Genomic DNA, 47,758 nt, shown 5'->3' with positions numbered 1-47,758 from the left:
AAGTGAAACGCCGTAGCGCCGATGGTAGTGTGGGGTCTCCCCATGCGAGAGTAGGACACTGCCAGGCATCAAATAAAACAAAAAGCCTCATGCGAAAGCATGAGGCTTTTTGTTTTGTCTGTTATCTGGCGTTCTGCTCGAGCATGGGCATGCGAAAGGCCCGTCGGGAACGGGCCTTAACGCCGTGTGCGGCGGCCCCGGAGGGGAGAGTCTCAGGATGAGACGAATTGTGTAGGACACTGCCAGGCATCAAACAAAGCCGAAAGCCCTGAACTGACGTTCAGGGCTTTTTGCTGTGCGTAAAACGCAAAAAAGCGCAGCTAGGCTGCGCTGCTTTCCCCTGCTTCTCTCCGATAAACAGCCAGAGAAAAGGCCCCGAAGGGCCTTTGATTAGGGTGTGTTTGCTTTTTTCACTTATTATTCGATCAATGCGAGCTGCCCTGAGAGATGCCCAGTCCGGTTTGCGAACGGACAAACTGGGCCCGGAAGCGTTCCCGCTCCTGCTGTCCGGCCAGCGAGCTGTCGGTGATCGAGAACAGCCAGGTGCCGACAAAGGCCACGATCATCGAGAACAGCGCCGGATATTCATACGGATAAATCGGTTTTTCATGGCCGAGGATCTGCACCCAGATTGTCGGGCCGAGGATCATCAGAATCACCGCCGTTAACAGACCCAGCCAGCCGCCAATCATCGCGCCGCGGGTCGTCAAACGCGACCAGTACATCGACAGGATGATGATAGGGAAGTTACAGCTGGCGGCGATGGAGAAGGCCAGTCCGACCATAAAGGCGATATTCTGCTTCTCGAACAAAATCCCCAGGGCAATGGCGACCAGCCCCAATACCACGACGGTGATCTTGGAGACCTTCAGTTCATCGCGCTCGGTCGCCTTGCCGTTTTTAATCACGCTGGCGTACAGGTCATGGGACACGGCCGAGGCGCCGGCCAGCGTCAGGCCTGCGACGACTGCCAGAATGGTGGCGAACGCCACCGCCGAGATAAAGCCGAGGAAGAAGTTGCCGCCAACGGCATTGGCCAGATGCACCGCCGCCATGTTGGTGCCGCCCAGCAGCGCGCCGGTGGCGTCTTTGAACGCCGGATTGGCGCTGACCAGCAAGATGGCGCCGAAGCCGATGATAAAGGTCAGAATATAGAAGTAACCAATAAAGCCGGTGGCGTAGAACACGCTCTTGCGCGCTTCCTTGGCGTCACTCACGGTGAAGAAACGCATCAGGATGTGCGGCAGACCGGCGGTGCCGAACATCAGCGCCAGGCCAAGCGATAGCGCGGAAATCGGATCGGAGACCAGCCCACCGGGGCTCATGATGGCGATGCCTTTCGGGTGCACCTTTACCGCTTCGGCGAACAGGGTATTGAAGTCGAAGTTCACCGACTTCATCACCATCAGCGCCATAAAGCTGGCGCCGGCCAGCAGCAGCACCGCTTTGATGATCTGCACCCAGGTGGTGGCCAGCATGCCGCCGAACAGCACGTACAGCACCATCAGAATGCCGACCAGGATCACCGCCACGTGGTAGTTGAGCCCGAACAGCAGCTGGATCAGTTTGCCGGCGCCGACCATCTGCGCGATCAGATACAGCGCCACCACCACCAACGAGCCGCAGGCCGAGAGGGTGCGGATCGGTTTCTGCTGCAGACGGTAAGAGGCGACATCGGCGAAGGTATAGCGGCCGAGATTGCGCAGGCGTTCCGCGATCAGGAACAGAATGATCGGCCAGCCGATGAGGAAGCCGATGGAGTAGATCAGCCCGTCATAGCCCGAGGTATAGACCAATGCGGAGATGCCGAGGAACGAGGCGGCGGACATGAAGTCACCGGCGATCGCCAGGCCGTTTTGCAGGCCGGTAATGCGCCCGCCCGCGGTGTAGTAGTCCTGACGGGAACGGGTGCGTTTGGACGCCCAATAGGTGATGTAGAGCGTGGCGCCGACAAACAGGATAAACATCACGATCGCCTGGATGTTCAGCGGCTGGCGATGCACCTCGCCGCCAATGGCGTCGGCGCAGGCCAGGCCCGGCAGTAACAGCAGCGCGGCGGCGGACAATAAGCGCTTCATTGTTTCACCTCGCGCAGGATCTCTGCGGTGAGGCGATCGAACTCGCCGTTGGCGCGAAACACGTAGATCCCGGTCAAGACGAAAGAGATCACGATCAACCCGACGCCGACCGGGATCCCGCGGGTGATGGTCGATCCGGCGGCGATCGGCGTACCGAGCCATTGTGGATCGAAGGCGATCAACAAAATAAAGCCGACGTACAGCGCCAGCGTAATCAGCGAAAGCAGCCAGGCGAACCGGCCGCGTTTTCTCACCAGCTCTTTAAAGCGCGGGTTTTCTTCAATCCCTTGATAAATGGTGTCATTCATCAGAGTGTCTCCAGTCGGTATTGAGAGAGTACGCCGCGCCAGGGCCGCTCAACGGCGCGTTATCCGAATGAGCGGCCTGAAGCGGCGTAAATTATGACGGCACTTTCATTGATTGTTTTTCTTCCAACAGCTTGTCGACTACGGCCGGATCCGCCAGCGTGGAGGTATCCCCCAGGTTGCTGGTGTCGCCGGCGGCAATTTTGCGCAGGATGCGCCGCATGATCTTGCCGGAGCGCGTTTTGGGCAGCGAGTCTGTCCAGTGCAGCACATCCGGTGTAGCGATCGGCCCTATCTCTTTGCGCACCCAGTTGCGCACTTCGGTATAGAGCTCCGGCGTCGGTTCTTCGCCGTGGTTCAGCGTGATGTAGGCGTAGATCGCCTGGCCTTTGATGTTGTGAGGAATGCCGACCACCGCCGCTTCGGCGATTTTCGGGTGCGATACCAGCGCGGACTCGATCTCGGCGGTGCCCAGACGGTGGCCGGAGACGTTCAGCACGTCGTCGACGCGGCCGGTGATCCAGTAGTAACCGTCCTCGTCGCGGCGGGCGCCGTCACCGCTGAAGTACATGCCTTTGAAGGTCGAGAAGTAAGTTTGCTCGAAGCGATCATGATCGCCGAACAGGGTGCGCGCCTGGCCCGGCCAGGAATCGACGATCACCAGGTTGCCTTCGCAGGCGCCTTCCTGCGGCGTGCCGACGTTATCGACCAGCGCCGGCTGTACGCCAAAGAACGGCCGCGTGGCGGAACCGGCTTTCAGCTCAGTGGCGCCCGGCAACGGGGTAATCATGAAGCCGCCGGTTTCGGTTTGCCACCAGGTGTCGACGATCGGGCATTTGGCGTTGCCTATCTTGTTGTAGTACCACTCCCAGGCTTCCGGGTTGATCGGTTCGCCGACCGAGCCCATGATGCGCAGCGAATCGCGTCGGGTGCCTTCGATCGCCTTGTCGCCTTCGGCCATCAACGCACGAATGGCGGTCGGCGCGGTATACAGAATGTTGACCTGATGTTTGTCGATCACCTGCGACAGGCGATTGACGCCCGGATAGTTAGGCACGCCTTCGAACATCAGCGTGGTGGCACCGCAGGCCAGCGGGCCGTACAGCAGATAGCTGTGGCCGGTGACCCAGCCCACGTCGGCGGTGCACCAGTAAATGTCGCCGTCGTGGTAGTCGAACACATACTTAAAGGTCATCGCGGCGTACACCAGGTAGCCGCCGGTGGTGTGCAGCACGCCTTTCGGCTTGCCGGTCGAACCGGAGGTGTACAGGATGAACAGCGGATCTTCGGCGTTCACTTCTTCCGGCGGGCAGTCTGCGGAGACGCCCTGGGTCAGCTCATGCCACCACAGATCGCGCCCTTCCTGCCAGTAGCCCGGCTTACCGGTGCGTTTGAATACCACCACGTTGGCCACGCTGATCACGCCGGGATTTTTCAGCGCATCGTCGACGTTCTTTTTCAGCGGCACGGCGCGGCCGGCGCGCAGGCCTTCATCGGCGGTGATCACCAGTTTGGCGTTGGAGTCGATAATGCGCCCGGCGACGGCTTCCGGCGAGAAGCCGCCGAAGATCACCGAATGTACGGCGCCGATGCGCGCGCAGGCCAGCATCGCGACCGCCGCTTCCGGCACCATCGGCATATAGATGGCCACCACGTCGCCTTTTTTAACGCCGAGCTGTTTCAGCACGTTGGCGAATTGGCAGACATCGTGATGCAGCTGTTTGTAAGTCACCTTTTTGGATTGGGTCGGGTCATCGCCTTCCCAGATAATGGCGGTCTGGTCACCGCGCTCGGCCAGATGGCGGTCCAGACAGTTGGCCGCCAGGTTCAACGTGCCGTCTTCAAACCAGCGAATGCTGACGTGGCCCGGATCGAACGAGGTATTTTTAACTTTGGTATAGGGTTTGATCCAATCCAGGATTTTGCCATGCTCACCCCAGAAAGCCTCTGGGTCTTGAACCGACTGTTGATAATACTGTTGGTATTGTGCCGGATTAATCAGGGCGCGTTCTGCAATTGCAGAAGGAATAGCGTGTTTATGCAGTTGGCTCATAGCTTTTCTCCTTGAAGTTGTTAATGATATGTCAACTGAAGGTTAAGTATAGTTTGCTATGATTCTTTGTTTCTTTTTTGCGCGGCAGATCACGCAACAAAGATATTGATTTGTAATCATTCTGTCGCATTTGCAGGGCGTATCTATCTCTTTGGCGCTTAAATCCTCATAAACCCACGTTTTTAACCAAAAACACTTATATAAAGAACAAAAAAGAATAAACCAAAACGGGCTCAACTGCCGAGAAACTAATAGATACGATCAGGGCCGCCATTATTTCTCGCTATAAATCTTTTTGGATTATTTTTCGCTATTAATATTCTAAGTTGGCATTAGCACGATATAACGATGGACTGCACAGCGTGAAATAACGTTTTATTAACCTTTAATTCCTGATGAAAGGTCGGGTAATGCCCTATGGTATGCGCCCTGCGATATCGTTCTTTTTTTAATCGAAATATAAAGTGGCACTGCATTTATGGGCGAAAGTGTCACTCGGTCAATTCTCATTTGTTTGACTTTTGAGTAACAAAATATAAACATATCATGCGGATTAAATATGCAGATTGAGCGAAAAATAACGCATTTTAATAGCGTTCAAAAAATCGTCGTCGGTGCGGTTATGTACTTCATTGTATGAAAAATTATGTTTTTAATAACAACCAATTATGCCGTTTGAAATAGTTACGCGAATTTTTTGTGATTCGATTCAGCGCTCAACACTGACAAATCAAGGCTTGCAGAGCATGCCGCCCGGATGATACAGATTTATACTGCGTTTCACTCAGGGCAGGTGAACGCTTCCGCTGAATTAACATAAGCCTGTAATAAATGATTAAGTATTCTTTTCGTCGTGTTGCGACTTTGTACGGCGAAAAGAGTCTTTGAGGACTTTTTGGGTATGAAAAGTGTAAAAATTAGCCTGGCTTGGCAAATCCTGATCGCGTTGGTACTGGGTATTATTGTTGGCGCGGTATTGCACAACCAGACCGAATCTCGTGAGTGGCTGGTCAGTAATATTCTCAGCCCGGCGGGTGATATCTTTATTCGTCTGATCAAGATGATTGTGGTGCCGATCGTTATTTCCACGCTGATCGTCGGTATTGCCGGCGTGGGGGATGCGAAAAAGCTGGGCCGCATCGGATTGAAAACCATTATTTACTTCGAAGTGATCACCACGATCGCCATCGTGGTGGGGCTGACGTTGGCCAACGTATTCCAACCTGGCCACGGCATTGATATGTCGACGCTGACCACGGTGGACATTTCGCAGTATGAGAAAACCACCGAACAGGTGCAAAGCGGTTCGCACAGCCTGGTGGCGACCATTCTGTCGCTGATCCCATCGAACGTCTTCTCGTCGATGGCCAAGGGCGACATGCTGCCGATTATTTTCTTCTCGGTGCTGTTCGGCCTGGGGCTGTCGTCGTTGCCGAAAGAGACCAAAGAGCCGCTGCTGAAGGTGTTCAAGGCGGTGTCCGAGAGCATGTTCAAAGTCACCCACATGATCATGCGTTATGCGCCGATCGGGGTGTTTGGCCTGATTGCGGTCACGGTAGCCAACTTCGGTTTCGCTTCGCTGCTGCCGCTGGCCAAGCTGGTGGTGCTGGTGTACTTCGCCATCGCGTTCTTCGCCCTAGTGGTGCTGGGGGCGGTCGCCCGGCTGTGCAACCTGCGCATCTGGACGCTGATCCGCATCCTGAAAGACGAACTGATCCTGGCTTATTCCACCGCCAGCTCGGAAACGGTGCTGCCGCGCATCATCGAAAAGATGGAGGCTTACGGCGCGCCCAAGTCGATCACCAGCTTCGTGGTGCCGACGGGTTACTCCTTTAACCTGGATGGCTCGACGCTGTACCAGAGCATTGCCGCCATCTTTATCGCCCAGCTGTACGGCATCGAGCTGTCGTTGGGGCAGGAGATCGTGCTGGTGCTGACGCTGATGGTGACCTCGAAAGGGATCGCCGGCGTGCCGGGCGTCTCGTTCGTGGTGTTGCTGGCCACCCTGGGCAGCGTCGGCATTCCGCTGGAAGGCTTGGCGTTCATCGCCGGCGTGGACCGTATCCTGGATATGGCGCGCACCGCGCTGAACGTGGTGGGCAACGCGCTGGCGGTACTGGTGATCGCCAAGTGGGAGCACCAGTTCGATCGCAAGAAGGCGCTGGCCTACGAAACGGAGTTCCTGGCGCAGAAGGTGAAGCCGGCCAACCAGGCCTAATCACCGAGTATCGCCGACGTTGAAAACGCCCCAGGCAGTTGTGCCGGGGCGTTTTGTTTTTTATGGCTCTTCAACCTGCCACTTTCTTTTCTCTGCCTTACTGCGCGACTTGCATCCCCGCTTAACAGAATCTAAAGTGTTACCAAATTAATAGAAATGATAATAGGTGTTATTATCATTTTCATTTGATGATGTATGGAGACACGCAAAGCCGTTGAACGGTGGGGTTACGCCCGTTCGGCGTCTTTATTCGGGCTTATCAAAGGTAGGTAACATGTCGGACACCGCTTTGGCCTCTGGATGGTTGCCGCTGGCGCCAGCGCAGCTTGATTTCTGGGAAGAACACATCTTGCACCCTGGGCAGACTCTGTCCACCGTCGCACATTGCACCGAACTGTGTGGCGCGGTAGAGGAAGAGACGCTCTGCCGGGCGATCGTCACCACTCTCGCCGAGACGCAGGCGCTTGCCTTGCGCTTTGGTGAGCGGCATGGCGACTCTCCTGCGTCGTTACGTTACGATCCACAGTGCACACCGCCATTGCAACGCATCGATCTGCAAACGCACGGCGATCCCTGGCAGGCGGCGCAAAGCCTGATGCGCGAAGATATCGCGCAGCGCCGGGCGCTGCACAGCGAGCCGCTAGCCGCAGCCTGGCTGCTCAAACTGGGGCCGGAGCGCTACCTCTGGTACGTGCGTGCGCACCATATTCTGGTTGATGGCTTCGGCATGGCCCTGATCGAACACCGCTGCGCCGCGTTATACGCGCACTATCTGGGTGAGGGCAGCGCGGGTATGCCCCTGGGTGCCTTTGACGCCTTCCAACAGGCTGAACTGGCCTACGCTGATTCTGAGCGATGCGCGCGCGATCGGCGCTTTTGGCAGACCTATCTGCCGCCGTCGCAGGCGCTGCCGACGGTGCGCAAGGGCGGTGAGGCCTATGGCGTACGGCGTTTGAGCGCCCACTACCGGCTGCCGGCGGCGGTGTCGCACTGTCTGGCGCAGTTGGCGGAGCGCAGCGGCATCAATTGGCCCGACTTGCTGGTGGCGCTGTCGGCGGCCTGGCTGTTTCAGGTGATGCCGCGCTGTACCCGGCAGGGCGATACGCTGCCGATGTGGATGCCGGCGCTGAATCGCCGTGGGCAGGCCGCCACCAACGTGCCTTCGCTGGCGGTCAATACCCTGCCGCTGCTGGTGTCACCGCCGCAAGCGGAGACGCTGGGGAGCTTTCTCACCACGCTGACGCAGCAGCTGCGGGAGCTGCGCAGCCACGCCGGCTACCGCCTGCGCCAACTGGCCGCCGATCGCGGCGTGGATCCGGACTCGCGCTTCTTTATTTCCCCTTTCATCAACGTGCAACCCTTCGATGCGCCCCGTTTCACCGGCTGCAGCGGTACGCGCAGCGTATTGGCCGGCGGCTCGGGCGACGGTTTCAACCTGACTTATCGCGGCCGCACCGACGCCCGCGATCTGCAGGTGGATATCGATATCTATCTGGAGCAGTTTCCGACGGAGGATGCGCTGGACTATGGCGAGGCGCTGCAAGAGTTTCTGTTGCGTGCGCTGCAGCGGGAAGCCTGGGGGCAACCGCTGGCGGCCCTGACGGCGTTGCCCGCCTGAGAAAGTGCGGGCGGGAGGATGCTCCCGCCCGAGTGGCAGGACTTCAGCTGGCCAGCAACGCCGCCACTTCGCGCGCGTTCTTGCACGGCAAGAGCGAACTGCTTACCAGACGGGTGCCGAAAGCGTCATTGAGGCGCGACGCCACCTGTTTGATATGCGGCAGCTTCAGCCCCATGGCGATAAACGCCGTCTCTTCCCCCCATTCCGGGCGCGGCGTCACGCCGATCGCCTGCCAGTAAATGGCCAGGATCTCTGCGCTGCGCGCCAGCGGCGCGTTTGGCGGCGGGGCCGCGCAGGCGTTTAACGCCGGCGCGGTTTGTTGGTGGCTCAGGTCGGCGCGGATGCGATGGCGGTCGGTTTTACCGTTGGCGGACAGCGGCAGCGCCTCGGCATGGATAAAGCGCGTGGGAATATGGGTACAGGGCAGATAGCCGGTGGCGAAGGCGCGGATCTCGGACAGCGGCAGCGGTTTGCCGTCGCGGGTCAGATACAGGGCGCCGAGCGCCGCCTCGTTGTTCTCTCCGCTGGGATAATCCACCACCACCATATCCAGGATCGCCGGATGACGGCGCAGCACGTCTTCGATTTCCGGCAGCGAGACGCGCACGCCGCGGATCTTCACATAGCCGTTCACCCGGGTGGCGAACATAATGTTACCGTCCGCACGGTAATAGCCCTGATCGCCGGTGCGGAAAGCGCGCAGCGATTGCCCGTCCGGCCCTTCGAGGGTGACGAAATCGTGCTGCTTCAGTTCCCCCTGCTCCAGATAGCCTAACGCCAGGTTGACCCCGGCGGTGTGAATGCGGCCGACCACGCCCGCCGGGCAGTGGCTGCCGTCGTCATGGCAGATGAAGTAGCGGTTGGCCGGCAGCGGGCGGCCGTAAGGCACGGTGCCGCTCTCCTGTGGGGCGATCGGGTGCCAGATGCTCCAAATGGTGGTTTCGGTCGGCCCGCCGAGTGAGAACAGCGCGAGATCCGGGCGCAGGGTTCGCAGGGTTTGCACCGTCGCCGGCTTGATGTAGTCGCCGCCTTGCGCCACCAGGCGCAGCGAACGCAGGCTGTCGGCCGTTTTGCAGGTGAGCAGCATCTCCAGAATGGCCGGCACCGAACACCAGAGGCTGACCCGATGTTTTTCCACCAGCTGGTTCCAGCTGATGGCGTCCTTTTCCTGATGCGGCGCCGGCAGCACCAGCGTAGCGCCGGCGCACAGCGAACCGAACAGATCGAACATCGACATGTCATGGTGCGGCGGCGTGACGGAAATGAACACGTCGTCGGCGGTGACCGCCCAGCGCTGCTGGGTCTGGTGGATAACGTTGGCGGTGGCGCGGTTGTTGAGCACCACGCATTTGGGCTTGCCGGTGGTGCCGGAGGTATACAGGTAGTAGCTTGCGGCCAGGCTGGCGCTGCGTTCCACCAACGTCTGTTCATCCGGCAGCGCAGGCGCGCGATCCGTCGGCGCCAGCAGGATCGCCGGCGTCACGCCGATCGGCGTCTCCAGATCGCCGCCGTGCACCACCAGCGTTGGCCGGCAGTTCTCCAGCAGGTAGGCGGTGCGTTCCGGCGGTGAGTTGATGTCGATAGGCACCCAGATCACGCTCTGCAGGGCGCAGGCGAGGCTGAAGATGATCTGTTCTGGGCTGCGCGGCAGATACAGCGCCACCACGTTGCCCGGCTGCACGCCGCGGCTCTGCAGGTGGGCGATTGCCGTGGCGATCCGCTGGCCCAGTTCGCGGTAGGTCAGCGTCTGCTCGCCGCAGATCAGCGCATTGCCGCCGTTTTGCGCGCCAAACAGCCGCTCGGCCAGCTGCGCCAGATAAGGGTAAGGCGCGTAATTCGCTTCGCTGTCGTTGTGGCGGTAATGCGCCAGATCGATGAAGTCCCGCGGCGCGATCGCCAGGTCGGCCCGTTGGCAACTGTGCAGGATGCGTCGCTGCAACGCGGCTAGCATGGCTTCTACCTGCTCGCCGTGCAGCGCCTGTTCGGCGTAGTCCACGCACAGCTGCAGATTTTTTTCGCTGTCCAGCGTCAGGCGAATGTCGATGGCGACCTGCGGCGTTTGGGTCAGGCCGTCGTGGAAGCGCACCGGCGCCTCGGCCGGCAGCGTTTCCCAACCCAGGCAGTTGGTCAGGATCACCGGCAGCGCCGGGCCGCCCTGGCTTTGGCCGAGCAACTGCCGCGCCAGATCGACGCCGGAAAACGCCAGGTGGTCGAGCGCGCCGAGCACATCGTCCTGCAGGGCTTGCGCGCGCTGAATAAAATCTTCGCCGTGGCGGGAATAGCGCACCGCCACGAAGCTGGAGGCGTTGCCCAGGGCGCCGTCGGCGGCGGGGAACGCCACCGGCACCCCGACGCACAGCTCGCCATCGGTGGTCCAGTGGGCCAGCGTATCGAGGATCAGCGCCGACAGCAGGCTGTTGCGCAGCAGCGCATGCGGCGATCCCAGGCGGCCAAGCTGTTTTACCGTATCGCGCGGCAGCGTCAGGGTGGCGCGGCGATAGCGTGATGAGGTGAGATTGGCGAGTGGGGCGCGCCACGGCAGTGCCGACGGGGTGGTGACATCCTGCAGCTTTTCACGCCAGTAGGCGGCATCGGCCTGGCGCTGCGCCGCCGATGCGGCGGGGGGCGGCAGTGCGGCGGCGGTCGGCGCCAGAGGGCGATCGTCGAACAGGCGCGCGATCACGGTGGAGATCCCCTGGCCGTCGAGGATCAAGGCATCGAAGCTGGTGAAGATCAGCGTATCGTACGGCGATCCCGTCGGATCCTGCTGTTCGGCAAGTTGGATCACGGCGATGCGCCACAGTGGCTGGCTCGGATCGTGGCGCTGGTGGGAGTAGCGATCGCGCAGCTGTTCAGTCTGGCGCTGCGCCGCTTCGTCATCAAGGGAGCGCAGATCGTGGCGATCCAGATGCAGCGTCACCTCTGGGCGTACGTGCTGAGTGGCGCGCTGCACATCGATGCAGGTGCGCAACGCCGGGTAGTGCTGTACCAGCTCGGCCAGGCGCGCTTCAAGGCGCGGTACATCCCGCTGCCGGGTGCGGTATTCGCGAAAGTCGTGCATCGCCACGCCGCCGAGCGGCCATCGATCGCTGCGACCCAGAAGGTAGGCCTGCTGCAGTGCGGTTAATGGTGTCTCCATGGTACTTCCCTATAGTCGCTAACCGATTAAAACGAGCCGGGCGCCGTGCGCCCGGAAACCGATCTCAGTGCTGCGGCGCCAGCGCGGCGAGCAGCGTTTTCGCATGCTTTCCTGCCTCGGGCGACCGTTGGCAGATCAACGCCGCCAGCGCAGCCGGGGAGGGATGCGCCGTCAGATCCTGCGCCGTCAGCGCCGCCGCCAGATACTTGTTGAGCACTGTCAGCAGCGCGTTCACCCCGGCATCCGGCAAGGCCAACCGGCGGATATCGTCGTGGTCGCGCAAGTCGGCCTCGGGAGCCACCCGCGCCAGCAGCCGGTGCAGCACCTGGCGCACCGGCGCCTGCTGCGCCAGCGCGTCGGGCGTGCATTGCGCCAGCAGCTGCGACAGCGGGCGATCGAATGCCCCCGCTTGCCGCACGGCCAGGTGCAGCAGCGCCCGGTAACAGGCCAGCAGGCGCGGCAGCACCTGCTCGGGGAACGCGTCCAGCCGCACGTCCCAGTTGATCAGAATGCCGTCGTCGACGTGGGCGACCTGCGCATCCAGCGCCACCTGCGGCCCCTGAGAGATCACCCAGCCGAGACGGCCAAAGGTGTTGGTGACCCGTTCGGAAAACAGCGTTTTGCCGCGGATGCCGAAACCGGCGGTAAACACCACCGGCGAAGGCTGCAGGCTGCCGTGCAGGCGCGACAGATCGCGCATCACGCTGACGCCGGGGTAATCCGCATGCTCGATCAGCTCCGCCAGCTGCGTCATCAAGCGTCGGCAGAAGGCGTTCAGGTTTTCCGTCGGGTTCAGTTCCACGCCGAGCAGCACCAGGTTAGAGAAATCGCCGATGAGGCGATGTGCGTCCTCCCGTTCGCTCTCGCGGTGGAACAGCGGCACGTTGAGCCGGAAGCGTGTCATGTTCCAACCCTGGCCGACGGCCAGCGCGAACAGCGCCAGAAACAGCGTCGAGAGGGAGGTGTGATGCCGTTTGGCGACGTTTTCCAGCGCGCGGCTTTCTTCTGCATTCAGCTGTATGGCCAAACGATCGCTGCGGCAACGGTCCGGCGTGCGCAGCAGGCGCGGCGCCGGCGGCATCTGTGCCAGGCGTTCACGCCACCAACGCTGGCCGCGTTCGCGCCGTTGGCGCAGCGCCACGTCGGCGTCGCGTCGTTCGAGGTGATCGAAGTAGGCCGGCGGCGCGTCATGGGCTGGGGCCGCCGGACACTGGTGATAAAACGCCGTCAGATCTTCCATCAACAGGCGAAAGCTCATGGCATCGCCGGCGATCATGTCGAGATCGACATGCAGGCGGCTGCGTCCTTCCGGCAACAGGCTCAGGCTGATATCGCAGGGAACGCCCTGTTCCAGCGGCAGCAACTGGGTGCTTTTCGCCTGGCGTTTGGCGGCGAGCGCGGCCGCCAGCGTTGCTTCATCGGCATGTCGCCAGTCGTCGAGATGCAAGGTATGTCGGGGGCCGGGAGGCGCGATCGTCTGCCGGCCATCGTCGGTAATGCGCAGGCGCAGCAGCGGATGACGCAGGTACAACGCCTCGACGGCCTGGCGCAGCCGAGCGATGTTCAGCTCGCCGCCGTCGAACTCCGCATACAGATGGGCGGCCATGCCGCCCAGAGGGGGAGCGGACTGTCGGCCAACCCAATAGGCGGCCTGCATCGTGGTTAACGCTTTCATCGGGTATCCATTTTGATTCAGCCAACGAGACTGCAAGAATATATCCAAATGTTAATAGGAATGAAAATTATTATTATTTGACCCATTTGGCGCACGGGTGCTATCTATAAGGCGTTTTAGCGATGCCTGGCAGAGAGGGCGTTGGGTGTGAATAATTTATCTATATTATTCTTAGCATTGAAATGATTGCTTGTTATTGCAGCGCTTGTTTTTCCTGCGAAAGTATAAGGTTTTCTGGCGGTTATCGTGGCCGCTCTCACACCTTTATTGATAATGATTTGCATTAGAAAATGCAAAATATTATCATTCTTAACATTATTTTACGTTTTTATACAAGCCGTCGGCCGCTCCGCCGGCGGCTTGGCCGTGGACGGGCCGCGCCCGTTCGGCCGCGAAAGACATGGGTTTGCCGCAGGGATAAGCAACAGCAAGGCCGGGAAGGCCGCAGCGTCATGGTCTGTGTGAGTGTCGATGTAGGTTGTGTAAAAAAAAATCAAATTTTGTGCACCTCTGGGATGAAAGGAGAAGACATCTATGGGCAAGCATTTTGCGGCTCAACGGCATGAAAGCGTAGGAAACGGGGAAAAGGCGGGGATGAAAGCCCTTGGGGCATTTTCCTCCGTATTTTTAGGGGTTTGTTCACTGGCGATCGGTAACGTCAACGCGGCGGAAACGAAGAGCAACGAAACCTACCAGGACGCGGAAACGCTGCTGGTTACCGGTGAGAAGATCAAACGTTCCATTTTCGACACCGGCTCCAGCGTGCAGGTGTTCGACAGCAACCGCATCGCCTCGATGCCCGATGCGGTGCAGATCCCCGATCTGCTGCGCATGACCCCCAACGTGGTGGATCTGGGCATCGGCAACGAACTGCCGACCGTGCGCGGTATCGACGGTTCCGGCCCGAACGTCGGCGCCAACGCTTTCCTCAGCGGCACCCGCCCGCGCCTCAATCTGTCATTGGACGGCCGTTCGCTGACGTATAACGAACAGGCGTTCGGTCCGCAGTCGCTGTGGGATCTGGATCGCGTCGAAGTGTTCCTCGGCCCGCAAAGCTACATCCAGGGGCGCAACGCCATCGCCGGCGCCATCGTCATGGCCAGTAAAGATCCGACCTTCGAATGGGAAAGCGCGTTCAAGGGCGGGGCCGGCAACCAGCACTCTTCACAGCTGGCCGCCATGGCGTCCGGCCCGCTGGTGGAAGATCAGCTGGCGTTCCGCGTCAGCGTCGATCGCCAGCGCCGCCGTAGCGAAGCCGATCTGCCGGCCTATGCGCCGGTGGGCGATCCGCGCGAAGTGGAGGCCACCACCGCCCGCGCCAAGCTGTTGTTTAACCCGGCCGGCCTGCGCGATCTGACCACCAAGCTGACCTTTAACCACTTTGGCAGCACCGCGCCGCAGAACGAAAGCCTCAACCCGCAGCCGCATCCGACCAACCCGCGCCACGATCCGCGCCGCGCCGTGTTCAAAAGCAACATGAACAGCACCATCTGGGATCTGGCCTGGGAGGCCTCCGATGCGATGACGTTTGAAAATCGCGTTATCTATACCGATTTCAACATCAACCGTCCGACCGCTTACAACATCCAATACGCCGAGATCGACGGCCAGGAAGTTCACGTGGAGCCGGTGGTGCGCTTCGGCGGAGCGGACAGCCGCCTGCACGGGCTGGCGGGGCTGCGTTACTTCCACGGCACGCAGGATGAGTTCGTCAACATCTTCGGCGGATCGACCTTCAAAGATAAAACCGATACCCATTCGGCGTTCGCCGAGCTGACCTATGCGCTGACGCCGCAGGTGGACGTGACCGCCGCCAGCCGCCTGGAACGCGAACACCGTCGCCGCGACGGCGGCAGCCAGGCGGTGCGCATCGATTTCGATGAAACCTACACCGTGTTCCTGCCGAAGCTGGACGTGGCCTGGAAACCGACGGATACCCAAACCTACGGCGCCAAGATCGCCCGCGGCTATAACGCCGGCGGCGGCGGCATCACGATCGGCACGCCGGTGGTCAGCTACACCTACGGTTCTGAGTATGTCTGGAACTACGAGTTGTACACCCGCCATCACCTGAAAGACGCCAACGTGGTGCTGACAGGTAACATCTTCTACAACGATTACAAAGACATGCAGCTTCCGTACTCGCTGGGTGAGAACTCCAGCGTGATCCGCAACGCCGACAAGGTGGAAACCTACGGCGCGGAAATCGGCGCCACCTGGCAGCCGCGCTGGGACTTCGAACTGTTCGGCAACCTCGGCCTGTTGAAAACCGACATCAAGAAGTTCTCGGGCAGCGGCGTGGAAGGGCATGAGCTGGCGCGCGCACCGGCTTACACCGCCAACATGGGCGCCAAATATCAGTTCCTGAAAGGATGGGAGCTGAGCAGCAACGTGGCGTTTACCGACTCCTACTATTCGCAATACGACAACGACTCGCGCGGGCGCATCGGCTCTTATTGGACGGCCAACGCCCAGTTGGCTTACACCTTCGACTACGGTCGCGCCACGCTGTATGCGAAAAACCTGTTTGATTCCGACCGCCGCGAGATGGTCAGAAGCAACGACATCTACACGGCGACTCTCCAGCGAGGCCGCCTGGTCGGCGCAGCGGTTGAGCTGACTTTCTAACGCTATCGCGGTGACGGGGGACGAAGGTCCCCCATCTTATGCGCTATCCCGGCATGGCCGGGCAAAGGAGATAACGCAGTGATCGGTGATTTTGACAGCATTCTGAGCGATGAAGAGGCCCAGCGGCTGGAGAGCGCGTTTCAGGCGCTGGGCGCGGCGTCGGCGGACGGCGAACGGCCGGTAAGCGAAGCCGAAGAGCGGGCATGGTTTGCCCATCTGCAACAGGGTGACGCACGCGGGCAGCGGGCGCTGGCCTGGCGCCTGACGGGGGACGTGGATATCGCCCGGCTGACGGCGGCGCTGCAGGCGCTGGTGCGGGAAACGCCGGGCGTGGACATGCGCTACGTTTTTGATGACGAAAACGGTCTGGTGAAACGCGCCGCCGATTCGGCGCCGTTGCCGGTGAGCCTGCGTCAGGTGGCGGATGAACAACACGCCATTGGCTGCCTGCTGCAAGCGCAGGCGGCACCGTTTGAACTGGAAAGCGAAGCGCCGCTGCGCTGCCTGCTGTTGCTCACGCCGGGTGATGACTTGATTTTGGGCGTGGTCCTGCATGACATCCTGGCGGAAGCGCTGCCGTGGCGCCACCTGCCGGCGATGCTGTCCGCCCGTTACAACGGGGATGTGATGCCTCTGCCTTTCGCGGCGGAGCCGGTCGAGCTGGCGGAAACCCCGGAGCTACAGCTGCCGTGGGTGCGCCAGGCGGTCTCGCTGCAGGATTACCGCAGCCCGGCGCAGCGTGCTGAAGCCTTGCCACCGGTGGGCGCGCGCGTGGTCACGCGGATTGATCGCTCGCTGTTGCCCGCCAACGACACGCCGCGGGCCTTGCTGGCGGCGGTGGCGGCACGGTTTGCCGAGTTCGTCGCCGCGCAGGCCGGCGGCCAAGCGGTGCAGCTGTGCGTGCCGGCGGCGGAGACGGCGGAGTGCATCGGTCTGGAACTGGGGCTGACGGCGGCACCGCTGATGCACCTGACCGTGCTGCATGGCGAGGGCAACGTCGGGCAGCGGCTGCTGGCGCAGACCGTGGCCGAACAGCCGGATCCGCAGCGGGCGCAGCTGCTGGTGGCCTGGCGTGACGATCTGGCTGCGGACTGGTGCATGGAAGGCGTTCACGCCGAACGCCTGTTGCTGCCGCCGCTGCATACGCCGTTTGAACTGGCGCTGCTGTTGGGCTTGCCCGAGGCGGAAGCGCTGACGCTGGAGCTGGTCACCGACCCGCGTCTGTCTCCGCACGCGGCGCCGTTCCTGCTGGAGCAGTTCAGCGCCTTCCTGGCCGGGCAGCGAATTGCCGTCGCATTGCCAGCGGCTGAGGCCGCTTCCCCGGCGATTACCGCTCCGGCGGCGAAGGGTGACGCAGACGAAAGCGTTGCACCGCTGATTTTGCAGGAGTTCCGTGAGGCGCTGGTGGCGCCGGAAATGACCCTGGATGAAGACTTCTTCGATCGCGGCGGCCATTCGCTGGTCGCTACCCGGGTGATCGGCCGCTTGTTGAGCCTGCATCAGATCGAAATCAACATTAACGATCTGTTCAGCCATCCGACGGCGCGCGGGCTGGCGGGCTACGCCAAACGCCTGAACGTCGCGCAGCCGAATGCCCCGGTGGCCGCCGCCGACGATCATGATCGGGCGCAGGCGCCGCTGTCGCTGGCGCAGGAATCGCTGTGGAAGGTGTATGAAGCCTTCGGCCATGACGAGATTTTCAACCTGCCGTTCTCTCTGCGCTTCTTCGATGCGGTGGATGAAACGGCGCTGCATCAGGCATTTATCGACGTCATGACTCGCCATACCGTGCTGCGTTCACGCTTTGTCGAGCAGCAGGGCGAGGTGGTGCAGGTGGTGGTGCCGGCCGCAGAATTGCCGGATTATCAGTGGTTCCGCTTCTCTCACGAGACGCCGGCGGGCAACGCCGCCGCCCTGTTGGCCGACGCCGGCCAGCACCGGTTCGATCTGGCCGCCGAGCTGCCGCTGCGCGTCACGCTGCTGCGCGATGCGGACAACGGCCAGCAGTTGCTGTCGCTGCTGTTCCACCATGTGGTGCTGGATGAATGGTCGCTCAACCTGATGATGGATGAGCTGGGCGTCGCCTACCGCCATCGCGTCGTCGGCCAGGCGCCGCAGTGGAGCGGGCAACCGCCGCAGTTCCACACCTTCGCCCGGCAGCAGCGGGCCTCCGGGGTGCAGCAGCAGCATCTGGACTACTGGCTCGATGCGCTGCGCGGCGCGCCGGTCGGCCAGCCGATCTTCCGGCAAGAACCCTCTACCCACCCGGCGGTGCCGGCGCCGGCGGACGTCAACGGCGGCTGGCTGGAGTTCGAGGTCGATCCCGCCGTGGCGGAGGGCCTGTATCAGCTCGCTCGCCGCAATAACGCTTCGCTGTTCAACGTGGTGTATGCCGGGATCACCTCGGCGCTGCGCCTGCTTGGCGGCCCGGCGGATCTGCTGGTGGGCACTTCGACCTCCGGCCGTAACGACGCCGAGTTCTTCGATACCGTCGGCTACTTCACCACCGTGGTGGTGCACCGCGTGCGCTTCGACGAAGGGTTGACGGTGGCCGGCTTGGTCAGCCAGGTGAAAAACACCATCAACGGCTCGCTGCCATACACCGACATTCCGATCGATCTGGTGGAAGAAGGGCTGTTCGGCGTGGACGCCGACCGCAAGAACCACATGTTCGAAGTGTTCATCCAGATCCACAGCCGCATCAAGCTGAACGGCGAGTTCCGTCTGCAGGACGGCAGCGCGATCGCCTACCGTCAGGTGGAGCCGGAGAAAGCCGAATCGTTGCTCGGCCTGCAGTTTGAGGTGATGGAAGACGATCTGGCGGGGGCGAAATCCCTGCGGGTGATGATGACCTACCGCCAGGATCACTACAGCCGGGAGCAGGCCAATCTGATCGCCGACGGCGTTCAGCACGTCTTTACCCAGTTTGCGCAGCACATCGCTGGCGATATCGCTCTGGCGGCGCTGCCGCCCGGGCCGCAGGCATGACGTTGTTTCACTCTAACCGAAAGCATGATTTTCAAGGAGATAAAAGGATGTCTGGAACCCTAGCAACCCCGCGCGCGTTACTGTCGCTGCTGGTGGCGGCCTCTCTGGTGGTCGCCGGCGCCGCGCAGGCGGACGATGCCGGCATCAAACCGCAGGACATCAAGCGCCAGGCGCTGTCGTCGACGGTGGTGGAGATGGCCTACAGCACCTCGCAGCAGGCGCTGTTCGTCAGCGCGCCGGACTGGAAGGAAGAGGCGCGCTCCCGCGTGCTGCGGCTGGATCCCAACACCCTGGCGATCAAGGCGGAGATCCCGCTGCAGGTGAAAGGCTTCGGCGTGGCGCTGAACGACGCGGGCAATCGCCTGTACCTGACGCAGGCCTTCAACGGCGAAGTCGGGGTAGTGGACACCACCACCAACCACGCGCTGGGCAGCATCAAGTTGCTGGACAAAGCGGTGCTGGAGCAGGCTTACAAGCAGGCGGGCATCAGCGGCAAGCGTCTGGATTTCCTGTTGGCGGAGCTGAAGAAGTTTAAAATCACCGAGGACTATCTGTACCGCCTCCGCGAGCTCAAGTATGACGCGCAAAGCGGCCGTCTGTTCCTGCCGGGTCTGGGCTTCGGCGTTGACAGCGTGCTGTATGTGGTCGATACCAAGGCCGGCAAGCTGGAGAAAGTGATCCCGGGCTTCGGCTACAACGCGGTGGGCATCACGCTGGATGAGAAGGGCCGCCGGGTGTTCGTCTCCAACATGCAGGGGCAGGTGATCACCCTGAACGCCGACACGCTGGCGATCACCGCCACGCACGAAGTGCAGGCCGATCAGCTGCTGAATCTGGTGTATGACCCGGCGAGCAATCGTCTGCTGGGCGTCGATCAGGGCATCGATCGCGACGACTACCGCAATCATCATCTGGGGCACGACTATGTGAAGCGCAGTAGCGGCCACCGGGTATTCGCGCTGGATGCGGACAGCGGAAAAGTGCTGGCCAGCGAGCTGACGGATGAGGTGCCGATCGGCCTGCTGCTCGATGAGCGTAGCCAGCGGCTGTATGTCGCCAACCGCAAAGGCGTGCGCGTGGATCACGGCGCCGGGACGCTGACGGTGTTTGACGCCAAGACCCTCAAGCGCCTGCAAACCGTAGACCTGCCGCCGCACCCTAACAGCCTGGCGTTGGATCCGAAAGGCGACGCGCTGTTCGTGACGGTGAAAAACGACGGCGCTTCCACCAAGGCCGGCAAGCCGGAAAGCGTGGTGCGTATTCAGCTGCATACCAAGTAACGCAATGGAAAGATAAAAAAAGGGGCGCCGCGGCGCCCCTTTGTCGTTGGGTTATGTCATCAGAAGTGGGTGTTGATGCTCATGTAGTAGGTGCGGCCCGGTTCGTTGTAGGTGGCCGCGCCCGCGCCGGCGATGTTGATCGCACCGGTGTTCGGATCGCCCACGTTCTGCGCGTTGCCGGCGCGGAACTGGCGTTTGTCGAACAGGTTGTCGATGCCGGCGGTGACGCTGACGTTTTTGGTCAGGTCATAGGTTGCGCTGGCGCCGACGACGGCGTAAGGGCTAACCTCGCGGGTTTCGCCGCCGGTGGCCGGTTTACCCTGATAGTTGTACTTCTTCGGCTTCTGCCGGCCGTACCAGGTCAGAGTGGACTGCATCGACAGATCTTGCGTGGCCTGCCAGCTGAGGGTCGAGTTGACGGTAAACTTCGGGATCACCGACAGGTAATCGCCGGTGGTCTTGTTCTTGTTCTCGATCATGTAGGTGGCGTTGTTGCTCCAGGTGACGGTCTCGCTGACCGGCACGTTCAATGAGCCCTCCAGCCCCTGCACCACCGCTTTCGGTACGTTTTCCCACTGATAGACCGCCGTGCCGGTGCTGCTGGTGGCGATGCGCGAGTTGCCCGCTTCGATCTTGTTGTGATAATCGTTGCGGAAGTAGGTCACGCCAGCCAGCCAGCCGTCGTTATGGAACTCCAGCCCGATCTCTTTGTTGACGCTGGTTTCCGCTTTCAGATCGTCGTTGCCGAGCAGGTAGCAGCCGTTTTTGGTATCGCTGCCGGCACATCCCTGGCCTTTGCTGTACAGCAGGTAGTTGCCGTTGGTCTGGAACAGCGTCGGGGCTTTATAGGAACGCGCGATGCCCATCTTCAGCGTGAAGTAGTCGCCCAGTTCCTGCGACAGGTTCAGCGCCGGGCTCCAGTTGTTGCCGGATTCCGAATGCAGATCGTAGCGCAGACCCGGCGTCAGCATGGTGGTGTCGGTCAGTTCAATGTTGTCTTCGGCGAACAGCGAGAAGATATGCGCGGAAGCGTAAGGGCTGCGCGTACCGGTCGTCATGCCGGGAATGGTGCCGCCCATCAGCGTTTGGCTGGTGGAGGTGCCGTCCTTCATGCGCTGCTGGCTCCACTCGGTACCCAGCGTAGCGGTTTGCGCGACGCCCAGCTCGAACGGCACGCTGACTTCGCTGTGCGCCAGGAAGTCATCCAGCTTGGTGGTGCCGAAACCGGTGTTCTTGGTATCGAAAATGCCTTCGGTGCCGCCGGCCAAGCCTTCGTTCAGGCGGGTGTTGCGGGTGCGTTCGAACTGCACGTAGTTGTTGGTGCTCACGCCGTTGTCCCAGGCACCGCGGTGGGTCAGGCCGAAGGTTTCACGGTAGATGCGGTTGGTCTCTTTGCCGTAGTTGCTCTGCACCAGGGCGTTGGTGTTGGTGTTCTGAGTATCGCCGGCGTACAGGTTGCCCTGGCGGCCATAGGCGTATTCGAACTCCAGCGACTGCAGATGGGCGAAATCCCAGTGCAGCAAGGCGTCGATGTTTTTATCGACCACCCCTTCGCGCCCGGCGGGCACGCTGTTGGCGTAGGCGCCGACGCGTTCGGATTTATGCGATTCGTTAATGTCCCAGGCATCGGCCTGCGTTTTGCTGTAGCCGCCGAACAGGCGGAAGCTCAGGGAATCGCTCAGCGGCCCGGACAGGCTGAAATCGGTGCGCTTGGTGGCGCCTTCCTGCTTGTGCTGCGGCACGTTGAAGTAGCCGTTCAGCGAGCCGTGCAGCGCATCGCCGGCCTTCTTGGTGATGATGTTGACCACGCCGCCCGCGGCGCCGTTGCCATAGCGCGCCGCAGCCGGGCCGCGCAGCACTTCGATGCGCTCGATCATCTCCGGCGGCACCCAGGCGGTATCGCCGCGCGAGTCGCGCTCGCCGCGCCAGCCCTGACGCACCGAGTTGCGGCTGGAGGCCGGTTTGCCGTCGATCAGAATCAGGGTGTTTTCCGGGCCCATGCCGCGGATATCGATCTGGCGATTGTTGCCGCGCTGGCCGCTGGTGGAGTTGCCGGTCAGGTTAACCCCGGGCATGGTGCGGATCAGTTCGCTGATGTCGCGCGCCGGCGGGCGTTTTTTGATCTCGTCGGCGGTGATGGTGGACACCCCCGGCGCCTGCAGGTTCTGCCGGGCGGCGGTCACGACGATGGTGTCTTCGCCGCGCGGCTTTTTCTCCGTGGCGCCGCTGTTCTCTTCCGTGGTGGTGGTGTCGGTCTGCTGCGCGGCGTTGGCGAACGCGGACGCGCCCAATCCCAAGCCGATAAGAGTGGCTAAAGAATAACGTGATAGCTTGCTTTTCATCTGAGTGTCCTACCTTGCTGCCATCCCTCGCCGAATGGGGGGAAGGGCGGTTGTAGTTTTTGTGTAGTCGGAAATAGAAAATCGGCTGCGGCAAGGGATGCCATTGATGTATCCCCGATCCCTGTCCGTTGCGCGCAATACCAGCACGATCTCCAAGCCTTACACACTATTGCAAATGCAAATTATTATCAATAGTATTTGGCGTACAGTGCGTTCGGGCGGTGGCCGGCGATAGGGAAAAGTCGACGTTCCCGGTGCCGCCAACTACAAAATGGGTAGGCGTTGTGAATACAGAACTACAGTCAGAAAGCAGCAGATTATTGGCCAGCAGCAATGCGGGCAGTCCAGGGTGGTGGTTGACGGTGGCACGACGCGGTACGCCATGGGTAGAACCGGCGGGTAACGGCCGGTGGCGCACCACCTTCTTCTGGCGCGATCCTCAGGGATGCGAATTGACCTCCGCCTACCGTCGCGTGTGGATCAACATTAACTGCCTGACCGACCATCATCAGCCGAATCCGCCGCAAAGCCTGCAGCGCTTGGCCGGTACCGACGTGTGGTACTGGCAGACCGAGCTGAGCGGCGCCTGGCGCGGCAGCTACTGCTTTATCCCCTGCTTTGACGAACGGCCGCCGGCGTTCAGCGGCGACGATGCGCACGCCAACATGCACAACCTGCGTCACTGGTGGCACCAGGTGTTCGCCAGCGCTACCCCCGATCTGCTCAACCCTTATCGCTCCTGGCAAAGCGCCAGCGGCCACAGCGTCTCCGGTCTGCACATGCCGGATGCGCCGCCGCAGCCGGTATGGCGCTCGTTCGACGAGTATGAGATCGCCAGCGGGCGCTGCACGCCGCCACTGCCGGCGCGTTTGCAGCGCCATACCTGGCAGAGCGAACGCCTGGGCAACAGCCGCGACGTCTGGATCTACACCACCGGCGACAGCAAGCCGGCCGAGCGCCCGCTCGCGATCCTGCTCGACGGCCAGTTCTGGGCGAAGCAGATGCCGGTTTGGGAGCCGCTGATGCAGCTGACCCGCGAGGGGGCGTTGCCGGAAGCGGTGTATGTGCTGATCGACATCATCGATCTGCCGCACCGGGCGCGAGAATTAACCTGCAAGGACGATTTCTGGCTGGCGGTGCAGGAAGAACTGATGCCGCAGCTGGCCGACTGGGCGCCGCACAGCGACAAGCCGGCCGATACGGTGGTGGCGGGGCAAAGCTTTGGCGGCCTGGCTTCTCTGTACGCCGGGCTGCGTTGGCCGCAGCGCTTCGGCGCGGTGATCACCCAGTCCGGCTCCTACTGGTGGCCGCGGCGCGACATGCTGCAGCTGCCGAGCATTCCCGACGACGCCTGCTGGCTGATGCAGCAGGTAGAACGGCACGGCCTGGGCAACCATGGCGCGCTGAAGGTCTTTATGGAAGCCGGTTCGCAGGAAAAGCTGGTGCATCGGGTCAGCGGCGAAATGGCGGCACGCCTGAGCGACGCCGGCCATCGGGTGCACTACCGGGTGGTGGAAGGCGGGCACGACGCGTTGTGTTGGCGCAGCGGCCTGACCGATGGGCTGCAGGCGGTATGGGCTTCCGCTTTCGCCACCGCTTACCCGGCATCGGCGACGGCACGAGGAACACATGATGGAAAGCCTGAATCCGTTCGATGATCAACAGCAGCGCAGCCTGGTGCTGCGCAACGTACAACAACAATACAGTTTGTGGCCGGATTTCCGCGCCATTCCGTCCGAGTGGACGATCGTCTTTGGCCCGGCGGCGCGCCTCGAGTGCGCCGAATGGCTGGAACAGCATTGGCAAGATATTCTGCCGGTCGCAGCACGCGAGGCGTGACCGGCGCCAGGTAATCACGGGAGCAATAAGCAGTGTCACATACCCCTAACTCTCTCAGCGGCCCGGCGCTTGCGGGCGAATGGCCGCTGGTCGCGGCACAACCCGGCATCTGGGTCGCCGATCAAATCTCCCCGCATCGCAATGCCTACGCGGTGGCTCACGCCATCGAACTCAACGGCCCCATTGCCGTGGAGCCTCTGCTGCAGGCCATCATCCAGGGCCTGGGCGAGGTGGACATGCTGCGCCTGCGTTTTGCGGAACGTGACGGCGTGCCGGTGCAATGGCTGGACGACGCGCTGGCGGTGCACGAGCCGGAACTTGTCGATCTGACGACGTCGCCGGACCCTGAAGCCGCCGCGCGCGCGCTGATGGACATCGATCTGGCGAGCGATCTGCGCGCCGGCAGCGGCGCGCCGCTGTATCGCCATGTGGTGATGCGTCTGGCGGATGACCGCTGGTTCTGGTATCAGCGCTATCACCATCTGCTGGTGGACGGTTTCAGCTTCACCGCCATCGCGCGCCGCGTGGCGGCGATTTACACCCATCTTTGCCGCGGCGACGCGCTGGAACCGACGCCTTTCACGGCGTTCAGCGACGTGGTGGCGGAATACCAGGCTTACCGGGAGGCGCCGGCCTGGCAACGCGACGCCGATTTCTGGCTCGAAAAAGCACGGCAGCTGCCGCCGCCGGCCACGCTCTGCCCGCAGCCGCTGGCCGGGCAAACGCCCACGCCGCGCATCCACCGGCTGGAACAGCGCTGCGATCCGCAGGCCTTCGCCGAACTGGTGCAGTGCGGCGCGCAGCAGAAGCTGAACGCCGCCGATATGGCGGTGGCGCTGGTGGCGCTGTGGGTGTCGCGTCTGAGCGGCCAACCGAGCTTCAGCGCCGGTTTTATCTTCATGCGCCGTACCGGATCGGCCGCCCTGTGCGCCGCCGGCCCGGTGATCAACGTGTTGCCGATGGAGATGCACCTCGAGCCGCAGGCCACGCTGTATGAGGCCGCCGCCCGCATCAGCCGCGAGCTGAAAACGGTGCGCCGCCATCAGCGCTACGATGCCGAACAGGTACAGCGCGATCTGGGGCGCATCGGCGACGGCGAACCGCTGTACGGTACGGTCTTCAACTTCAAAATGTTCGATTACCAGCTGGACTTCGCCGGTATCGAAGGCATTACCCACGATCTGGCCTCCGGGCCGGTGCGCGATCTGGAGATTGCGCTGTTTATCGACGAACACCATCAGCTGAAGGTGGAGCTGCTGGCCAACGCCGAGCGTTACAGCCGTCAGGAACTGCTGGCGCATCTGCAGCGGTTGCCGCTGCTGCTGGCGCAGTTCGCCGCGCAGGCAACGTTGCCGATCGGCGAAGCCGACATGCTGACCGCCGACGATCGCGCTCTGCTGGCGCGGGTCAACGACACGGCGCATCCGGTGCCGGCGACCACGCTGAGCCAACTGCTGGCACAGCAGGCGCAAAGCACGCCGAACGCGCCGGCGCTGGCGGATGCGCATTTCAGCTTCACCTACCGCGAAACGCGCGAACAGGTCACGGCGCTAGCGCGCCAGCTGGTTGTGCAGGGCGTACGGCCGGGCGACATCGTGGCGGTGGCGCTGCCGCGCTCGGTGTTCCTGTCGCTGGCGTTGATGGCGATCGTGGAAGCGGGCGCCGCCTACCTGCCGCTGGACACCGGTTATCCGGACGAGCGGCTGGCGATGATGCTGGAAGACGCCGCACCCCGGCTGGTCATCACCAGCCCGGCGCAGCAGGCGCGTTTCGCCGACAAGGGCGAAATTTTGCTGTATGACGCGCCGCTGGCGGCCGATCACGCCGACGGGGTGGCGATCGCGGCCCCGACGCCGGATCATGCGGCCTATATCATCTTTACCTCTGGCTCCACCGGGCGCCCGAAAGGCGTGCTGGTCGGCCATCAGGCGATCGTCAACCGCTTGCTGTGGATGCAGCATCAGTATCCGCTGGGGGCGGACGACGCGGTGCTGCAGAAAACGCCATGCAGTTTCGACGTCTCGGTGTGGGAATTCTTCTGGCCGCTGATGGTCGGCGCCCGGCTGGTGATGGCGCCGCCGGAGGCGCACCGCGATCCGCAGCAGCTGCAACAGCTGATCGCGCAACATCGCATTACCACGCTGCACTTCGTGCCGTCGATGCTGGCGGCTTTCGTGGCCGCCCTGGACGACGACGCGGCGGTGGCGAACTGCGTCGCGTTGCGTCAGGTGTTCTGCAGCGGTGAAGCGCTGCCGGCGGAGCTGTGCCGCCTGTGGCAAAGCCGCACGGCGGTGCCGTTGCACAACCTCTACGGCCCGACCGAAGCGGCGGTGGACGTGACCTGGCATCCGGCCTACGGCGACGCGCTGGCGAAGGTGACCGGCGCCAACGTGCCGATCGGCCTGCCGGTATGGAACACCGGGCTGCGCATTCTGGACGCGCGCCTGCGGCCGGTGCCGCCGGGCGTGGCGGGCGATCTGTATCTGACCGGCGTGCAGCTGGCGCACGGCTACCTTGGCCGGCCGGATCTGACCGCCAGCCGCTTTGTCGCCGACCCGTTCGGCGAGGGCGGACGGATGTATCGCACCGGCGACGTGGCGCGCTGGCTGCCGGACGGCGCGGTGGAATATTTGGGCCGCAGCGACGATCAGCTGAAGATCCGCGGGCAGCGTATCGAGCTGAGTGAAATCGATCACGCCTTGCTGTCGCTGCCGGGCGTGCGCCAGGCGGTGACGCACGCGCTGGTGTTGCAGGGCACGCCGGTGGACGCCGGCGGCGATGCGCGCCAGCTGGTGGGCTATCTGGTGATGCAGCCAGGCGCGAGCTGGGATGCGGAAGCCCTGCGCGCGGCGCTGGCCGACCGCCTGCCGCCGCACATGGTGCCGGTGGCGCTGGTGGAAATGCAGGATTTGCCGCTGAGCGCCAACGGCAAGCTGGATCGCAAGGCGTTGCCGCAGCCGCAGGGCGGTGAGCGCAAGGCGGGGCGGACGCCGCAGGCCGGGTTGGAAAGCGAGATCGCGGCGGTATTCGCCCGCTTGCTGCAGCGCGAGCAGGTGTTCGCCGACGACGATTTCTTCGCGCTTGGCGGCCACTCGCTGCTGGCGATGCGCCTGGCGGCGGAGCTGCGCCGCGATCTGGGCAAGGCGGTGTCCGTCGGCCAGGTGATGGTGGCGTCGCGCGTTGAGCAACTGGCCGCCTTGCTGGCGGAAGATCGCACGCAGGAAGAGGCCGATCGCAGCGGCTTCGACAGCGTATTGCCGCTGCGCGTTACCGAGGGGCCGACGCTGTTTTGCCTGCACCCGGCATCCGGCTTCTCCTGGCAGTTCAGCGTATTGCCGCGCTATCTCGACCAGCACTGGTCGCTGGTCGGCATCCAGTCGCCGCGGCCGGATGGCCCGCTGGCGCTGAGCGAAGACATGGATCAGGTAGTGGATGCCCACCTGCAGACGGTGCTGCAGGTGCAGCCGCACGGGCCGTATCACTTCATCGGCTACTCGCTGGGCGGCACGCTGGCGCAGGGCATCGCCGCCCGGCTGCAGGCACGCGGCGAGCAGGTGGCGTTCCTCGGCCTGCTGGATACCTATCCGCCGGAGACCCAAAACTGGGACGTGATGCTGGACGACAACGTGTTGAAGGAAGTGCAGCGTGAGCGCGAGCAGTTCCTGGCGGTGTCGCAGGACACGCTCGATCCGGCGCTGGGTGAGGCGCGCACGGCGATGTTCGACAACATTGAAGCCAACTACGCCGATTCGGTGCGGTTGCTGTCGCACACGCGGACCGCCCGTTTCCACGGCCAGGCGACGCTGTTCGTCGCCAAGCGCACGCTACAGGACGGGATGGACGTGCAGCAAACCTGGTCGCAGTACGTCGATGCGCTGCAGGCGCACGAGCTGGACTGCGCGCACGTCGATATCGTTTCGCCGGCGTCGTTCAAAGTGCTGGGGCCGCTGCTGAACCGGATCTTGCGCACGCTGTAATTACGCCCTCATCCCGCCGCCAGGCACGGGGATTGTCCCGCGTTTGGCGGCGTTTCTTGCGGTCGCTCACAATTGAATATCAATGAGTTTTATTATCATTATTGATTTCGTCATCTGTGCTAGCATAGCGCTCCGCAACTGCAGAATCCCCGTTTAAAGATGTGGTGAACAACCGATGAGTAGCAAACCCTCCATCCTGCTTGATTTCAGCCTGCTGAAAACCAACCGGGCTTTCCGCGCGGTGTTCTGCGCGCGCTTTATCTCCATTGTGGCGCTGGGGTTGATGGCGATCGCCATCCCGGTGCAGATCCAGGCGCTGACCGGTTCCACCCTGCAGGTCGGGCTGGCGGTGACGCTGGCCGGCGGCGGCATGTTCGCCGGGCTGCTGATGGGGGGCGTATTGGCCGATCGCTATGAGCGACGCCGGCTGATTCTGTTTGCGCGTTCCACCTGCGGCGTCGGATTTGTCGGCCTGTGTCTCAATGCCCTGTTGCCGTCGCCTTCGCTGGCGGCCATTTATCTGCTGGCGGTGTGGGACGGCTTCTTTGGCGCGGTGGGGGTGACGGCGCTGCTGGCGGCCACGCCGGCGCTGGTGGGCCGTGAAAACATCGTGCAGGCGGGCGCCATCAGCATGCTGACGGTGCGCTTCGGCTCGATTCTTTCTCCGGCGATCGGCGGCCTGGTGATCGCCCATATGGGCATCGCCTGGAACTACGGTCTGGCGGCGTTCGGCACCCTGCTGACGCTGCTGCCGCTGCTGAGCCTGCCGCAGCTGATGCCGCCACCGCAGCCGCGTGAACACCCGCTGCGCGCGCTGGCGGGCGGTTTCGCCTTCCTGTTCCAGAACAAGGTGATCGGCATGGTGGCGCTGATCGGCGCGCTGCTGACCATGGCCAGCGCGGTGCGGGTGCTGTACCCGGCGATGGCGGAAGGTTGGCACATCGACGCTGCCCACCTCGGTTATATGTACGCCGCCGTGCCGCTCGGCGCCGCCATCGGCGCGTTCACCAGCGGGCGCGTGGCGCACGTGGCGCGCCCCGGCTGGGTGATGCTGCTGACGGCGATCGCGGCGTTCGCCGCCATCGGCCTGTTCGGCCTGATGCCGTGGTACAGCCTGGCGTTGCTGTGCCTGGTGGCGTTCGGCTACCTGAGCGCGCTGAACTCGCTGCTGCAATACGGCTTGATCCAGAGCCTGACGCCGGACAACTTCCTCGGCCGCATCAATGGCCTGTGGACGGCGCAGAACGTGGTGGGCGATGCGCTGGGCGCGTTGCTGCTGGGGGCGATGGGCGCCTTTATGCTGCCGGCGATGAGCGCCAGCGGCTTCGGCTTCGGCGCGGCGGCGCTCGGCATCGTGCTGCTGTTCGCCATGACCGGTTTGCGCCAGGTCACGCTGCACAAACCGGAGCCGCATAACGAGGCGCAACCAACTAGCGAAAAGTAACGTCATGCGCTAATGCGACGCTGTGGGATCAAATAGCAATGCTTATCATCGGCATGCGTAAAACCCACAGCGTTTATGTCATGATTTCGAAATGAAAGAAGTGCTTACGTTTATTGACATAGCAAATATCGGCGAGTAATTTAGCGCGGAATTAACTCAAATGATAATCATTATTATATTGGTTATCACTTCAAATTCTTGAGGGCGAAGCGATGGATACTGCCGTGAACGACATCAATCGAAAGGAAGTGCAGGAGTGCGAAGAGCAGCGGTTTGCCGCTGATTTTTCTCCGGCGTCGGGCTTCTTCTTTACTTCTCCTTTCCGCAGTCTGACCACCACCGGTTGTTTCAGCCGCATTCGCCTGCCGGCCGCAGACGGCGCCGATCTGAACGGCGAGTTCCAGCGCAGCGTACGGCAGGCGTTTGCCGAGGCCCGCCAGGCCGGCATCAAAAAGCCGCTGCTGTGCGGCGCCATTCCGTTCGATACCCGGCAGCCTTCGGCGCTGTTTATTCCGCAGCAGAGCCGCTGGTTCGATCGCGCCGCCTTTATGGCCGGCGTTAGGCCGGCGGCGGACGGGCCGGAGCTGGCCGGGGTAACGGAACTGCCGCCACAGCAGCCGTTCATGAATATGGTCAGCGACGCCGTCGACGCGATGAAGGCCGGTGAGTTGGACAAAGTGGTCTTGTCGCGCCTGCTGGAGATCGAAACGCGTCAGCCGGTGGATCGCCATGCGCTGATGGCGCGCGTGATTGCCCAGAACCCGCACGGTTTCCATTTCCATGTGCCGCTGGAGCAGGGCGCGCTGTTGGGCGCTAGCCCCGAGCTGCTGCTGCGCCAGGACGGCGGCCGTTTCTATTCCAATCCGCTGGCCGGTTCCGCCCGGCGCGAGGCCGACCCAGAGCGCGATCGCGAAGTGGGGGAGCGGCTGATGGCCTCGGCGAAAGATCGCCACGAGCATCGCATCGTCACCGAAAGCATGCGTGACGTGCTGGCCGGCCGCTGCCGCTACCTGAACGTGCCGCACACCCCTGAACTGCTGACCACCACGACGCTGTGGCATCTTTCCACGCCGATCGACGGCGAGGCGGCATCTCCCGACGAAAACGCCCTGTCGCTGGCCTGCCTGCTGCACCCGACGCCGGCGCTGTGCGGCATGCCGACGGCCGAGGCGCATGCCCTGATCGGCAAGCTGGAGCCGTTCGATCGCGGCCTGTTCGGCGGCATTGTCGGCTGGTGCGACGACGAAGGCAACGGCGAGTGGGTAGTGACTATCCGCTGCGGCACCGTTGATGGCAACCGGGTGCGGCTGTTCGCCGGCGCCGGCATCGTGGAAGACTCTTCACCCGAATCTGAATGGCATGAAACAGGCACCAAACTCAGCACCATTCTGCGTGCCTTTGGTATAAATCAAGGATAACGACAAGATGAGCATTGCCTTTACCCCCTGGCCGGCGGAGTTCGCCAGCCGCTATCGCGAGCGCGGCTACTGGACTGACAAGCCGCTGACCGAGATCCTCGACCGCCAGGCCAACAACGACGCCCCGGCGATTATCGACGCCCAGGGCCGCCTGACCTACCGCGAGCTGCAACAGCGCTCCGATCGTCTGGCGGCCGCTTTGCTGCGCCGCGGCGTGAAATCCGGCGACACCGCGCTGGTGCAGCTGGGCAACGTGGCGGAGTTCTATATCGTGTTCTTCGCGCTGCTGAAAATTGGCGTGGCGCCGGTCAACGCGCTGTTCAGCCATCAGCGCAGCGAGCTGAACGCCTATGCCGAGCAGATCAAACCGGCGCTGCTGATCGCCGATCGCCAGCACGCGCTGTTTGCCGACGATCAATTCCTGAACGCCTTCCGCGATGCCCATCCTTCGCTGCGCGTCGTGGCGCTGCGCAGCCAGGCCGAGGGCGAGCTGGCGCTGGCCGCCTGGCTGGACGAAGCGAGCGACGGTTTCGTCGCGCAGCCTTCCGCGGCCGATCAGGTGGCGTTCTTCCAGCTTTCCGGCGGCAGCACCGGTACGCCGAAGCTGATCCCGCGCACCCACAATGACTACTACTACAGCATTCGCCGCAGCGTGGAGATCTGCCGTTTCGACGCGCAGACCCGCTATCTGTGCGCGCTGCCGGTGGCGCACAACTACCCGATGAGTTCGCCGGGCGTGCTGGGCGTGTTTTATGGCGCCGGACTGGTGGTGTTCGCCGCCGATCCGGACGCCGGGCAATGCTTCCGCCTGATCGAACAGCACCAAATCAACGTGACGGCGCTGGTGCCGCCGGCGGTCACGCTGTGGCTGCAGGCGATCGAAGAGTGGGGCGGCAATGCCCAGCTCGCCAGCCTGAAACTGCTGCAGGTGGGCGGCGCCAAGCTGGGCGAAACGCTGGCGGCGCGCATTCAGAATGAAATCGGCTGCCAACTGCAGCAGGTGTTCGGCATGGCGGAAGGGCTGGTGAACTACACCCGGCTGGACGACGATGAACGCCACATCCTGGCGACGCAAGGGCGGCCGATGTCGCCGGACGACGAGGTATGGGTGGCGGATGACGACGGCAATCCGTTGCCGGCGGGCGAGGTTGGGCGGCTGATGACGCGCGGGCCTTACACCTTCCGCGGTTACTACCAGAGCCCGGCGCACAACGCCGACGCCTTCGACGCCGACGGTTTCTATTGCTCCGGCGATCTGATCAGCATCAGCGAAGACGGCTACATCACCGTGCAGGGGCGGCAGAAAGACCAGATCAACCGCGGCGGGGAGAAGATCGCCGCCGAGGAGATCGAGAACCTGCTGCTGCGTCATCCTGACGTGATCAACGCCGCGCTGGTATCGATGCCGGATGCGCTGATGGGGGAGAAGAGCTGCGCCTATATCATCGCCAACGCGCCGCTGAAGCCGGTGGTGCTGCGTCGCCACCTGCGCGAACAGGGCGTGGCGGACTTCAAACTGCCGGATCGCTTTATTCAGGTGGACAGCCTGCCGCTGACTCCGGTCGGCAAAGTGGACAAAAAACGGCTGCGCCAGCAGCTCGACGCGCAACTACAGACTCAGGCTCAGGGAGATTAATCGATGGCCATTCCAAAACTTAATGACTACGCGCTGCCGACGGCGGACGAACTGCCGCAAAATAAAGTCACCTGGCAGGTGGAGCCACAGCGCGCCGCGCTGTTGATCCACGATATGCAGCAGTATTTCCTCAACTTCTGGGGCGAGGACAGCGCGCTGATTAAACAGGTGGTGGAGAACATCGCCAACCTGCGCCGCTACTGCAAGCAGCAGGGCATCCCGGTGTTCTATACCGCACAGCCGAACCAGCAGAGCGATGAAGATCGCGCGCTGTTGAACGACATGTGGGGGCCGGGCCTGAACAAACACCCTGAGCAGCAGGCGGTGACCGCCGCGCTGGCGCCGGACGAAGACGACACGGTGCTGGTGAAATGGCGCTACAGCGCCTTCCATCGGTCGCCGCTGCAGGAGATCCTGCAGGAGTCCGGCCGCGATCAGCTGATCATCTGCGGCGTGTATGCGCACATCGGCTGCCTGACCACCGCCATCGACGCCTTCATGCGCAACATCCAGCCGTTCATGGTGGCCGACGGCCTGGCGGACTTCTCGCGCGACGAACACCTGATGGCGCTGCGCTACACCGCCGGCCGCTGCGGCCGGGTGGTGACCACCGCGTCTCTGCTGCCGGCGGCCGGCATCGCCAGCATCGATGCGCTGCGTCAGCAGATCCTGCCGCTGCTGGATGAAGACAGCGAAGACATGGGCAACGATGAAAACCTGATCGATTACGGCCTGGATTCGGTGCGCATCATGGAGCTGGCGACCCGCTGGCGCAAGATCCGCAGCGACATCGACTTTATCGCGCTGGCGCGCAACCCGACCATCGACAGCTGGTGGGCGCTGCTTTCCGAAGAGAAAGCCTGATTTTTAATAACGATAATGCGGCGGCCGTCTGGTTTGACATAAAACGCCGCTCTTTTGAGCCATATCCAAAATAATTGCAGCTGCATCAAGGTGGCAAGAACGTGAGTCCCCAGGAGCTTACTCAGGTAAGTGACTGGGGCGAGCGAGCGCAGCCAACGCCGATGTAGCTGCAAGTATGAAGGATATAAGGAGATTTTGATGAATACTTTGATTACCAAGGGAAAACGCGCGGCATTTCCGCTCATGCTGCTGTCTACGCTACTGTTCTCCAACACTTTGCAGGCGCAAACCGCGCCGGAAGTGCTGCGCAAGCCGGTTGGCAAGGGCGCCTATGAAATGGCCTACAGCCCGAGCGAGAACGCGCTCTACCTGGCCACCTCGCAGAGCCGCAAGCTGGACAAGGGCGGCATCGTTTACCGTCTGGATCCGACCACGCTGGACGTGACCCAAATTATCCATAACGACATCAAGCCGTTCGGCGCCGCCGTCAACGCCAAGACCGGCACGCTGTTCTTCGGCAACACCGTCAATAACTCGGTAACCGCCATCGACGCCAAGACCGGCGACGTGAAAGGCCGCCTGGTGCTGGACGCGCGCCAGCGCTCCGAAACCGTCAAGCCGCTGGCGCCGCGCGAACTGGTGGCGGATGCCGACAGCGATACGCTGTACATCACCGGGCTGGGGGATTCCAGCGTAGTATGGGTGGTGGACGGCAAGGATCTGACCCTGCGCGCCACCATCACCGGCACCGGCAAATACGGCACTGGCCTGGCGCTGGACGCCGCCGCCAAACGCCTGTACGTCACCAACGCCGACGGCGAGCTGGTGACCATCGATACCCAGAGCAACAAGGTGCTGTCGCGCAAGAAGCTGGATGAGTCTAAAGAGCACTTCTTCCTGAACATCAGCCTGGATACCGCCACTCACCGCGCCTTCATCACCGATTCCAAGCAGCCGCAGGTGCTGGTGGTGGATACCCGCAACGGCAACATCCTGAGCAAGATAGATGTGCCGGAATCGCTGGCGGTGCTGTTCAACCCGGCGCGCAATGAAGTTTACGTGACCCATCGCCAGGCGGGCGAAGTGAGCGTAATCGACGCCAAGAGCTACAAGGTGCTGAACACCATTAAAACGCCGACCCACCCGAACAGCCTGGCGCTGTCGCCGGACGGCCAGACGCTGTACGTCAGCGTCAAGCAGGCCTCCAGCCGCGAGAAAGAAGCCACCGCGCCGGACGACGTGATCCGCATAGCGCTGAAATAATCTCGCGCAGGGTAAACCCCCGCGAACAGGCGAAGCGGCGACGCTCCGCCTGTTTTTTTTCGCCGTGCGATCTGCGGTATAACGTGTGGATTACCTTATTGACCCGAAGGAACGTTGGTTATGCCCGTCTCACGCGCACCGCTGTTGTTGTCCGTTATCACTCTGCTGCTGCTGGCCGCGCTGATCCACAGCGGCATCAGCCCTTACGATCGCACCACCTGGCTAATGGAGGTGGCGCCGGTCTTGATCGTTTTGCCGCTGCTGTGGCTGACCCACCGCCGTTACCCGCTGACGCCGCTGCTCTATACGCTGATTTTCTGCCATGCGCTGATCCTGATTTTCGGCGGCATGTACAGCTACGCCCGAGTGCCGCTGGGGTTTGAGGTGCAGCAGTGGCTGGATCTTGATCGCAACCCGTACGACAAACTGGGGCATTTCTTCCAGGGGCTGGTGCCGGCGCTGGTGGCGCGCGAGATCCTGCTGCGCGGCGGCTATGTGCAGGGCCGCAAGATGCTGGGCTTTGTGGTGTGCTGCATCGCGCTGGCCATCAGCGCCGTGTATGAGCTGATCGAGTGGTGGGCGGCGCTGGCGCTGGGCCAGGGCGCCGACGAATTTCTCGGCACCCAGGGCGACCCGTGGGACACCCAGTCTGACATGTTCTGCGCGCTGCTCGGGGCGATGTGCGGCCTGTTGCTGTTTGGGCGCTGGCAGAAGCGGCAAATCGCTCGCTTAGTTTGATAAATTTCAAACCGAATTAGCCCGCCGTTATGGCGGGTTTTTTTATATATATCGCAATGAACGTTGTCGCATCAAGCGAAGGCCGGGAGCTTTAACTGCGTCCAAGGTTCCGCTGTTCTTTATGATTTGTTGTTTCTATTTAATTGTTTTATATGAATTTATATTCAATTGGTAAGAATTTTCTTATTATAATTGCTGTGCTAATATCATGTTGTTTGGTGGGGAATTGGCGTTGACATGGTTTGTAGCGCAGGGAATGTATGAGATACATAATTAATAATAATATTAAATATCACGAAGATAGATCGGAATTGGTCTCGGTGCATGACGATATCCCGCCGATTATGCTGACGGCCACGCTGAACCGCCTGCTCTCCACATTAGTCAGAAACAACAATCTGGTGTTATCCAGAGAGACGTTGTTGACGCAGGTGTGGGAGGCTCACGGCCAGGTCGCTTCCGGTAATAACCTCAACAATACCATTTCAATTTTACGCAAGGCGTTCTCTTCGCTTGGCGAGGAGGAGATCATCGTCACCTTGCCGCGGCAAGGTTTTATGTTCACCGCCGCTACGATCAAAACGGCGGACAGCCAGGCGCCCGCAGAGGATCCGGCTCCGGAGGTGGGCCAGGATGTGGACGCCCCCCCTGAGGTCGGCTCCGTCGCTGTACGCAACTATACGCGTTTCAAAGCCGCCGGACTGGCGGCTTTGCTGGTTCTGGCGCTGGGCTGCAGTATTTGGGCATGGTTCGATGCGGGTTATCTGCCGGCCAGCACGGTCGACGTGGGGCGCATCGACAGCTGCAGCGTGCGTCTTATCACCACCTATCATAAGCCGGCGATCAACAAGGTCGATTTGGATCATCTGCGCGACATGCTGAAGGAGCGGCCACAGATTCACTGCAACGAACCGGCGACGCTGCTCTACTACGACACGCAAACACTGGTGCCAAATGGCTCCGGGAGAACCCGAACGTCCTATTTCTATTACTGCCCAGAGTCGCAAATGGCGGATAACAAGGTGCAATGCGAGAGTTTCTATGAAGGCTGGGGCCTGTAAACGATGAAACGATATGGTTACGCGATTGCGGCATTACTGGCTATGGGCTGCTGCGCCATCGCCGGTTACTTTTTATTTTTCAAACCGCAAATCCCGGAGTGCCGGGCGGTTGAACACGTGACTGACAACATTGCCGGCCGCAGCGTTGAACGCATTGTTCTGATAAACGTGATTCCTGATGGCCCGCGGCGCATTAACATATTGTTGAACGGCAGAGTCTATGACGGTAAGGATCACTATGTAGTTTCGCGCACTCTGGTTATGGATTATCGGCGGCAGGGCAATAACTATACGCTGTGGGTGAAGGAAAATATCAAGAAACCGCATGACTCGATAAGGCTTGAGGATTTTAATCGGCGGTTGCCGGTGAAGGGAATGCAACTACACTGGCGCATTGAACGGCTAGATACCCAGCGCTTTCTGTTCGCAGATAATCATGCACCGCTATTTGTGTGTACCACCTCTTAAGAAAACCCCCCTTGGCTAAACCAAGGGGGCTGAATATTACCTGGCCTGGTGGGATAACGCTTGCAATATCAACGCTAGTTTTTATCGATATAATTATAAATGCACGGGCTGTCGCCTTCCCGTGGGCAGAAGGTCAGTAACTCGGTGTCTTTCTGTGAAGCTTCGTCGCGGATGTTGTCGTAGTAATACACGTCTGCTTTACTTCGGCAGTTAAAACCGGCGCGCTGGATAAACTGCCTGATTTGAGGCAGGTTGCCGCTGCCTGAACTCATGCTGTAAATCTGGCAACGCTGGTAATCGCCTAAAGGATACATGCTGATGCGGGTGGCATTCTGATAAAGCACGATAGCGGCAAACGGCACCAGGCAGGCAAAGAACGCCATGGCCAGATGCCTGAATGAGCGCGTGGCGCTATTATTTTTCTCAGTTAAATCTATCGGATTACCCAATGCAGCATCCTCTGCAAGATTATTTATATCTCTCTTTTCTCCTCCTTTACTATTTATTTCTTGAATGATATCAGCGGTAAATTTAAAGCCCTGCCGTGGATAGGTGACAATCAGCGTTTCTTCACCGAACTGCGCCAGCGACTTACGTAGTCCTGAAACATAGTTATTCAGGTTGTTGTTCGAAGCTTTAAGGCCATGTTCAACCCAGACATCATTAAGCAGTCTTTCACGCATTAACAATACATTATTGTTACGGATGAACAGTGATAACAGCCTGGCACTGGGTCTAAGTAAGACTATTTTTGTCGCCGCATTATCAATATGCGACAGCGTATTCTCTACTTCATCATAGAGAACGTTGTTATTTATATGGAAAATCATTTTTTCAACCTGTCAACTTACCTGTCGAGAGATGATTCTGAGACCTGTCTGTCTTTTTTTCAATCCTTCGTAATATTGGTCAATAGGATTTTTCCCTGTCTTTGTATAATTATCGTAATTAGACCTTATGTTTACAAGTATTAAAAAATAATTAGCCTTATTTAATTTCTATTTTTTGGTATTTAAATCTATTTAATGTGTATTTTTCATGTATAAATCCTGTGTTTTTGTCTTTTTGCGATATAACGTTTTATTTTTGATCTGGGCGGGGTAAATTTGTTGCCACTGATACGGAACGCTGAAAGGCAGGTATCAGCGAAAGAATCTGCGCCCAATAATAAAGCGGCGCGTTAAACATCAAGAGTGAATTGTTGATCTAATTGACGTCAATGAGTACCTCTTTCTTACTAAGGAATGTAAGGGATTTAATATGAAACTGAACAAAATCATGATGGCAGCAGTATTGGCTTTCGGCGTAACTTCTGTGGCTCACGCAGCGGATCAGGGCCACGGTACCGTGACCTTTAAAGGCGCGATCATTGACGCTCCTTGTTCCATTACCCCAGAAACCGTAGACCAGACCGTTAACCTGGGCCAGGTTTCTAACGTGGCGCTGAAAGACGGCGGCCAGTCTACGCCTAAGAACTTCGTGATTAAGCTGGAAAACTGTGAGCTGACGGATACCTCGCCTGGTAAAAACAATACCGTTTCTATCAAATTTACCGGTGCTTCTTCGGTAGAGGACGACAAACTGCTGGGCATTACCGGTACCGCTAAAGGCGCCGGCATCGCCATCACCGACGGTTCCGGTAAGCTGATTGAACTGGGTAAAGCAACAGCGGCGCAAACCTTGCAGAACGGCAACAACACCCTGAACTTCTCTGCCTATCTGCAGGGCAGTAAGGCTTCTACCGCTGTCATCACCCCGGGCGACTTCCAGTCCGTGGCTGACTTCACCCTGGCTTACCAGTAAGCCCGGCTGTTTTCCTTAATTTAGCATGCGGGCTTGCCCGCATGCTTTTCAGGAATACCCGGAGACGGAAAAGTTTGTGAATAGGGAATATTCTATGAGCCATTTTCATGCAAAATTAATGCTTCCTTGCATATTAGCCTCATTGCTAATGGCAAATGACTCTCAGGCCGCTTATTCCTCTCAGGGATGGGGGCGAGTCAATATGCAAGGAGCCATTATTGATACCGCCTGCGCCATCGCCACTGAAAGTCAAGAACAGGTGATCGAGATGGAGACGGTACCGGTCGCGGATATCGTTCGGGATGGGAAAGGAATATCCAAGGGTTTTTCTATTGAGTTAACTAACTGTGTATTGTCTCGTACTGAAAAAAAACTAAGTGACTGGCAACACTTTCAAATGACATTTGATGGTGACAATGATGATGGGTTATTCGGCGTTGACGGTGAAGCGAAGGGTGTTGGTCTGCAGATAGCCGATGCTTACGGAAATGTTGCCAGGCCCGGTAGTCCGTTGCCCACTGGAGAAATAGAGCCGGGAAGTATGCGTCTTAATTATGAGATGCGTTTGGTAGCCAATAAAAAAACGCTGCGGCCGGGAGCTTATTACTCTGCGATTCGATTCAAAGTTGACTACTACTGAGGCTGAGCTCTGCCGATAAACACTATTAAATAACAGGGTCGTGGATATGTTTTTTTCTCCTGCATGGAAGCTGTTTCGTCCTCATGCGCTAAGTGTTGGTATATTTCTGGCGTTAGCGCATTTGACGCCAAAGGCAGAAGCTGAGGACGGCATTCAGTTTAATACCGATATTTTGGACGTAAACGATAGAAAAAATATCGACCTGAGCCAGTTTTCACGCAGCGGCTATATTATGCCGGGCGCCTATGCCATGGTGATTCATCTTAATAACAATGAATTGCCGGAACAGAGCGTCAGTTTTTATCCGCCGGATGACGATGCTCAGGGCAGCCAGGCCTGTATTTCGCCGGCGCTGGTGGAACAGCTGGGGCTGAAACCGGATGCGTCGAAAGAATTGCGTTGGTGGCATCAGGATGAGTGTCTGGATATCGCCAGCCTGAAGGGCATGGAGGCGCGCGGCGATTTAGCCACGGCGGCGCTGTATTTGAGCATTCCGCAGGCCTATCTGGAATATTCATCGCCAGACTGGGATCCGCCGTCGCGCTGGGATGAGGGCATTCCGGGCCTGCTGTTTGACTATAACGTTAACGGCCAGACTCAGCGCCAGGAGCGGAGCGGCGGGCAGAGCAACAGCCTGAGCGGCAACGGCACCGCCGGCGCCAATTTCGGCGCCTGGCGATTGCGCGCCGACTGGCAGGGGCAGCTCAATCACCAAACCGGTAGCGGGCAGGGTACCGATCAGCGGCTGGACTGGAGCCGTTACTATGCCTACCGCGCACTGCCGGCGCTGCGTTCGCGGTTGACGCTGGGGGAGGATTACCTCAACTCCGGTCTGTTCGACAGCTTCCGCTTCACCGGTGTCAGCCTGGTGTCTGACGACAACATGCTGCCGCCGAATCTGCGCGGCTATGCGCCGGAAGTGGTCGGGGTGGCGAAAACCAACGCCAAAGTCACCATCAGCCAGCAGGGGCGGGTGATATATGAGACTCAAGTGGCGGCGGGGCCGTTCCGCATCCAGGACATCAGCGAGGCGGTCTCCGGCGAGCTGGACGTGAAGGTGGAAGAGCAGGACGGCAGCGTGCAGGCGTTCAAGATGAACACCGCCAGCATCCCGTACCTGACGCGCCCTGGCTCCTGGCGCTTCAAAATGGCTGCGGGCAAGCCTTCGGACTGGCAGCAACGCAGCAATGGGCCGCTGTTTGGCACCGGCGAGTTTTCCTGGGGGGTGAGCAACGGTTGGTCGCTGTACGGCGGCGGTCTGTTCGGCGGCGACTACAACGCGGCTTCGCTGGGTATCGGCCGCGATCTGATGGCGCTGGGGGCGCTGTCGCTCGACGCTACCCAGTCGCGGGCGCGGTTGCCGCAGCAGGACGGCACGCTGAGCGGCGGCTCATACCGCCTGAGCTATTCGAAGACCTTTGACGAGACCGACAGCCAGGTGACGTTCGCCGGCTACCGCTTCTCGGAGCAGGACTTTATGAGCATGAGCGAATATCTGGACGCCCGCTACTCCGGTGGCCGGGTGGGCAACAACAAGGAGATGTACACCATCACCTTTAACCAGCAGTTCCGGGATATCGGCCTGAGCCTGTATCTGAACTATGACCACCAGACCTATTGGGATCGGCCGGCCAACGATCGCTACAACCTGACGCTGTCGCGCTATTTCGATATCGGCCGGTTTAAAAACCTGAGCCTGTCATTGACCGGTTATCGCAACAAGTATGAAAACACCAACGATGACGGCATGCATCTGTCGCTGTCGATGCCGTGGGGGCGGGGGGGCAACCTGAGCTACAACGCCTCGGCAAACCGCAACGACAGCAGCCAGCGGGTGGGATATTACGACAGGTTGGATGAGCACAGCAACTACCAGCTGAGCGTCGGCAGTGCCAGGAATGGCGCCAATCTGAGCGGCTATTACAACCGTGAGGGCGATATGGCCCAGTTGAGCGCCAACGCCAGCTATCAGCAGGGCAGTTACAGCGCGCTGGGCTTCAGCGCCCAGGGCGGTGCCACCCTGACCGCAGAGGGCGGCGCGCTGCACCGTATCGGCATGCCGGGCAGTACCCGGCTATTGCTGGATACCGGCGGCGTGGCTGAGGTGCCGGTGCGTGGCTATGGCAGTACGGTTGACACTAACCGCTGGGGCAAGGCGGTGGTGACGGACGTTAACAGCTACTACCGCAACAAGGCCAGCATCGATCTGAACCAACTGGGGGATAACGCCGAGGCCACCAAATCGGTAGTGCAGGCGACCCTGACCGAAGGCGCGATCGGCTACCGCAAGTTTGACGTGATCGCCGGGGAGAAGGCGATGGCGGTTATCCGCCTGGCGGACGGCGGCACGCCGCCGTTCGGCGCTACGGTGATGAACGCCAACAAGCAGGATACAGGGATAGTGAACGACGGCGGCAGCGTCTACCTGAGTGGCATCCGACCAGGTGAAAGCATGACGGTGCACTGGAACGGCGCGGCGCAGTGCGCCATCAGCCTGCCGCAAACCTTGCCGGCTGACATGATGAGCAACCTGCTGCTGCCGTGTCGGGCATTGCTGGCCAATGAGCCAGAAGCGTAATGAGCACGAACACCCTATTTGAATCTGTAAGAGTGATAAACGTATGAAAAAGAACTTTGCAATGAACAAACCGCATCTGATGGCTACCTTGTTGCTGGGCTCGCTGCTGGCGCCGCAGGTGCAGGCCGCTATCGCGCTGGATCGCACCCGGGTGATCTTCGACGGTAGCGAAAAATCCGTCAGCCTAAACATCAGCAACCAGAATAAGCAGTTGCCGTACCTGGCGCAGGGCTGGCTGGAGGACGAAAAGGGCAACAAGATTCAGAGCCCGCTGGCGGTGCTGCCGCCGGTACAACGCGTCGAGCCAGGCAAGCCGAGCCAGGTGAAGATCCAGGCGCTGCCGGCGACCAAACAGCTGCCGCAGGACAGGGAATCGCTCTATTACTTCAACCTGCGCGAGATCCCGCCGAAGAGCGACAAGCCGAACACGCTGCAGATTGCGTTGCAGACGCGTATCAAGCTGTTCTATCGCCCGGCGGCGATTGCGCCGAAGCAGAATGCCGCGCCCTGGCAGGAACAGCTGACGCTGACCAAGCAGGGCGACAAGTACGTGGTGAATAACCCGACGCCTTACTACGTAACTATCGTGGACGCGGGCGCCAAAAAGGGCATAGCGGGTGTGAAAGACTTTGAACCGCTGATGGTGCCGCCGAAGGGCAGTGCGGCATTGGGTGCCAGCGCCGCCGCATTGGGCGCCGGTCCGGTGCTGACTTACATCAACGACTACGGTGGCCGGCCGCAACTGACGTTCAACTGCAGTAGCGCCACTTGCCAGGTAGTACCGGAAAAGAGCAAGTCGTAATGCTATCGGCTGCGGCGGGGAATCGGGAGGAATAAGATGCAATGGATGAGCAACAAACTGAAAAAACACCTGCCGGAGCGCCAGGATTTGCGCTATTACGGGTCCCTGGGCGGGTTGGCGCTCATGGTGCCGCTGACTTTAGGCGCCATGCTGTGGCTAATGCCGGCCGCGCAAGGGCAAGTCGCGGACAACTGGTACACCGACGGCGCCAATGGCGTATTGCAGGTGCGCGGAGCGTTAACGGAGAGCGCCTGTCGGCTGGAGATGGAAAGTGCGTGGCAAGACATCAGCCTGGGGGAGATCGGCACTGGGCGTCTGCAGAATATCGGTGACCGTGGCGCGCCGGTAGCCTTTGAGTTACAGCTGAAAGACTGCTTGCGCAGTCTGGCCGGTAGCCGGGATTCACGCACCGGCGCCTTAACCTGGGCCGAAAATCAGCCGGCGGTAACGGTGGCTTTCCGCGCGGTGCAGGATGCGGACAATCCGCGACTGGTTAAGGTGCAGGGCGTTGCCGGCCTGGGGTTGCGTCTTGAAGACGGCCGTGGTCAGGACGTGCGGCTGGGCGGCCGCGGCGAGCCGCTGCTATTGACGCCGGGGCAGAATACCTTGAGCTATAGCGTGGTGCCGGAGCGCACGGCGGCCCCTCTGGCGGCCGGAGCCTATCGCGCCACGGTGGATTTTAGCCTGAGCTATGATTGAGGAATCAAGGAACATGACGCATAAATTTAAGGCCGGTTGTTTCACCTCTTGGCGTAATGCGGCGATGTTTCTCCTTTGTGTGGGGATATCGCCACTGACCGGCGCGACCACCGTGACGGTCAGCGTTACGGTGCAGGTACCGCCGCCTTGTGTGATCAACGGCAATCGCACCATCGAAGTGGACTTCGGCGAGATCCTGACGGTTAGCGTGAATGGCAGCAATTATAAGAAAAAAGTGGATTATACACTGGAGTGTTCAGGTAGTAAGTCCAATGCTTTGCAGATGAAGATCCAGGGTAATGCGACCTCCTTTGATCCCACTGCGTTGCAGACTAACATCAGTGACTTCGGCGTGGCGTTACACGCCGATGGGCAGCCGCTTAATATTAATAGTTGGCTGAAGTTCACCTATTCGGATAATCAAACGCCATTATTAGAGGCGGTACCGGTAAAAAAAACGGGTAAGACGTTGCCCGGCGGCGCCTTTACTGCCGGCGCCACTCTGCTGGTGGCTTATCAATGAGGAAGGCGGCGATGAAAAAGCTTGGCATGGTTTGCCTTATCCTGTTGGGTATCACAGCTCAAGGGGCGACGGCGGACAACATGAGTTTTAAGGGAACACTGCGAGAGGATGTGCCCTGCGAGTTCAACGGCGGGCAGCCGATAAACGTCAATTTTGAGACGGTTGGTGTCAATAAAATAGATGGCGAGCGCTACAAAAAGTCATTTGCTGTTGATATAACCTGCCCCTCGGGTTTCGACGTTCCCTTTAAAATCAGCTACGTCGGTAATCCGAGTGATTTCGATGCCTCAGCGCTGGCGACCAATATTAACGGGTTGGGGATTAAGGCACAGTACCAGGTTAATAATGGATTCTCCGATCTTGCTGTCGGTGGCTATATGGGCGGTGTTGGCAGCGTTAAGCGTCATGTGAAAGTGGTGCCGGTTAAGAGCCCCAATGCGGTTTTAACGCCGGGTATGTTTAATGCGAATGCCTCGCTTCGTCTTGAATATTATTAAATCGAATTCACGGTGAATAATAAAAGACATCCATACTATTAACCAGGAGATGGGATGAAAAAGACTTTGCTGCCGCTGGCATTATTGTGTATTAGCCATGCCTGCTGGAGCGCGGCGCCCACGTTAGCCGTCAACTATAGCGGCGAACTGGTAGCGGAGCCCTGCGTTATTGCTCCCGGGGAAGAAAATATTGAGCTGGATTTTGGCACGGTGATCGATAAATATCTCTATCTCAACCAACGCACGCCAGGGAAAGAGTTTGTTCTGCAACTAATGGAATGCGATCTCAGCCTTGGCGAAACGGTAAGCGTCTCTTTCAGCGGCACGGAAAGTGCTGCACTGCCGGGGCTGCTGGCCATCAATAGCGGTGGCGCGAGCGGAATTGCTATTGGTCTGGAAAATACTGCCGGAGAATTGTTGCCCCTGAATATACTTACCGGTAAGCAGCGGTTGCAGGCGGGAAGCAACAGAATCACGCTTAAAGCCTATGTGCGTGGTGAGCCTGAGGCGATAAAAAATAATACTATCAGCAGAGGCGTTTTTAGCGCTGTGGCAACGTTTTTACTGCACTATGATTGAAATCTATTGTAAGGGTGAAAGTTTATTATTTTAATGTTAGATAATTCGTCATTGGCTGATAACCTTATTCCCGGTTAGTTATTGAAAAGTAAGTAAGGAAAAAAGATGGGTGGTATTATATTGAGTTGCCTGAAACGGGTGGTTTTTTTTTCTTCAATTATGTCGATGTTGGTATTTATGCCTGCTGCATATTCTTCTCCTTGGGAGATAGAACCAGAAATTGAACCAGCGATATCAGGCCTTTGGAAGATTAGAGCCAAGATAACGTCATGGGATATTTATAACACGACACCTAATCCACTTTACAATTGTAACGGTAACGCCTGTTATGTTTATATTATCCATCGCAGTGTCTGGGGACTTTCAACTCCCCCTCAGATGTCTATATATGTGCCCGAAGCTCGGGGGATTAAAACGCTAGGGGAGTTGGGCGATTATCTCAGACGACGAGGTGATCTTAATTGGACATATGTCCATAATTTAAAGGGGGGTGACACCTCTATGTCATGTGTCTTTCTTGGATATCCTAATCAGGGCCAGGGAGGTGCTGCTTATATTCCGATGCCAGGAGGTAAAGATTTTTGTCAGGTTAAAGTCAGCCCAACTTACTGCGGCGTTTATATGCCGAACGCGGAATTGCGGCATGGTTCACTCAGTTCGGATAAGGTCAACGGGAATATTGCCAGAACTTCATTATATGTGCAATGCACCGGTAATCTTCAAGCGCGGCTCATGTCGGCAGATCATTCCAGCAACATTTTTTTCAAAGGGGTTGGCGGTTTTCGCAGCGAGCTGAAATTAGACGGCACTGGTTTAGGTGAGGGGAAAGTTGTTAACGTTACACCCGCGGGCGTGTCATTGACCTTAACCTCTACGCTGGCAGGTTATGACGGCAGTATCGGTACATTCCGGGGGTCAAAAACTATAATAATTGTTTTGCCATAGTTGATATTCTTCTTATTTCAGATGAGAGGAATTCTGTGGTTGTTTAAAAAATTAGATTAATAAATATATTCGTGATGGATATGTTTTAGGCATTTTTTAAAACGGGGTTTGTGCTTTTTATAATGATGGGATATAACCATTCATTTCCATTGTCACATTTCTAGAATAAAAACTGCTTGAGTAATCGATGTTCTCCATAGCCGCGTATCCATAGGATGGATGTTAACCGGGGTGATAAGAATGAATAGTATTAATATCGTTATCGACGATGAGAACCGTTATTTCGCTGAAGGCCTGCGGCTCAGCATTGAAAAATATGCGAAGAAAAACAATAAAACCGTCTGCTTTTTACCTCCGGGTGTTGTTGAGCCGCCTGATATGGTGCTTGCTTCCTCTCGGCGGCGCGCCCAGCGTTGGGGGAGATGCGCACCGCAGGTGATCACCGTTAAAGAAAGACCCATTTTAAAGGTGAAAGATGTAGCACGTGTGCTGTATCGCACGGACGATCAGATCAAGCTGTTTGAGTTGCTGAATGAGGCATTGTCTGGTTCTGTCTCTGTGCTTACCAAACGTCAGCCACTGACTCAGCGCGAACGGCAGGTCGTGAACTATCTCCGCTGCGGGTTCGATCAGTCGCAAACCGCCAGGCTGTTAGGCGTCAGCGTAAAAACCGTGCACAGCCATAAACGATCGGTCATGAGCAAGTTGATGTTAAACCGGAATCATGAGTTTATTTATTGGCTATTGTCCGAAGAGGGAGAATATTCTTAACCTTGATGAGGGATATTCTAATTCTTATTTTTTGTTATTCTGACGTCTCATGTTATTTTCAATTTTAATGAAATAGCTATGTGTTTTTAAATATATTAATGGCGTGAATATTAAATTTTAAAAGATAGTTCACAAGCACGTCGCACAGGTTGTGAAAGAAAATACTACAGGTTTATTAATGGCTATTTATCGATGAGCGGGGGTTAACCCTGCTTTTTTTGGCTCATAACGCGCTATGGCTTATGAGTTATGAAAAACTATTTATCAAGTGAATATTATATTTTGTGTGGTGCCGAGATGTACCCAGGGAAGGTAAAGTGGATCTTTTTTATCTGGCGATTTTTTTGTTTTTTCTGAGTTTATATGCGTTTTTCAAACACGATCAGCGCATGAAGAAAAGGCGATTGGCGATAGGTGGAAGAGGGCATTAGCCGCAACAGGAAACCGGTACAGGGTCTGCCGCACAGAGAAATAAATACAAACGGGTAATTCAATAAACAAGGAGAAGGACATGATGAGAAAAAAAATCGCATTACTGGGTTGCACACTGCTGATGTGTTCGCAGCTGGCTCAGGCCAAGCTGGTGATTGAAGGCGGTCTCAATGGCAATACCGGCAGCGGCGGCGGAACTTCCGTTGACGTGAGCATTAACGGCAGCACTAACGGCAACAACGGCACCGGTGTAAACGTTGGCGGTTCGCAAAAGCCAGATTCTAGCGCCAGCCAACTGCAAAAAGACATTTACGCGTCAATTTGCGCCAGCCCGTTTATGAAGAAATACGCTTCGATTTGCCAGTGAGCACCTCGGTGAAAGAAAAGCAAAAACCCAGCCATAGGCTGGGTTCTCTAAATAGGGGGCCCGGACTCGGACAACCGGCGCTGGCGCCGC

The 47,758-nt window shown here is 59.6% G+C and carries 34 protein-coding genes; 27 read left to right on the top strand and 7 right to left on the bottom strand.

What is annotated here, in order from left to right:
- Positions 1 to 425 precede the first annotated feature (425 nt).
- From actP to acs, 3 genes are all read right to left on the bottom strand, one after another.
- A complete protein-coding gene (gene actP, locus ACTJJ6_RS18305; RefSeq protein WP_004930048.1) occupies positions 426 to 2,078 on the bottom strand; it encodes a cation/acetate symporter ActP in 1,653 nt (550 codons plus the stop codon).
- Positions 2,075 to 2,386 carry a DUF485 domain-containing protein gene (locus ACTJJ6_RS18300; RefSeq protein ID WP_004930047.1) on the bottom strand — a complete coding sequence of 104 codons (312 nt, stop codon included), beginning with the start codon at positions 2,384 to 2,386 and terminating at the stop codon, positions 2,075 to 2,077. The genes actP and ACTJJ6_RS18300 overlap by 4 nt, the downstream gene beginning before the upstream one ends.
- Positions 2,387 to 2,477: 91 nt before the next feature.
- Positions 2,478 to 4,436 (bottom strand): acetate--CoA ligase, encoded by a 1,959-nt coding sequence (gene acs / locus ACTJJ6_RS18295; RefSeq protein WP_079451249.1) that lies wholly within the window; start codon positions 4,434 to 4,436, stop codon positions 2,478 to 2,480.
- Between the two features lie 901 nt (positions 4,437 to 5,337).
- On the opposite strand from acs, the gene gltP reads away from it, so the two are divergent.
- Positions 5,338 to 6,654 carry a glutamate/aspartate:proton symporter GltP gene (gene gltP / locus ACTJJ6_RS18290; RefSeq protein ID WP_016929412.1) on the top strand — a complete coding sequence of 439 codons (1,317 nt, stop codon included), beginning with the start codon at positions 5,338 to 5,340 and terminating at the stop codon, positions 6,652 to 6,654.
- Between the two features lie 274 nt (positions 6,655 to 6,928).
- Entirely contained in the window at positions 6,929 to 8,272 is a 1,344-nt protein-coding gene (locus tag ACTJJ6_RS18285) for a condensation domain-containing protein (RefSeq protein ID WP_440802985.1), read from the top strand.
- Positions 8,273 to 8,315: 43 nt separating this feature from the next.
- On the opposite strand, the gene ACTJJ6_RS18280 is transcribed toward ACTJJ6_RS18285, so the two are convergent.
- Together ACTJJ6_RS18280 and ACTJJ6_RS18275 are read right to left on the bottom strand one after the other, a co-directional pair.
- Entirely contained in the window at positions 8,316 to 11,411 is a 3,096-nt protein-coding gene (locus tag ACTJJ6_RS18280) for an amino acid adenylation domain-containing protein (protein ID WP_151254719.1), read from the bottom strand.
- Between the two features lie 64 nt (positions 11,412 to 11,475).
- A complete protein-coding gene (locus tag ACTJJ6_RS18275; protein ID WP_440802982.1) occupies positions 11,476 to 13,086 on the bottom strand; it encodes a condensation domain-containing protein in 1,611 nt (536 codons plus the stop codon).
- 534 nt (positions 13,087 to 13,620) lie between these two features.
- On the opposite strand from ACTJJ6_RS18275, the gene ACTJJ6_RS18270 reads away from it, so the two are divergent.
- The 3 genes from ACTJJ6_RS18270 (at position 13,621) to ACTJJ6_RS18260 (ending at position 19,982) form a co-directional block, all read left to right on the top strand.
- Entirely contained in the window at positions 13,621 to 15,714 is a 2,094-nt protein-coding gene (locus ACTJJ6_RS18270; protein WP_049299585.1) for a TonB-dependent receptor, read from the top strand.
- A gap of 78 nt (positions 15,715 to 15,792) precedes the next feature.
- Positions 15,793 to 18,702: a condensation domain-containing protein gene (locus tag ACTJJ6_RS18265; RefSeq protein ID WP_440802979.1), complete on the top strand. Its 2,910-nt coding sequence runs from the start codon at positions 15,793 to 15,795 to the stop codon at positions 18,700 to 18,702.
- Positions 18,703 to 18,749: 47 nt separating this feature from the next.
- A complete protein-coding gene (locus ACTJJ6_RS18260) occupies positions 18,750 to 19,982 on the top strand; it encodes a YncE family protein (protein WP_131164190.1) in 1,233 nt (410 codons plus the stop codon).
- A 59-nt stretch (positions 19,983 to 20,041) separates the two neighbouring features.
- Here ACTJJ6_RS18260 and ACTJJ6_RS18255 read toward each other — a convergent pair whose 3' ends face one another.
- Positions 20,042 to 22,324 carry a TonB-dependent siderophore receptor gene (locus ACTJJ6_RS18255; protein ID WP_440802976.1) on the bottom strand — a complete coding sequence of 761 codons (2,283 nt, stop codon included), beginning with the start codon at positions 22,322 to 22,324 and terminating at the stop codon, positions 20,042 to 20,044.
- A gap of 284 nt (positions 22,325 to 22,608) precedes the next feature.
- Here ACTJJ6_RS18255 and fes point away from each other — a divergent pair, with 284 nt between their 5' ends.
- The 11 genes from fes (at position 22,609) to ACTJJ6_RS18200 (ending at position 37,032) form a co-directional block, all read left to right on the top strand.
- Positions 22,609 to 23,982 carry an enterochelin esterase gene (fes, locus tag ACTJJ6_RS18250; RefSeq protein ID WP_072265060.1) on the top strand — a complete coding sequence of 458 codons (1,374 nt, stop codon included), beginning with the start codon at positions 22,609 to 22,611 and terminating at the stop codon, positions 23,980 to 23,982.
- Complete coding sequence (locus ACTJJ6_RS18245) at positions 23,957 to 24,163, top strand: MbtH family protein (protein WP_004930023.1); 207 nt, start codon at positions 23,957 to 23,959, stop codon at positions 24,161 to 24,163. Before fes ends, ACTJJ6_RS18245 begins: the two co-directional genes overlap by 26 nt.
- A gap of 32 nt (positions 24,164 to 24,195) precedes the next feature.
- The gene (locus ACTJJ6_RS18240) at positions 24,196 to 28,140 is read left to right on the top strand and encodes an enterobactin synthase subunit F (RefSeq protein ID WP_440802973.1); all 3,945 of its coding nucleotides are present in this window, start codon (positions 24,196 to 24,198) and stop codon (positions 28,138 to 28,140) included.
- Between the two features lie 175 nt (positions 28,141 to 28,315).
- Complete coding sequence (gene entS / locus ACTJJ6_RS18235) at positions 28,316 to 29,584, top strand: enterobactin transporter EntS (RefSeq protein ID WP_440802970.1); 1,269 nt, start codon at positions 28,316 to 28,318, stop codon at positions 29,582 to 29,584.
- Between the two features lie 212 nt (positions 29,585 to 29,796).
- Complete coding sequence (locus tag ACTJJ6_RS18230; RefSeq protein WP_049186371.1) at positions 29,797 to 31,002, top strand: isochorismate synthase; 1,206 nt, start codon at positions 29,797 to 29,799, stop codon at positions 31,000 to 31,002.
- Between the two features lie 7 nt (positions 31,003 to 31,009).
- Positions 31,010 to 32,638 (top strand): (2,3-dihydroxybenzoyl)adenylate synthase, encoded by a 1,629-nt coding sequence (locus ACTJJ6_RS18225; protein WP_440802967.1) that lies wholly within the window; start codon positions 31,010 to 31,012, stop codon positions 32,636 to 32,638.
- A gap of 3 nt (positions 32,639 to 32,641) precedes the next feature.
- Entirely contained in the window at positions 32,642 to 33,502 is an 861-nt protein-coding gene (locus ACTJJ6_RS18220) for an isochorismatase (RefSeq protein WP_016929399.1), read from the top strand.
- A gap of 243 nt (positions 33,503 to 33,745) precedes the next feature.
- Positions 33,746 to 34,765 carry a 7-bladed beta-propeller protein YncE gene (gene yncE, locus ACTJJ6_RS18215; protein ID WP_423827255.1) on the top strand — a complete coding sequence of 340 codons (1,020 nt, stop codon included), beginning with the start codon at positions 33,746 to 33,748 and terminating at the stop codon, positions 34,763 to 34,765.
- A 120-nt stretch (positions 34,766 to 34,885) separates the two neighbouring features.
- Positions 34,886 to 35,503: a DUF2238 domain-containing protein gene (locus ACTJJ6_RS18210; RefSeq protein ID WP_440802963.1), complete on the top strand. Its 618-nt coding sequence runs from the start codon at positions 34,886 to 34,888 to the stop codon at positions 35,501 to 35,503.
- A 320-nt stretch (positions 35,504 to 35,823) separates the two neighbouring features.
- The gene (locus ACTJJ6_RS18205; protein ID WP_239666332.1) at positions 35,824 to 36,564 is read left to right on the top strand and encodes a winged helix-turn-helix domain-containing protein; all 741 of its coding nucleotides are present in this window, start codon (positions 35,824 to 35,826) and stop codon (positions 36,562 to 36,564) included.
- 3 nt (positions 36,565 to 36,567) lie between these two features.
- Positions 36,568 to 37,032, top strand: coding sequence for a hypothetical protein (locus ACTJJ6_RS18200; RefSeq protein WP_049299763.1), 465 nt, complete (start codon positions 36,568 to 36,570; stop codon positions 37,030 to 37,032).
- Positions 37,033 to 37,106: 74 nt separating this feature from the next.
- Here ACTJJ6_RS18200 and ACTJJ6_RS18195 read toward each other — a convergent pair whose 3' ends face one another.
- Positions 37,107 to 37,862 carry a winged helix-turn-helix domain-containing protein gene (locus tag ACTJJ6_RS18195; RefSeq protein ID WP_049299762.1) on the bottom strand — a complete coding sequence of 252 codons (756 nt, stop codon included), beginning with the start codon at positions 37,860 to 37,862 and terminating at the stop codon, positions 37,107 to 37,109.
- 430 nt (positions 37,863 to 38,292) lie between these two features.
- Between ACTJJ6_RS18195 and ACTJJ6_RS18190 the strand changes: the two genes are divergently transcribed.
- The 11 genes from ACTJJ6_RS18190 (at position 38,293) to ACTJJ6_RS18140 (ending at position 47,668) form a co-directional block, all read left to right on the top strand.
- Positions 38,293 to 38,835 (top strand): fimbrial protein, encoded by a 543-nt coding sequence (locus tag ACTJJ6_RS18190; protein WP_049299761.1) that lies wholly within the window; start codon positions 38,293 to 38,295, stop codon positions 38,833 to 38,835.
- Between the two features lie 94 nt (positions 38,836 to 38,929).
- On the top strand, positions 38,930 to 39,475 hold the full coding sequence (locus ACTJJ6_RS18185) for a fimbrial protein (RefSeq protein ID WP_049299760.1): 546 nt from the start codon (positions 38,930 to 38,932) through the stop codon (positions 39,473 to 39,475).
- Between the two features lie 46 nt (positions 39,476 to 39,521).
- Entirely contained in the window at positions 39,522 to 42,053 is a 2,532-nt protein-coding gene (locus ACTJJ6_RS18180) for an outer membrane usher protein (protein ID WP_440802959.1), read from the top strand.
- 43 nt (positions 42,054 to 42,096) lie between these two features.
- A complete protein-coding gene (locus ACTJJ6_RS18175) occupies positions 42,097 to 42,855 on the top strand; it encodes a fimbria/pilus periplasmic chaperone (protein ID WP_164053116.1) in 759 nt (252 codons plus the stop codon).
- A 36-nt stretch (positions 42,856 to 42,891) separates the two neighbouring features.
- Positions 42,892 to 43,554: a fimbrial protein gene (locus tag ACTJJ6_RS18170; RefSeq protein ID WP_049299757.1), complete on the top strand. Its 663-nt coding sequence runs from the start codon at positions 42,892 to 42,894 to the stop codon at positions 43,552 to 43,554.
- 13 nt (positions 43,555 to 43,567) lie between these two features.
- On the top strand, positions 43,568 to 44,077 hold the full coding sequence (locus ACTJJ6_RS18165) for a fimbrial protein (RefSeq protein WP_065426406.1): 510 nt from the start codon (positions 43,568 to 43,570) through the stop codon (positions 44,075 to 44,077).
- Positions 44,078 to 44,088: 11 nt separating this feature from the next.
- The gene (locus tag ACTJJ6_RS18160) at positions 44,089 to 44,574 is read left to right on the top strand and encodes a fimbrial protein (protein ID WP_161801396.1); all 486 of its coding nucleotides are present in this window, start codon (positions 44,089 to 44,091) and stop codon (positions 44,572 to 44,574) included.
- A gap of 54 nt (positions 44,575 to 44,628) precedes the next feature.
- The gene (locus ACTJJ6_RS18155; protein ID WP_440802954.1) at positions 44,629 to 45,153 is read left to right on the top strand and encodes a fimbrial protein; all 525 of its coding nucleotides are present in this window, start codon (positions 44,629 to 44,631) and stop codon (positions 45,151 to 45,153) included.
- Between the two features lie 105 nt (positions 45,154 to 45,258).
- Positions 45,259 to 46,098 (top strand): MrpH family fimbial adhesin, encoded by an 840-nt coding sequence (locus ACTJJ6_RS18150; protein WP_151254726.1) that lies wholly within the window; start codon positions 45,259 to 45,261, stop codon positions 46,096 to 46,098.
- A gap of 240 nt (positions 46,099 to 46,338) precedes the next feature.
- On the top strand, positions 46,339 to 46,869 hold the full coding sequence (locus ACTJJ6_RS18145; protein WP_049299755.1) for a helix-turn-helix transcriptional regulator: 531 nt from the start codon (positions 46,339 to 46,341) through the stop codon (positions 46,867 to 46,869).
- Between the two features lie 511 nt (positions 46,870 to 47,380).
- On the top strand, positions 47,381 to 47,668 hold the full coding sequence (locus ACTJJ6_RS18140; RefSeq protein WP_049299754.1) for a hypothetical protein: 288 nt from the start codon (positions 47,381 to 47,383) through the stop codon (positions 47,666 to 47,668).
- The last annotated feature ends 90 nt before the right edge of the window (positions 47,669 to 47,758 follow it).

It is taken from the genome of Serratia sp. 22278, from assembly GCF_052045405.1.
GTDB lineage: Bacteria > Pseudomonadota > Gammaproteobacteria > Enterobacterales > Enterobacteriaceae > Serratia > Serratia marcescens.
Note: the sequence above shows the minus strand (reverse complement) of the source record. Positions and strands in the feature narration are given on the sequence as shown.

What these genes read in the sequence shown, in the direction of transcription:
- ACTJJ6_RS18280 (WP_151254719.1), bottom strand. Translation starts at nt 11,411, where the DNA reads ATGGAGACACCATTAACCGCACTGCAGCAGGCCTACCTTCTGGGTCGC.
- yncE (WP_423827255.1), top strand. Translation starts at nt 33,746, where the DNA reads ATGCTGCTGTCTACGCTACTGTTCTCCAACACTTTGCAGGCGCAAACC.
- ACTJJ6_RS18150 (WP_151254726.1), top strand. Translation starts at nt 45,259, where the DNA reads ATGGGTGGTATTATATTGAGTTGCCTGAAACGGGTGGTTTTTTTTTCT.
- ACTJJ6_RS18145 (WP_049299755.1), top strand. Translation starts at nt 46,339, where the DNA reads ATGAATAGTATTAATATCGTTATCGACGATGAGAACCGTTATTTCGCT.
- gltP (WP_016929412.1), top strand. Translation starts at nt 5,338, where the DNA reads ATGAAAAGTGTAAAAATTAGCCTGGCTTGGCAAATCCTGATCGCGTTG.
- ACTJJ6_RS18245 (WP_004930023.1), top strand. Translation starts at nt 23,957, where the DNA reads ATGGAAAGCCTGAATCCGTTCGATGATCAACAGCAGCGCAGCCTGGTG.
- entS (WP_440802970.1), top strand. Translation starts at nt 28,316, where the DNA reads ATGAGTAGCAAACCCTCCATCCTGCTTGATTTCAGCCTGCTGAAAACC.
- ACTJJ6_RS18260 (WP_131164190.1), top strand. Translation starts at nt 18,750, where the DNA reads ATGTCTGGAACCCTAGCAACCCCGCGCGCGTTACTGTCGCTGCTGGTG.
- ACTJJ6_RS18230 (WP_049186371.1), top strand. Translation starts at nt 29,797, where the DNA reads ATGGATACTGCCGTGAACGACATCAATCGAAAGGAAGTGCAGGAGTGC.
- ACTJJ6_RS18140 (WP_049299754.1), top strand. Translation starts at nt 47,381, where the DNA reads ATGATGAGAAAAAAAATCGCATTACTGGGTTGCACACTGCTGATGTGT.
- acs (WP_079451249.1), bottom strand. Translation starts at nt 4,436, where the DNA reads ATGAGCCAACTGCATAAACACGCTATTCCTTCTGCAATTGCAGAACGC.
- ACTJJ6_RS18160 (WP_161801396.1), top strand. Translation starts at nt 44,089, where the DNA reads ATGAAAAAGCTTGGCATGGTTTGCCTTATCCTGTTGGGTATCACAGCT.
- ACTJJ6_RS18175 (WP_164053116.1), top strand. Translation starts at nt 42,097, where the DNA reads ATGAAAAAGAACTTTGCAATGAACAAACCGCATCTGATGGCTACCTTG.
- ACTJJ6_RS18165 (WP_065426406.1), top strand. Translation starts at nt 43,568, where the DNA reads ATGACGCATAAATTTAAGGCCGGTTGTTTCACCTCTTGGCGTAATGCG.
- ACTJJ6_RS18180 (WP_440802959.1), top strand. Translation starts at nt 39,522, where the DNA reads ATGTTTTTTTCTCCTGCATGGAAGCTGTTTCGTCCTCATGCGCTAAGT.
- ACTJJ6_RS18225 (WP_440802967.1), top strand. Translation starts at nt 31,010, where the DNA reads ATGAGCATTGCCTTTACCCCCTGGCCGGCGGAGTTCGCCAGCCGCTAT.
- ACTJJ6_RS18220 (WP_016929399.1), top strand. Translation starts at nt 32,642, where the DNA reads ATGGCCATTCCAAAACTTAATGACTACGCGCTGCCGACGGCGGACGAA.
- ACTJJ6_RS18190 (WP_049299761.1), top strand. Translation starts at nt 38,293, where the DNA reads ATGAAACTGAACAAAATCATGATGGCAGCAGTATTGGCTTTCGGCGTA.
- ACTJJ6_RS18255 (WP_440802976.1), bottom strand. Translation starts at nt 22,324, where the DNA reads ATGAAAAGCAAGCTATCACGTTATTCTTTAGCCACTCTTATCGGCTTG.
- ACTJJ6_RS18210 (WP_440802963.1), top strand. Translation starts at nt 34,886, where the DNA reads ATGCCCGTCTCACGCGCACCGCTGTTGTTGTCCGTTATCACTCTGCTG.
- ACTJJ6_RS18195 (WP_049299762.1), bottom strand. Translation starts at nt 37,862, where the DNA reads ATGATTTTCCATATAAATAACAACGTTCTCTATGATGAAGTAGAGAAT.
- ACTJJ6_RS18285 (WP_440802985.1), top strand. Translation starts at nt 6,929, where the DNA reads ATGTCGGACACCGCTTTGGCCTCTGGATGGTTGCCGCTGGCGCCAGCG.
- ACTJJ6_RS18270 (WP_049299585.1), top strand. Translation starts at nt 13,621, where the DNA reads ATGGGCAAGCATTTTGCGGCTCAACGGCATGAAAGCGTAGGAAACGGG.
- ACTJJ6_RS18300 (WP_004930047.1), bottom strand. Translation starts at nt 2,386, where the DNA reads ATGAATGACACCATTTATCAAGGGATTGAAGAAAACCCGCGCTTTAAA.
- ACTJJ6_RS18200 (WP_049299763.1), top strand. Translation starts at nt 36,568, where the DNA reads ATGAAACGATATGGTTACGCGATTGCGGCATTACTGGCTATGGGCTGC.
- ACTJJ6_RS18170 (WP_049299757.1), top strand. Translation starts at nt 42,892, where the DNA reads ATGCAATGGATGAGCAACAAACTGAAAAAACACCTGCCGGAGCGCCAG.
- ACTJJ6_RS18155 (WP_440802954.1), top strand. Translation starts at nt 44,629, where the DNA reads ATGAAAAAGACTTTGCTGCCGCTGGCATTATTGTGTATTAGCCATGCC.
- ACTJJ6_RS18275 (WP_440802982.1), bottom strand. Translation starts at nt 13,086, where the DNA reads ATGAAAGCGTTAACCACGATGCAGGCCGCCTATTGGGTTGGCCGACAG.
- actP (WP_004930048.1), bottom strand. Translation starts at nt 2,078, where the DNA reads ATGAAGCGCTTATTGTCCGCCGCCGCGCTGCTGTTACTGCCGGGCCTG.
- ACTJJ6_RS18185 (WP_049299760.1), top strand. Translation starts at nt 38,930, where the DNA reads ATGAGCCATTTTCATGCAAAATTAATGCTTCCTTGCATATTAGCCTCA.